The organism is Burkholderia singularis, assembly GCF_900176645.1.
In the GTDB taxonomy this organism is placed as follows: Bacteria; Pseudomonadota; Gammaproteobacteria; order Burkholderiales; family Burkholderiaceae; genus Burkholderia; species Burkholderia singularis.
Map to the genome: position 1 here is coordinate 1 of NZ_FXAN01000035.1, position 57,671 is coordinate 57,671.

At 64.9% G+C, this 57,671-nt stretch carries 47 protein-coding genes, 5 tRNA genes and 3 pseudogenes (1 of these 55 running past the window's edge); 19 read left to right on the plus strand and 36 right to left on the minus strand.

Translation table 11 applies throughout. The features are described from left to right. The 3 genes and pseudogenes from BSIN_RS24915 to BSIN_RS04315 form a co-directional block, all read right to left on the minus strand. A pseudogene (locus BSIN_RS24915) lies at positions 1 to 170 on the minus strand (cell division protein ZipA C-terminal FtsZ-binding domain-containing protein); the annotation flags it as partial. A gap of 83 nt (positions 171 to 253) precedes the next feature. Next, positions 254 to 3,772 (minus strand): chromosome segregation protein SMC, encoded by a 3,519-nt coding sequence (gene smc, locus BSIN_RS04310; RefSeq protein WP_089339639.1) that lies wholly within the window; start codon positions 3,770 to 3,772, stop codon positions 254 to 256. A gap of 119 nt (positions 3,773 to 3,891) precedes the next feature. Next, positions 3,892 to 4,836 carry a DMT family transporter gene (locus BSIN_RS04315; protein WP_089339640.1) on the minus strand — a complete coding sequence of 315 codons (945 nt, stop codon included), beginning with the start codon at positions 4,834 to 4,836 and terminating at the stop codon, positions 3,892 to 3,894. A 416-nt stretch (positions 4,837 to 5,252) separates the two neighbouring features. On the opposite strand from BSIN_RS04315, the gene dapC reads away from it, so the two are divergent. From dapC to cls, 6 genes are all read left to right on the plus strand, one after another. After that, the gene (dapC, locus tag BSIN_RS04325) at positions 5,253 to 6,473 is read left to right on the plus strand and encodes a succinyldiaminopimelate transaminase (RefSeq protein WP_059516825.1); all 1,221 of its coding nucleotides are present in this window, start codon (positions 5,253 to 5,255) and stop codon (positions 6,471 to 6,473) included. A gap of 85 nt (positions 6,474 to 6,558) precedes the next feature. Next, positions 6,559 to 7,386 (plus strand): 2,3,4,5-tetrahydropyridine-2,6-dicarboxylate N-succinyltransferase, encoded by an 828-nt coding sequence (gene dapD / locus BSIN_RS04330; RefSeq protein ID WP_059516822.1) that lies wholly within the window; start codon positions 6,559 to 6,561, stop codon positions 7,384 to 7,386. After that, positions 7,386 to 7,760 (plus strand): ArsC family reductase, encoded by a 375-nt coding sequence (locus BSIN_RS04335; protein ID WP_089339609.1) that lies wholly within the window; start codon positions 7,386 to 7,388, stop codon positions 7,758 to 7,760. The genes dapD and BSIN_RS04335 overlap by 1 nt, the downstream gene beginning before the upstream one ends. Positions 7,761 to 7,835: 75 nt before the next feature. Beyond that, positions 7,836 to 8,975, plus strand: coding sequence for a succinyl-diaminopimelate desuccinylase (gene dapE / locus BSIN_RS04340; protein ID WP_089339641.1), 1,140 nt, complete (start codon positions 7,836 to 7,838; stop codon positions 8,973 to 8,975). Positions 8,976 to 8,988: 13 nt separating this feature from the next. After that, positions 8,989 to 9,903: a 50S ribosomal protein L3 N(5)-glutamine methyltransferase gene (gene prmB / locus BSIN_RS04345; protein WP_089339610.1), complete on the plus strand. Its 915-nt coding sequence runs from the start codon at positions 8,989 to 8,991 to the stop codon at positions 9,901 to 9,903. A gap of 177 nt (positions 9,904 to 10,080) precedes the next feature. Beyond that, on the plus strand, positions 10,081 to 11,520 hold the full coding sequence (cls, locus tag BSIN_RS04350; protein WP_089339611.1) for a cardiolipin synthase: 1,440 nt from the start codon (positions 10,081 to 10,083) through the stop codon (positions 11,518 to 11,520). Positions 11,521 to 11,625: 105 nt separating this feature from the next. Here cls and BSIN_RS04355 read toward each other — a convergent pair whose 3' ends face one another. Further along, entirely contained in the window at positions 11,626 to 12,105 is a 480-nt protein-coding gene (locus tag BSIN_RS04355) for a glutathione peroxidase (RefSeq protein ID WP_069234195.1), read from the minus strand. A 154-nt stretch (positions 12,106 to 12,259) separates the two neighbouring features. Here BSIN_RS04355 and BSIN_RS04360 point away from each other — a divergent pair, with 154 nt between their 5' ends. Further along, the gene (locus BSIN_RS04360) at positions 12,260 to 14,194 is read left to right on the plus strand and encodes an ATP-binding cassette domain-containing protein (protein WP_089339612.1); all 1,935 of its coding nucleotides are present in this window, start codon (positions 12,260 to 12,262) and stop codon (positions 14,192 to 14,194) included. Positions 14,195 to 14,536: 342 nt separating this feature from the next. Here BSIN_RS04360 and BSIN_RS04370 read toward each other — a convergent pair whose 3' ends face one another. From BSIN_RS04370 to alr, 3 genes are all read right to left on the minus strand, one after another. Then, positions 14,537 to 14,803: a DUF2866 domain-containing protein gene (locus tag BSIN_RS04370; RefSeq protein WP_231753063.1), complete on the minus strand. Its 267-nt coding sequence runs from the start codon at positions 14,801 to 14,803 to the stop codon at positions 14,537 to 14,539. Between the two features lie 174 nt (positions 14,804 to 14,977). Continuing rightward, on the minus strand, positions 14,978 to 16,354 hold the full coding sequence (gene radA, locus BSIN_RS04375) for a DNA repair protein RadA (protein WP_089339615.1): 1,377 nt from the start codon (positions 16,352 to 16,354) through the stop codon (positions 14,978 to 14,980). A gap of 24 nt (positions 16,355 to 16,378) precedes the next feature. Then, positions 16,379 to 17,449 (minus strand): alanine racemase, encoded by a 1,071-nt coding sequence (gene alr / locus BSIN_RS04380; protein ID WP_059516804.1) that lies wholly within the window; start codon positions 17,447 to 17,449, stop codon positions 16,379 to 16,381. 214 nt (positions 17,450 to 17,663) lie between these two features. Here alr and lplT point away from each other — a divergent pair, with 214 nt between their 5' ends. Both lplT and thiD read left to right on the plus strand, forming a co-directional pair. Continuing rightward, positions 17,664 to 18,974, plus strand: a complete 1,311-nt coding sequence (gene lplT / locus BSIN_RS04385) for a lysophospholipid transporter LplT (protein WP_059516902.1) — start codon at positions 17,664 to 17,666, stop codon at positions 18,972 to 18,974. Positions 18,975 to 19,074: 100 nt separating this feature from the next. Next, complete coding sequence (gene thiD, locus BSIN_RS04390) at positions 19,075 to 19,884, plus strand: bifunctional hydroxymethylpyrimidine kinase/phosphomethylpyrimidine kinase (protein ID WP_069234192.1); 810 nt, start codon at positions 19,075 to 19,077, stop codon at positions 19,882 to 19,884. A gap of 166 nt (positions 19,885 to 20,050) precedes the next feature. On the opposite strand, the gene BSIN_RS04395 is transcribed toward thiD, so the two are convergent. From BSIN_RS04395 to tsaB, 5 genes and pseudogenes are all read right to left on the minus strand, one after another. Beyond that, positions 20,051 to 20,794, minus strand: coding sequence for a DUF1853 family protein (locus BSIN_RS04395; protein ID WP_089339642.1), 744 nt, complete (start codon positions 20,792 to 20,794; stop codon positions 20,051 to 20,053). 3 nt (positions 20,795 to 20,797) lie between these two features. Further along, positions 20,798 to 21,430 (minus strand): annotated as a pseudogene (locus BSIN_RS26375) (DUF1853 family protein); the annotation flags it as partial. Further along, positions 21,427 to 22,662 carry a uracil-DNA glycosylase gene (locus BSIN_RS25115; protein WP_143757325.1) on the minus strand — a complete coding sequence of 412 codons (1,236 nt, stop codon included), beginning with the start codon at positions 22,660 to 22,662 and terminating at the stop codon, positions 21,427 to 21,429. The gene BSIN_RS25115 and the pseudogene BSIN_RS26375, both read right to left, overlap by 4 nt. Continuing rightward, positions 22,649 to 23,146, minus strand: a complete 498-nt coding sequence (gene rimI, locus BSIN_RS04405; RefSeq protein ID WP_059516800.1) for a ribosomal protein S18-alanine N-acetyltransferase — start codon at positions 23,144 to 23,146, stop codon at positions 22,649 to 22,651. Before rimI ends, BSIN_RS25115 begins: the two co-directional genes overlap by 14 nt. Then, positions 23,143 to 23,913, minus strand: a complete 771-nt coding sequence (gene tsaB, locus BSIN_RS04410) for a tRNA (adenosine(37)-N6)-threonylcarbamoyltransferase complex dimerization subunit type 1 TsaB (RefSeq protein WP_256583615.1) — start codon at positions 23,911 to 23,913, stop codon at positions 23,143 to 23,145. Before tsaB ends, rimI begins: the two co-directional genes overlap by 4 nt. Positions 23,914 to 24,080: 167 nt before the next feature. On the opposite strand from tsaB, the gene BSIN_RS04415 reads away from it, so the two are divergent. The 3 genes from BSIN_RS04415 (at position 24,081) to aceA (ending at position 27,985) form a co-directional block, all read left to right on the plus strand. Beyond that, a complete protein-coding gene (locus BSIN_RS04415; protein WP_059516798.1) occupies positions 24,081 to 24,350 on the plus strand; it encodes an acyl-CoA-binding protein in 270 nt (89 codons plus the stop codon). A gap of 419 nt (positions 24,351 to 24,769) precedes the next feature. Beyond that, the gene (locus BSIN_RS04420) at positions 24,770 to 26,299 is read left to right on the plus strand and encodes a DEAD/DEAH box helicase (RefSeq protein ID WP_059516787.1); all 1,530 of its coding nucleotides are present in this window, start codon (positions 24,770 to 24,772) and stop codon (positions 26,297 to 26,299) included. A 366-nt stretch (positions 26,300 to 26,665) separates the two neighbouring features. After that, positions 26,666 to 27,985 (plus strand): isocitrate lyase, encoded by a 1,320-nt coding sequence (aceA, locus tag BSIN_RS04425; protein WP_059516785.1) that lies wholly within the window; start codon positions 26,666 to 26,668, stop codon positions 27,983 to 27,985. Positions 27,986 to 28,422: 437 nt separating this feature from the next. Here the strand turns inward: aceA and BSIN_RS04430 are convergent, their stop codons facing one another. Both BSIN_RS04430 and BSIN_RS04435 read right to left on the minus strand, forming a co-directional pair. Then, positions 28,423 to 28,857, minus strand: a complete 435-nt coding sequence (locus BSIN_RS04430; protein WP_059516783.1) for a universal stress protein — start codon at positions 28,855 to 28,857, stop codon at positions 28,423 to 28,425. A gap of 210 nt (positions 28,858 to 29,067) precedes the next feature. Beyond that, positions 29,068 to 29,970 carry a LysR family transcriptional regulator gene (locus BSIN_RS04435; RefSeq protein WP_059516781.1) on the minus strand — a complete coding sequence of 301 codons (903 nt, stop codon included), beginning with the start codon at positions 29,968 to 29,970 and terminating at the stop codon, positions 29,068 to 29,070. A gap of 179 nt (positions 29,971 to 30,149) precedes the next feature. On the opposite strand from BSIN_RS04435, the gene BSIN_RS04440 reads away from it, so the two are divergent. Continuing rightward, positions 30,150 to 30,914, plus strand: coding sequence for a haloacid dehalogenase type II (locus BSIN_RS04440; protein WP_089339617.1), 765 nt, complete (start codon positions 30,150 to 30,152; stop codon positions 30,912 to 30,914). A 71-nt stretch (positions 30,915 to 30,985) separates the two neighbouring features. Beyond that, the gene (gene aceB, locus BSIN_RS04445) at positions 30,986 to 32,578 is read left to right on the plus strand and encodes a malate synthase A (protein WP_089339618.1); all 1,593 of its coding nucleotides are present in this window, start codon (positions 30,986 to 30,988) and stop codon (positions 32,576 to 32,578) included. Between the two features lie 383 nt (positions 32,579 to 32,961). On the opposite strand, the gene BSIN_RS04450 is transcribed toward aceB, so the two are convergent. After that, positions 32,962 to 33,369, minus strand: a complete 408-nt coding sequence (locus BSIN_RS04450) for a gamma-glutamylcyclotransferase family protein (RefSeq protein ID WP_089339619.1) — start codon at positions 33,367 to 33,369, stop codon at positions 32,962 to 32,964. A 57-nt stretch (positions 33,370 to 33,426) separates the two neighbouring features. Beyond that, positions 33,427 to 33,924, minus strand: a complete 498-nt coding sequence (gene rraA, locus BSIN_RS04455) for a ribonuclease E activity regulator RraA (protein ID WP_089339620.1) — start codon at positions 33,922 to 33,924, stop codon at positions 33,427 to 33,429. Between the two features lie 141 nt (positions 33,925 to 34,065). Between rraA and BSIN_RS04460 the strand changes: the two genes are divergently transcribed. Further along, positions 34,066 to 34,941: an AraC family transcriptional regulator gene (locus tag BSIN_RS04460; protein WP_069234186.1), complete on the plus strand. Its 876-nt coding sequence runs from the start codon at positions 34,066 to 34,068 to the stop codon at positions 34,939 to 34,941. Positions 34,942 to 34,989: 48 nt separating this feature from the next. On the opposite strand, the gene BSIN_RS04465 is transcribed toward BSIN_RS04460, so the two are convergent. The 7 genes from BSIN_RS04465 to gltX form a co-directional block, all read right to left on the minus strand. Then, a complete protein-coding gene (locus BSIN_RS04465; RefSeq protein WP_089339621.1) occupies positions 34,990 to 35,460 on the minus strand; it encodes a GNAT family N-acetyltransferase in 471 nt (156 codons plus the stop codon). 197 nt (positions 35,461 to 35,657) lie between these two features. Continuing rightward, a tRNA-Asp gene (locus tag BSIN_RS04470) sits at positions 35,658 to 35,734 on the minus strand. 76 nt (positions 35,735 to 35,810) lie between these two features. Further along, positions 35,811 to 35,886: transfer RNA gene (locus BSIN_RS04475), tRNA-Glu, on the minus strand. 66 nt (positions 35,887 to 35,952) lie between these two features. Then, positions 35,953 to 36,029, minus strand: a tRNA-Asp gene (locus BSIN_RS04480). Positions 36,030 to 36,105: 76 nt separating this feature from the next. Continuing rightward, a tRNA-Glu gene (locus tag BSIN_RS04485) sits at positions 36,106 to 36,181 on the minus strand. Between the two features lie 149 nt (positions 36,182 to 36,330). Further along, positions 36,331 to 36,406 (minus strand) — tRNA-Ala (locus BSIN_RS04490). 145 nt (positions 36,407 to 36,551) lie between these two features. Further along, the gene (gene gltX, locus BSIN_RS04495; protein ID WP_089339643.1) at positions 36,552 to 37,961 is read right to left on the minus strand and encodes a glutamate--tRNA ligase; all 1,410 of its coding nucleotides are present in this window, start codon (positions 37,959 to 37,961) and stop codon (positions 36,552 to 36,554) included. A 243-nt stretch (positions 37,962 to 38,204) separates the two neighbouring features. Here gltX and BSIN_RS04500 point away from each other — a divergent pair. Next, positions 38,205 to 39,261, plus strand: a pseudogene (locus tag BSIN_RS04500) (patatin-like phospholipase family protein). A gap of 158 nt (positions 39,262 to 39,419) precedes the next feature. Here BSIN_RS04500 and BSIN_RS04505 read toward each other — a convergent pair. The 5 genes from BSIN_RS04505 to BSIN_RS04525 all read right to left on the minus strand — a co-directional run bounded on the left by BSIN_RS04505 (position 39,420) and on the right by BSIN_RS04525 (position 46,119). Then, positions 39,420 to 40,109, minus strand: coding sequence for a C40 family peptidase (locus tag BSIN_RS04505; protein ID WP_089339622.1), 690 nt, complete (start codon positions 40,107 to 40,109; stop codon positions 39,420 to 39,422). A gap of 135 nt (positions 40,110 to 40,244) precedes the next feature. Then, positions 40,245 to 41,912: an ABC transporter ATP-binding protein gene (locus BSIN_RS04510; protein ID WP_245637182.1), complete on the minus strand. Its 1,668-nt coding sequence runs from the start codon at positions 41,910 to 41,912 to the stop codon at positions 40,245 to 40,247. Further along, on the minus strand, positions 41,909 to 43,009 hold the full coding sequence (locus BSIN_RS04515) for an ABC transporter permease (RefSeq protein WP_089339623.1): 1,101 nt from the start codon (positions 43,007 to 43,009) through the stop codon (positions 41,909 to 41,911). Before BSIN_RS04515 ends, BSIN_RS04510 begins: the two co-directional genes overlap by 4 nt. Position 43,010: 1 nt before the next feature. After that, the gene (locus BSIN_RS04520) at positions 43,011 to 44,054 is read right to left on the minus strand and encodes a microcin C ABC transporter permease YejB (protein WP_059516764.1); all 1,044 of its coding nucleotides are present in this window, start codon (positions 44,052 to 44,054) and stop codon (positions 43,011 to 43,013) included. An 85-nt stretch (positions 44,055 to 44,139) separates the two neighbouring features. After that, the gene (locus BSIN_RS04525) at positions 44,140 to 46,119 is read right to left on the minus strand and encodes an extracellular solute-binding protein (protein WP_089339624.1); all 1,980 of its coding nucleotides are present in this window, start codon (positions 46,117 to 46,119) and stop codon (positions 44,140 to 44,142) included. 127 nt (positions 46,120 to 46,246) lie between these two features. On the opposite strand from BSIN_RS04525, the gene fabI reads away from it, so the two are divergent. Beyond that, positions 46,247 to 47,041, plus strand: coding sequence for an enoyl-ACP reductase FabI (gene fabI, locus BSIN_RS04530; RefSeq protein ID WP_059516760.1), 795 nt, complete (start codon positions 46,247 to 46,249; stop codon positions 47,039 to 47,041). Between the two features lie 96 nt (positions 47,042 to 47,137). On the opposite strand, the gene BSIN_RS04535 is transcribed toward fabI, so the two are convergent. The 4 genes from BSIN_RS04535 to BSIN_RS04550 form a co-directional block, all read right to left on the minus strand. Beyond that, complete coding sequence (locus tag BSIN_RS04535) at positions 47,138 to 47,497, minus strand: hypothetical protein (RefSeq protein ID WP_089339625.1); 360 nt, start codon at positions 47,495 to 47,497, stop codon at positions 47,138 to 47,140. Positions 47,498 to 47,707: 210 nt separating this feature from the next. Continuing rightward, the gene (locus tag BSIN_RS04540; protein ID WP_143757327.1) at positions 47,708 to 49,051 is read right to left on the minus strand and encodes a hypothetical protein; all 1,344 of its coding nucleotides are present in this window, start codon (positions 49,049 to 49,051) and stop codon (positions 47,708 to 47,710) included. Positions 49,052 to 50,069: 1,018 nt separating this feature from the next. Next, positions 50,070 to 50,825: an alpha/beta hydrolase gene (locus tag BSIN_RS04545; RefSeq protein ID WP_089339644.1), complete on the minus strand. Its 756-nt coding sequence runs from the start codon at positions 50,823 to 50,825 to the stop codon at positions 50,070 to 50,072. A 401-nt stretch (positions 50,826 to 51,226) separates the two neighbouring features. Then, positions 51,227 to 52,150: a LysR family transcriptional regulator gene (locus BSIN_RS04550; RefSeq protein WP_059516751.1), complete on the minus strand. Its 924-nt coding sequence runs from the start codon at positions 52,148 to 52,150 to the stop codon at positions 51,227 to 51,229. A gap of 152 nt (positions 52,151 to 52,302) precedes the next feature. On the opposite strand from BSIN_RS04550, the gene BSIN_RS25125 reads away from it, so the two are divergent. Next, positions 52,303 to 52,647: a hypothetical protein gene (locus BSIN_RS25125; RefSeq protein ID WP_218192396.1), complete on the plus strand. Its 345-nt coding sequence runs from the start codon at positions 52,303 to 52,305 to the stop codon at positions 52,645 to 52,647. Positions 52,648 to 52,784: 137 nt separating this feature from the next. Further along, positions 52,785 to 53,222 carry a hypothetical protein gene (locus tag BSIN_RS25130; RefSeq protein ID WP_143757330.1) on the plus strand — a complete coding sequence of 146 codons (438 nt, stop codon included), beginning with the start codon at positions 52,785 to 52,787 and terminating at the stop codon, positions 53,220 to 53,222. 466 nt (positions 53,223 to 53,688) lie between these two features. Here BSIN_RS25130 and BSIN_RS26380 read toward each other — a convergent pair whose 3' ends face one another. The 4 genes from BSIN_RS26380 to tssM all read right to left on the minus strand — a co-directional run. Continuing rightward, a complete protein-coding gene (locus BSIN_RS26380) occupies positions 53,689 to 54,126 on the minus strand; it encodes a hypothetical protein (RefSeq protein WP_256583616.1) in 438 nt (145 codons plus the stop codon). 82 nt (positions 54,127 to 54,208) lie between these two features. Continuing rightward, entirely contained in the window at positions 54,209 to 54,460 is a 252-nt protein-coding gene (locus BSIN_RS04565; RefSeq protein ID WP_059516747.1) for a hypothetical protein, read from the minus strand. 86 nt (positions 54,461 to 54,546) lie between these two features. Then, entirely contained in the window at positions 54,547 to 54,906 is a 360-nt protein-coding gene (locus BSIN_RS04570; RefSeq protein WP_059516745.1) for a DUF6277 family protein, read from the minus strand. Between the two features lie 54 nt (positions 54,907 to 54,960). Further along, on the minus strand, positions 54,961 to 57,671 hold the 3' portion of the coding sequence (gene tssM / locus BSIN_RS04575; RefSeq protein WP_089339628.1) for a type VI secretion system membrane subunit TssM. Its footprint extends 784 nt past the window's final position; the window shows 2,711 of its 3,495 coding nt (coding positions 785-3,495); its start codon lies off the right edge, out of view; the stop codon is at positions 54,961 to 54,963.

The window sequence follows — 57,671 nt, forward strand, 5'->3', positions numbered from 1 at the left end:
ATGAAAGGCGCATCGTCGTGCTCGTGCCGCGCGGCGGCCTCGGCCGCGTCGGCCGGCATCGGACGCGGCATCCTGCGCCGCACCTTCGCTGCCTGCCACGCGTTGTACACCACGACGCCGCCCACCACGACGGCGCCTGCGCCAATCAACCCGAGTGTCAACTCGTCCATGCATGCTCCATCAGCAATTCTTCGTCATGCGGCGCGTGCGAACGCGATCGATGATTCGCGTTGCGCTTTCGCGCGCCCTGTCATCAACCGTTATTCTGCGCAAACCCGGCAGCCGTTTCCATGTCGACCGCGACAATCCGCGACACGCCCTGCTCCTGCATCGTCACGCCGATCAGCTGCTGCGCCATCTCCATCGCGATCTTGTTGTGCGAGATGAACAGAAACTGCGTCTTGTCCGACATCGCGCGCACCAGGTTCGCGAAGCGCTCGGTGTTCGCGTCGTCGAGCGGCGCGTCGACCTCGTCGAGCAAACAGAACGGCGCGGGATTCAACTGGAACATCGCGAACACCAGCGCGGTCGCGGTCAACGCCTTCTCGCCGCCCGACAGCAGGTGAATCGTCGCGTTTTTCTTGCCGGGCGGCTGCGCCATCACCTGCACGCCGGCGTCGAGGATCTCGTCGCCCGTCATGATCAGCTTCGCCTGGCCGCCGCCGAACAGACGCGGGAACAGATCGCTGAAATGACGGTTCACTTCGTCGAATGTCGCCTGCAGCAGCGTGCGGGTTTCCTGATCGATCTTGCGGATCGCGTCCTCGAGCGTCTCGATCGCGTTCGTCAAGTCGGCCGATTGCGCGTCGAGGAACACCTTGCGCTCGCTCGCCGCCGCCAGCTCTTCGAGCGCGGCCATGTTGACCGGGCCAAGCGCGTTGATCGCGTTGTTGAGCCGCGTGACCTCGCCTTGCAGGTACGACGGCTTCATGTCCGGCGTCAGCTTCTGCGCGAGCGCCGCCTCGTCGACCTCGGCCGCCGCGAGTTGCTCGGCGAACTGCTCGCTCGTCATCCGCGCGGCCTGCTCCTTCAACTGCAATTCGGTGATGCGATCGCGCAACGGCTGCAATGAGCGCTCGGCCACGATGCGCGTCTCGTCGGCCGCGCGCATCTTCGCGCTCAGATCGTCGAGTTCCGCGCGCGCCGCGCCAAGCGCCGCCTCCTTCTGCACGCGCAACTCGAGCGCATCCTGCAAACCGGTGTGCGCGGTCTGTTCGTCGATCGTCTCGAGTTCCGCGCGCGCATCGTCGAGCGACGCGGCGACGCGCTCGCTCTGGTCGTGCGCGACCTGGATCGTTCGCTTCAATTCGTCGATCCGGTTGGCGGACTGGCGCGCGGCAAAGCGAGCATCAGTCGCTGCGCGCTCGAGATCGCGCGCGTGCTGACGCGCGTTGGTCAATTCGTCGTCGAGCGCTTCGAACGCGAGCTGGTTGTCTTCGAAGCGTGCCTGCAATTCGGCGAGTTCGGCATCGTGGCGTTCGAAATTCGCTTCCGACTCCGCCCGCAGCGCGCGCTGCTCTTCGATCTGCGCGCCGATCTCCTCGAGTTCCTCGCGAATTTGCGTGCTGCGCTGCGTGTAGCGCTCGTGCGCCTGCGCGAGTTTCAGCACGTCGAGTTGCAACGCATGAACGCGCTGCGTCGCGCGCTCGGCCTCGCCGCGCACTTCGGCGAGCGTCTGCGACGCCTGCGTGTGCGCGGCTTCCGCGCGCACCACCGCGGCTTTCGCCTCGTCGGACAGCAGCGCCTGCGCACGCACCTGGCGCGCCAGATTCTCGATTTCCTGCGCGCGCGCGAGCATCCCGGCCTGCTCGGAATCCGCCGCGTAAAGCTGCACGCCGGCCCGCGTGACGACATGGCCCGCTTTCACGACGAACGCGCCGCCCGGCGGCAGTTGCGTGCGCGTGGCGAGCGCCTGCGCGAGATCGTCGGCGACGAACACCGCGCCGAGCCAGTCGTTGAGCACCGCGCGCAGGCCGGCGTCGTCGATGCGCACGAGCGGCAGCAGCGGACGCAACGCGCCCGGCGCGGCGGGCGGCTCGCCCGCGGGCGGCGGCGCATAGAACGCGAGCTTCGCGGGCGGCGCGTCGTTCGCGAACGCCTTCACCCAGTCGAGATTGGATACTTCGAGCGCCGCGAGCCGCTCGCGCAGTACCGCCTCGAGCGCGGTTTCCCAGCCGGCCTCGACATGCAGCTTTTTCCACAGACGCGGCAACGCGCCCAGTTCGTGCTTGTCGAGCCACGGCTGGATCTTGCCTTCCGTCTGCACGTTCTCCTGCAACTGCTTGAGCGCGGCAAGCCGCGCCTCGAGCTGGTGAATCTGCGCGCTTTCGGCCTGCACGCGCTCGTGCGCGGCGCGGCGCTCGGCGTCGAGCGTCGGCAGCGCGTCCTGCGCGTCGGCCAGACGCGCCTGCGCGTCGGCCAGAATTTCTTCGTGCTCGGCGAGCTGCATGCGCAGTTCTTCGAGTTGCGCCTCGTCCGGCGCGTCGAGCCCGCCCGCCTCCGCCTTCAGGCGCTCGTGCCGCTGCTGGAGCTGCTGGAGCTGCTGATCGGCGTTGCGCTGGTGCGCAGCCTCGAGCTTGAGCGATTGCTCGGTCTGCGCGATCCTGCCGCGCTCGTCGTTCAACTGCGCCTGCGCGTCGCGCCAGCGCGTCTCGAGCGCGGGCAGCGCGTCGTGCTTGGCCGCGGCGTCGTCTTCGGCGCGCGCGGCCTTTTCCTCGGCGATCGCGCGCGCCTCCTCCGCTTCCTCCAGATCGTCCTGCGCCTTTTGCGCCTGCGCGCGCCATTGCTCCTGCTGCGCGACGAGCGCCGCGATCTGCGCCTGCACGCGGTTGCGCGATTCGACGATGAACTTGATCTCGGCCTCGAGCCGGCTCACCTCGGCGTTCGCCTCGTACAGCGCGCCCTGCGCGCCCTGCATCGCGTCGCTCGCCGAATAGTGCGCGACGCGCAGCGTCTCGAGCTGCGCCTCGACCTCGCGCAGCTTGGCGGTCTGCGCATCGAGTTCGATCTGCGCTTGTCCGATCGCGTGCCGCTGCTTTTGCTGCTCGGCTACCGCCTCGTTCTTGCGCAGCAGCCACAGCAGACGTTGCTTCTCCTCGCCGTCGGCGACGAGCTCCTTGTACTTCGTCGCCACGACCGCCTGCGCCTCGAGCTTCTCGAGATTGGCGCCCAGCTCGCGGATGATGTCCTCGACGCGCGTCAGGTTCTCGCGCGTGTCGTGCAGCCGGTTCTCGGTCTCGCGGCGGCGCTCCTTGTACTTCGACACGCCCGCCGCCTCTTCGAGAAACACGCGCAGTTCCTCGGGCTTTGCCTCGATGATCCGCGCGATCATCCCCTGCCCGATGATCGCGTAAGCGCGCGGGCCCAGGCCGGTGCCGAGGAAGATGTCCTGGATGTCGCGACGCCGCGCGGGCAGATTGTTGATGTAGTAGCTCGACGTGCCGTCGCGCGTGAGCACGCGCTTCACGGCGATCTCGCCGTACTGGCCCCACTGGCCGGCCGCCCGGCCGTCGGAGTTGTCGAAGATCAGCTCGACGCTCGCGCGGCTGCCGGGCTTGCGCGTGGTCGAGCCGTTGAAGATCACGTCCTGCATCGATTCGCCGCGCAGCTCGGACGCGCGCGATTCGCCGAGCACCCAGCGCACGGCGTCGATGATGTTGGACTTGCCGCACCCGTTCGGGCCCACCACGCCGACCAATTGGCCTGGGACCTGGAAGTGCGTGGGATCGACAAAAGATTTGAAGCCAGCGAGTTTGATCGAGCTCAGACGCACGGCAGTACCGGTGGTAAAGAGTGTGAAACGGATTGAAACAGGCGCGGCGCGGCGCGACACGCCCAAGATTCGAAAAACGGGGCCGTGCTGTCAAGCATTCGGCCCCGCGTATGGGGCAATCATACCATCGCGCGGGTGCCGTCCCGCGGCTCGCCCGGCTCGTCCCCGGCCGCCCGGGCGCGATGCACGCGGCTCGACAATAGGGTCGCGACGACGATGCAAAGGCCGCCCGCCCATTCGCGCGCGCTCGGCGCCTCGTTGGCAAAAAGCCACGCCGACAGCGCGGTGATCAAAATCTCGAACAGCATGATGATCGCCGCGCGGTTCGCCGGCACCCGTGACAGGCCGTATTGAACCAGCATGTTGTTCACCGCCACCGTCACGCCGATGCCGACGACAAGCAGCGCGGCCGCGCCCAGGTGCTGCGCCGCGGGCAGCGCGGGCACGCCCTCGACGAAAGATGCCGCGATGCCGAGCGCGGCCGCGCCGCCGAACAGCGTCGCCGTGCGCATCTCGGGTTTCATCTGCGGCAGCTCGCGGCTTGCCTTGACGACGAGCACGTTGCTCATCGCGAAACTCAGTCCGGCCGCCAGCCCCGCCCACTCGGCAAGATTCGACGGCAGCGGCATGCCCAGCCGCGGCGACCACAGCATCAGCGCCGCACCGGCGAGCGACAGCGCGGCGAGTGCCGCGCCGGCGGCCGTCAGGCGCTCGCGCAGAATGAAATGCGCGTAGATCGCGGTCCACGCCGGCGTCAGGTAAAAGAGCAGCATCACGCGCAGCACTTCGCCATGTATCGTGCCCCAGACGAAGCCCAGATTCGTCACGCCCGCCACGACGGCAAGCGCGGGCAGCAGCCAATGCCAGCGCACCGTCGCGATCGACTTGCGCCGCACGCATAGCACGAACGCGCACGCGACCAAGCTCGTCGCGGCGCTCGCCGCCGTGCCCGTCACGCCGAGCGACGCCAGCAGCCGCAGCGGATACCAGATCAGGCCCCATACCGACGCGCCGATCAGAATCGCAAGCGCGGGCCACGCGGCCCGCCGTTCATTCATCTGCAAACCCAACCTCTTCATGCTGTTACGACGACGCGCGGCCATGCACGCGCCGCTGCGTCCTTCTTCCGTCCTTCAACCGCCGATCGCCATGCGAAACCGCTGCCCGTCACCCGAAACCGCCGCTCGTCGCAAGACGACGCCACGCTATAATCGGAACGCCGCCGCATCCCCGGCCCGAGATCGGCAAGTTGATCCAGGTCCGATGCACAGGCCCGATCGCCGCCGGTTCGTCCATGCGGTCCGTCAGGCGCGGTACGTCGGCAGCCGCCGCGCCGCGATCCACGCGCGATTGCGCGTGCGCCCGGCGGCCTATGCCGCGCTTGCCGGCGGCACCCTTTGCGCAGCGCGCCACCGCGCCACGCCCGTTTCGCTCAACCCGGCCCATCCGTCGGCCCTACCGGTTTAGTCCGCCCAAGCCCGTGAACCCACGTCTCGACACGCTCCAGCCTTATCCGTTCGAAAAGCTCCGCGCGCTCCTCGCCGGCATCACGCCGCCCGCGCATCTGCCACCGATCAGCTTCGGCATCGGCGAGCCGAAACATGCGACGCCCGCGCTGATCCGCGAGGCCGCCGCGGACGCGCTCGACGGGCTCGCCGCGTATCCGGCCACGGCCGGCGCCGACGCGCTGCGCGAGGCGATCGCACGCTGGCTCACGCGCCGCTACGGGCTTGCCGCGATCGACGCCGCCACGCAAGTGCTGGCCGCGTCGGGCTCGCGCGAGGCGCTGTTCTCGCTCGCGCAGGCGGTGATCGATCCGACTCGCGCAGCCGGCGGCCGCGAAAAACCGATCGTACTCTGTCCGAATCCGTTCTACCAAATCTACGAAGGCGCGGCGCTCCTCGCGGGCGCCGAGCCGTATTACGTGAACAGCGACCCGGCGCGCAATTACGCGCCCGACTATTCGGCCGTGCCCGACGAGGTCTGGGCGCGCACGCAGCTCGTCTACGTCTGCTCGCCCGGCAATCCGACGGGCGCCGTGCTGACGCTCGACGATTGGCGCGAACTGTTTGCGCTGTCGGAGCGACACGGCTTCGTGATCGCATCCGACGAATGCTATTCGGAGATTTATTTCGACGAAGCGAAGCCACCGCTCGGCGGCCTGGAGGCCGCGCACCGGCTCGGCCGCGGGTTCGAGCGGCTCGTGATGCTGTCGAGCCTGTCGAAGCGCTCGAACGTGCCGGGGATGCGCTCCGGCTTCATCGCGGGCGACGCGGCGCTGCTCAAGCGCTTTTTGCTGTATCGCACCTACCATGGCGCGGCGCTGTCGCCCGTGTGGCAGCGCGCGAGCCTCGCCGCATGGGGCGACGAGGCGCACGTGCGCGAAAACCGCGCGCTCTATGCTCAAAAATTCGCGACGCTCACGCCGATGCTCGCCGACGTGATCGACGTGCGCGTGCCCGACGCCGCGTTCTACCTGTGGGCCAACGTCGCGCGCACCGGCCTATCGGATACCGAGTTCGCCCGCCGCCTGTTCGCCGACTATAATGTGACGGTTCTGCCCGGCTCGTATCTCGCCCGCGATGCACACGGCGCGAATCCCGGCCGCGACTTCATCCGCATCGCGCTCGTCGCGGGCTCGGCCGAATGCGTCGAAGGCGCGCGGCGCATCGTCGATTTCTGCCGCGGCCTCATGCGTTGAAACCCGGCGGCGCCGAAGCTTTCCCGCACGCCTGGCCCTGATGCATCCCGTTTGATTGACCTCCACGTCCAGCATAGCCACGAACATGTCGCAACAACTTCAGCAAATCATCGATAGCGCGTGGGAAAACCGCGCCGAACTGTCGCCGAAGGCCGCGCCCGCGGAAGTCCGCGAGGCCGTCGCGCACGCGATCGAGCAACTCGACCGCGGCGCGCTGCGCGTCGCCGAAAAAATCGACGGCAACTGGACCGTGCACCAGTGGCTGAAGAAAGCCGTGCTGCTGTCGTTCCGCCTCGAGGACAACACGCCGATGCCGGCGGGCGGCTACTCGCAGTTCTACGACAAAGTGCCGTCGAAGTTCGCGAACTATTCGGCCGACGACTTCGCAGCGGGCGGCTTTCGCGTCGTGCCGCCGGCGATCGCGCGCCGCGGCTCGTTCATCGCGAAGAACGTCGTGCTGATGCCGTCGTACACGAATATCGGCGCGTATGTCGACGAAGGCACGATGGTCGATACCTGGGCGACCGTCGGCTCGTGCGCGCAGATCGGCAAGAACGTGCATCTGTCGGGCGGCGTCGGCATCGGCGGCGTGCTCGAGCCGTTGCAGGCCAACCCCGTCATCATCGAGGACAACTGCTTCATCGGCGCGCGCTCGGAAGTCGTCGAGGGCGTGATCGTCGAGGAGAATTCGGTCATTTCGATGGGCGTCTACCTCGGCCAAAGCACGAAGATCTACGATCGCGAAACCGGCGAGATCAGCTACGGCCGCATTCCGGCCGGCTCGGTCGTCGTCGCGGGCAACCTGCCGTCGAAGGACGGCACGCACAGCCTGTACTGCGCGGTGATCGTGAAGAAGGTCGACGCGAAAACACGCGCGAAGGTCGGCCTGAACGAGCTGCTGCGAGGCGACTGATGGCAGGCGCAGCGAACACCGCCGTGATCGTCGTCTACGGGATTCCGAACTGCGACACCGTGAAGAAGGCCCGCACGTGGCTCGAATCGCACGGCGTCGCGTTCGCGTTCCACGATTTCAAGAAAGCCGGCGTCACCGCGCCGCTCATCAAGAGCTGGCTGAAGGACGTGCCGCTCGATGCGCTCGTCAACCGGCGCGGCACGACGTGGCGCGGCCTCACCGATGAGCAGAAGGTCGCGGCCGAATCCGAAGTGGGCGCGATCGCGCTGATGATCGACAAGCCTTCCGTGATCAAGCGGCCCGTCGTCGTCGTCGACGGCCGCGTGAAAACGCTGGGCTTCTCGGCCGACGAGTACGCCGGGCATTTCTCCTGAACGTGCACCGCCGTCTTGCCTGACACGCTGCCGGCCGTCGCGCCGGCATTTTTTTATCGAACCGTGGTCCGAATCATGTCCGCCACCCTAGCCCTCACCGAACAGCTCATCGCACGCGCGTCCGTCACGCCCGACGATCAACACTGCCAGCAACTGATGACCGAACGCCTGCTGGCGCTCGGATTCCAGTGCGAGACGATCGCGTCGCACGGCGTCACGAATCTCTGGGCCGTCAAGCGCGGCACGCAAGGCCGCGACGGCAAGCTGCTCGCCTTTGCCGGCCACACCGACGTCGTGCCGACCGGCCCGCTCGAACAATGGAGTTCGCCGCCTTTCACGCCCGCGCACCGCGACGGCAAGCTGTACGGCCGGGGCGCCGCCGACATGAAGACGTCGCTCGCGGGCTTCGTCGTCGCAGCCGAGGAATTCGTCGCCGCGCATCCGCAACATCGCGGCTCGATCGGCTTTCTGATCACGAGCGACGAGGAAGGCCCCGCGACGGACGGCACCGTGAAAGTCGTCGACGCGCTGCAGGCGCGCGGCGAGCGGCTCGACTACTGCATCGTCGGCGAGCCGACGTCGACGGCCACGCTCGGCGACGCCGTCAAGAACGGCCGGCGCGGCTCGATGTCGGGCGAACTCATCGTCAAGGGCGTGCAGGGCCATATCGCTTATCCGCATCTCGCGAAAAATCCGATCCATCTGATCGCGCCCGCGCTCGCCGAACTTGCGGCCGAGCGCTGGGACGACGGCAACGAATACTTCCCGCCGACCACTTGGCAGGCGTCGAATCTGCACGCCGGCGCTGGCGCGACGAACGTGATCCCCGGCCACGCGCAGTTGCTGTTCAACTTCCGTTTCTCGACGGCGAGCACGGTCGACGGGCTGCAACGCCGCGTGCACGACATTCTCGACCGTCACGGGCTCGACTACGAACTGACGTGGTCGGTAAGCGGCCTGCCGTTCCTCACGCCGCGCGGCGAGCTGTCGAACGCGCTCGAGCATGCGATTCGCGCGGAAACGGGCGTCACGCCGGAGCTGTCGACCACGGGCGGCACGTCGGACGGCCGGTTCATCGCGCGGATCTGTCCGCAAGTCATCGAGTTCGGGCCGCCGAACGGCAGCATCCACAAGATCGACGAGCACGTCGAAGTGCGTTTCATCGAGCCGCTGAAGAACGTATACCGCCGCGTGCTCGAACAACTGATCGCTTGACCGGGACTGCCTGATGACAACCTCCCCCACTCCATTTGCAACCGTGCGCGACCTGGTGCGCTACGCGGTATCGCGCTTTAGCGCCGCGAAACTCGCGTTCGGCCACGGTTGCGACAATGCGTATGACGAAGCGGTCTACCTCGTGCTGCATACGCTGCACCTGCCGCTCGACACGCTCGAGCCGTTCCTCGACGCACGCCTAGCTCCGGACGAAATCGCCGCGGTGCTGGCCGTGATCGAACGCCGCGCGACCGAGCGCGTGCCCGCCGCCTACATCACGAACGAAGCGTGGATGCACGGCCATCGTTTCTACGTCGACGAGCGCGTGATCGTGCCGCGCTCGTTTATCGGCGAGCTGCTCGACGACGGTCTGCAGCCCTATGTCGAGGACCCCGAGCTGGTCGGCTCGGTGCTCGAGCTTTGCACGGGCTCCGGGTGCCTCGCGATTCTCGCGGCGCTCGCGTTTGCGAACGCCGAAGTCGATGCGGTCGACCTTTGCGCCGATGCGCTCGATGTCGCCAAAATCAACGTCGGCGACTACGGGCTCGACGAGCGCATTGCGCTGTACCACGGCGATCTATACGCACCGCTGCCGGCATCGCGGCAAGAACCCGGACATCGCTACGACGTGATCATCACGAATCCGCCTTACGTGAACGCGCAATCGATGTCGGCATTGCCCGACGAATACCGTCACGAGCCGGAAATGGCGCTCGCGGGCGGCACGGACGGCATGGACGTCGTGCGCCGCATCGTCGGCGATGCGCGCCGCTGGTTGACCGACGACGGCGTGCTCGTCGTCGAGATCGGCAACGAACGCGCGAACGTCGAGGCCGCGTTCGGCGGCCTCGAGTTGATCTGGCTGCCGACGAGCGCGGACGACGACAGCGTGTTCCTGATCCACGCGGCCGACCTGCCCGCCGCCTGACAGTCGACGCAGGTTTGCCGGGCGACGCATCGGCCCGATCCGCCCGGCAGCCGCCATCGACGCGGCTGATTCCCGCCCACGGGGGGTGGCCGCTCGTCCGGACGCTCGGTAAGATGCGCGAAGCGGCACGCCGAACCCGGCGGGCCGCACGAACTTCCTCGGATATTCCGTGCGCTCATGCAAATCGACTGGCTCAGCCTCGGCACTCTGATCGGCGCGGCTCACGTGCTCGGCGTGATCGCCGCCTGTCATGCGATCCTGAACACCCGGACGTCGCAAGGCGCGATCGCGTGGGCAGTGTCGTTGACGGCGATGCCTTATCTGACGCTGATCCCGTATCTGTTCCTCGGCCGCAGCAAATTTTCCGGCTACGTCGACGCACGCCGTCAGGAAACGGCGGCGCTGCGCACCCGCACGCATCCGATGCCGTGGGGCGCCGCACATCCGATGCCCGGTCTGCCTCACGATGCGCTCGGTTCCGCGCGCGTGCGCGCGCTCACCCATCTGGGCGGAATGCCGTTCGTCGCCGGTAACGCGGTGCGCACGCTCGTCAACGGCGAAGCGACGTTTTCCGCGATTCTCGCCGCGATCGAAACCGCGCGCAGCTATGTACTCGTGCAGTTCTTCATCATCCGCGACGACGCGCTCGGCGCGATGCTACGCGACGCGCTGCTCGCGCGCGCCCGAGCCGGTGTGCGCTGCTATCTGCTGTACGACAGCATCGGCAGCTTCGACCTGCCGTCGCGCTATGTCGACGCGCTGCGCGACGGCGGCGTGGAAGTCCACCCGTTCGCGACCAACAAACAGTTCGTCAACCGGTTCCAGCTCAATTTTCGCAATCACCGGAAAATCGTCGTCGTCGATGGCGAGTGCGCATTCGTCGGCGGTCACAACGTCGGCACCGAGTATCTCGGCGGCAATCCACGCCTTTCGCCGTGGCGCGATACGCACATTGAAGTGCGCGGCCCCGCCGTTGCGCACATCCAATACGTGTTCGCCGAAGACTGGCACTGGGCGACGCAGTCGCTGCCGCCGCAAGCGCCGCCGCCCGCACCCGAGCCCGGCGCGCGGATGCATTGCCTCGTCGTGCCGATGGGCCCCGCCGACAAACAGGAGACGGGCTCGCTGTTCTTTGCGGAGGCGATCAACACGGCGCGCGAACGCATCTGGATCACGACGCCCTATCTCGTGCCCGACGAAGCGGTGATTTCCGCACTCAAGCTCGCGGTGATGCGCGGCGTCGACGTGCGGATCCTGATTCCAAGCCGGCGCGACCACTATGTCGTGTTCGAGGCCTCGAAGCTGTACGCGCGCGATCTGATCGACGCCGGCGTGAAAATCTTCCGCTACCGGCCCGGTTTCCTGCACCAGAAGGTTCTGCTGATCGACCACACGGCGGCCGCGGTCGGCAGCGCGAATCTCGACAACCGGTCGTTCCGGCTCAATTTCGAAATCATGGTGCTGGTTCTCGACGACGGTTTCGCGGCCGAAGTCGAAGCGATGCTCGACCGCGACTTCGCGGACGCATTCGAAGTCAGTCTCGACGAATACCGGCGCTCGCCTGCGTGGCGACGCGTCGCGATGCACGTCGCGCGGCTGTTCGCGCCGATTCTGTAGCGACTGAAACACCCGCGCGCGAGCCGGCTGCACGAACCGGCGCGCCCGGCACCCCGATGCGCGGGGCCGGGCGTCACAGGCCGGTGTGTGGCCCGGCGGCCCGCATCACAGCAGCTTCTCGACGTCCGCCGCCAATTCCTCCGGCTTCGTCGACGGCGCATAGCGCTTGACGATCTCGCCGTCGCGGTTCACGAGAAACTTCGTAAAGTTCCACTTGATCGACTTGAGCCCCAGAATGCCGGGCGCCTCGTTGGTCAGGTAGCGATAAAGCGGATGCGCGTTGTCGCCGTTGACGTCGATCTTCGCGAACATCGGGAACGTCACGCCGTAGTTCCTTTCGCAAAACGCGCCGATCTGCGCGGCGTCGCCCGGCTCCTGCTTGCCGAACTGATTGCAAGGAAAGCCGAGCACGACGAGCCCGCGCTCGCGAAAGCGCTCGTAGAGCTGCTGTAAGCCGGCATATTGCGGCGTGAAGCCGCATTGGCTCGCGGTATTGACGATGAGGAGCACCTTGCCCCGGTATTGCTCCAGTTGCACGTCACCGCCTTCGAGCGTCTGCGCGCTGAATGAATAGAGTGTCGACATCGACCCATTCCTCCCTGCCCCGATAGGGCGTTACCGTTCGCGAAAGTCTAGGCCAATTCGACGCCGCGCGCGAACCTGGCCTTTCGGACGATCCCGCCCGCGCGACGCGCAGTCTAGAATACGGCTTTCCCGAGCTTTTCGAGCCTGCCCCGCCGTGATCCGTTTCAATCAGTTCAGCCTTGCCCGCGGCACGAAGCCGCTGTTCGACGCGACGTCGTTTGTGCTCAACCCCGGCGAAAAAGCCGGCTTGGTCGGCGCGAACGGCGCGGGCAAATCAACGCTCTTCGCCGTATTGCGCGGCGAGCTGCACGCGGATGCGGGCGATTGCGCGATGCCGCCGTCATGGCGCATCGCACACGTGTCGCAGGAAACGCCGGCTGTCGAACGCACCGCGCTCGACTACACGCTCGACGGCGACGCCGCGCTGCGTGCGATCGAGGCGCGCATCGCCTCGGCCGCCGCCGCGCATGACGGCGCGGCCGAGGCGGAAGCGCACGCGGCATTCGCCGACGCCGACGGCTATACCGCGCCTGCACGCGCCGAAGCACTGCTGCTTGGGCTCGGTTTCACGCTCGCGCAAACGCGCGAGCCGGTCGCCAGCTTCTCGGGCGGTTGGCGCATGCGCCTGAACCTCGCGCAGGCGCTGATGTGCCGCTCGGATCTGCTGCTGCTCGACGAGCCGACGAACCACCTGGATCTCGACGCAATCGTCTGGCTCGAAGATTGGCTTCACCGTTATGCGGGCACCCTCGTCGTCATCTCGCACGACCGCGAGTTTCTCGACGCGGTCTGCAATGTCACACTCCATCTCGACAACCGGCAGGTGAAGCGCTACGGCGGCAATTATTCGCAATTCGAAGTATTGCGAGCGCAGCAGCTCGAATTGCAGCAAAGCGCCTACGAAAAGCAGCGCAAGACCATCGCGCACCTGCAAAGCTTCATCGACCGCTTCAAGGCGAAGGCCACCAAGGCGAAACAGGCGCAAAGCCGCATGAAGGCGCTCGAGAAAATGGAGTTGATCGCGCCCGCGCACGTTGCATCGCCCTTTACGTTCGAGTTCCGCACGCCCGATTCCGCACCGAACCCGATGCTGGTGATGGAGGACGTGCGCTGCGGCTACCGCGCGGACGATGGCAGCGAGATTCCGATCGTCGAGCGCGTCGCGCTGTCGATCCAGAACGGCCAGCGCATCGGCCTGCTCGGTGCGAACGGCCAAGGCAAATCGACGCTCATCAAGACGCTGGCCGGCACGCTCGCGCCGCTTGCGGGCGACGTGCGCACCGGCCGCGGACTCACGATCGGCTACTTCGCGCAACACCAGCTCGAAACGCTGCGCCCTGACGACTCCGCGCTCGCGCATCTCGCCCGCCTCGCGCCCGATACGCGCGAGCAGGAACTGCGCGATTTTCTCGGCAGCTTCAACTTCTCCGGCGACATGGCAACCGCGCCGATCGCACCATTCTCGGGCGGCGAGAAGGCGCGGCTCGCGCTGGCACTCATCATCTGGCAAAAGCCGAACCTGCTGCTGCTGGATGAGCCGACGAACCACCTCGACCTCGAGACGCGCCACGCGCTGACGATGGCTCTCGCGCAATTTGAAGGCACGCTGATTCTCGTGTCACACGATCGCCATCTGCTGCGCGCGACGACCGACCAATTCATGCTGGTCGCGAAACACCGGTTGCAGCCGTTCGACGGCGATCTGGACGATTACCGCGATTGGCTGCTGCAACATGCCGCCGACATGCGTGCGGCCGCCAAGGGCGAGGCTTGCGCCGCGGCGGAAGGCGGCACGCCCGCCGTCAACCGCAAAGATCAGAAACGGCAGGAGGCGCAAGCGCGGCAACAGCTCGCGCAACTGAAAAAGCCGCTGCAGGCGCGCATCGCGAAGATCGAAAAGGCCATGGAGCAGCTCCACGCCGAAAAAGTGGCGCTCGACGCTTACGTCGCCGATCCGGCAAGCTACGCGGCTGACCAAAAAGCGCGGCTCACCGAAGCGATCCGCAAGCTCGGCGACGTCAACGCCCGCCTCGAGACGCTCGAAGCCGACTGGCTCGGCGCGCAGGACGAACTCGAGAAGATCGGATAACCCGCGCGCAAAGAAGCGCGGGCGGCAACATGCGCGGGCCGCGCGAACAGTTGCGAGATAACGGGGCGATTCGCGACGTTGGCGCCGAACGACCCGATCCCGGATTCGCGGCTCGCCGCACGCGTCGATTTCATCGCACGCGTCGGTGCAACGGCAATCCGGCTCGGTCCGGCGTGGGCCGCTGGGAGCATGACTTACGCCGACGTATCGACGGGCGCATTTCGCCATGCAGCGCAGGCATTACGCGCCGGCATTGCATTTGCGCCCGCATGAGCAGCAGCGCTCGATCAAGCGGCGACGCGCGGATATCAATGCCGCGCATCGCGCCCGCGCGCATCCCGCTCAGCGGCGCGGCAACGTATCGCGCGGCATTTGCTCGTCGTCGCCCATCAAATGACGGCGGCCTTCGAGTGGCCGGCGGATCATCGCCGCGACTTCCGCTTCGGTCACATTCACATGGGCGACGCGGCGCGCGATCCGCCCGTCCGTGCCAACCCACTCGACGATCCGGCAGCCTCCTCCCCACGGCGCGCCGATCGGCTCGGATACACGGCAGCCTCGGACCTTGTAGGTGCGCATCGGCGCACTTGCTTGACGAGATCGTTTCAACACAGCCTTCCTTTTCCGCGAGATGCGGCAGACAACCCGCGCAAGCATAGAAAGAAATCGACCGGAAAAAGGTTACGCAAACGTACCAAAACGTTACATCGTTTTACGGTCTCAATCGTGAAACGCGACGGGCATCGGCTAAGCGGCCGGCTGCGGCGCGGCCGGCGCACGCGCTCACTCGAGCGTGCGGATTTGATCGATTGCCTGCTCGATGCGCTCCACCGCCAGCACGCGCAGCCCGTCGATCGGCTGTTTCGGCGCATTCGCCTTCGGAATCAGCGCGGCCGTGAAACCGAGCTTCGCCGCTTCGCGCAAGCGCTCCTGTCCCCGCGGCGACGGCCGGATTTCGCCCGCGAGTCCCACTTCGCCGAATACGACCAGCCCTTTCGGCAACGGTTTGTTACGCATCGACGAATGAATCGCGAGCAGCACCGCGAGATCGGCGGCGGGCTCGGTGATCTTGACGCCGCCCACCGCGTTCAGGAATACGTCCTGATCGAAGCACGCGATGCCCGCATGCCGATGCAGCACCGCAAGCAGCATCGCGAGCCGGTTCTGCTCGAGGCCGACCGCGAGCCGGCGAGGATTCGGCACGTTCGCGGTGTCGACGAGCGCCTGCACCTCGACGAGCAGCGGCCGCGTGCCCTCCTGCGTGACGAGCACGCACGAGCCCGCCACGATCTCCGTATGCTGCGACAGAAAAAGCGCGGACGGATTCGCGACACCGCGCAGGCCGCGCTCGGTCATCGCGAACACGCCAAGCTCGTTGACCGCGCCGAAGCGGTTCTTGAACGCGCGCACCAGCCGGAACGACGAATGCGTGTCGCCCTCGAAGTACAGCACGGTATCGACGATGTGTTCGAGCACGCGGGGGCCCGCGAGATTGCCCTCCTTCGTCACGTGCCCGACCATGATGATCGCGGTGCCGGATTGCTTGGCGATACGCGTCAGTTGCGCCGCGCATTCGCGCACTTGCGCGACCGAGCCGGGCGCCGAGGTCAACGCGTCCGAATAGATCGTCTGGATCGAATCGACGACCGCAACCTCGGGCCGCTCGGCGTCGATCGCAGCCTGAATTTTTTCGAGCTGAATTTCGGCAAGCAGCTTCAGATCGGCAACGCCCGCGCCGCCTTCGAGCAACGCAAGCCGCTGCGCGCGCAATGCGATCTGCGCCCCCGATTCCTCGCCGCTGATATACAGCGCGGGCCGCTCGCTCGCGATCTGCGCGAGCGATTGCAGCAGCAGCGTCGACTTGCCGATGCCCGGATCGCCGCCGATCAGCACGACGCCGCCCGCGACGAGCCCGCCGCCCAGCACCCGGTCGAACTCGCCGATGCCGGTCGACAGGCGCGGCACGTCGGCCGCCTCGATCTCGGCAAGCCGCTGTACCGGTGCACGCCTGGCGAGCGACTGGAAACGATGCGCGGACGCCGGCGCGTCCAGCGATTCGACCAGCGTATTCCATGCGTGACACGACGGGCACTGCCCTTGCCACTTCGGCGTCTGCCCGCCGCATTCGGTGCAGACGAAAACCGTTTTCTGTTTTGCCACGCGCTTCTACCCTTTTCCGCTTTTTTATTCCGCGCGCACCGGCACGCGCGGCGCGACCGCGCACATCAGCTCATAGCCGACCGTCTGGCAATGCGCGGCGACGTCGTCGATCGCGAGCGCCTCGCCCCACAGCTCGACGCGCGCGCCGATACCCGCCTGCGGCACCGGCGTCAGGTCGACGGTAAGCATGTCCATCGACACGCGCCCGACGATCGTCGTGAGCACGCCGTCGACGACGACCGGCGTGCCTTCCGGCGCGATCCGCGGATAGCCGTCCGCGTAGCCGCACGCGACGACGCCGATGCGCATCTTGCCCTGCGCGACGAAACGCGATCCGTAGCCCACCGTCTGCCCCTTCGCCAGCGTCTGCACCGCGATCAGCTCGGAGGCGAGCGTCATCGCGGGCTTCAGGCCCTGCGTGGCGATGTCGGCCGCGCGTCCCGACGGCGATGCGCCGTACAGGACGATGCCGGGGCGCACCCAGTCGAAATGCGTCGACGGGTGCCAGAGCACGGCCGCCGAGTTCGCGAAGCTGCGCGCGCCGGCAATCCCTTGCGCGCCGTGCTCGAACGTCGCGACCTGCTCGGCCACGCCCCGCTCGCTATCGGCATCCGAAAAATGGGTCATTAACGTGATCTGCCCGATGCCGGGGCACGCGCGCGCACGCTCCCACGCGGCGCGGAACTTTTCCGGCACGTAGCCGAGCCGGTTCATGCCGCTGTTCATCTTGAGCTGAATATTGACGGGTTTCGACAACCGCGCGGTTTCGAGCATGCGCATCTGGTCGTCGTTGTGCACCGCGGTCGTCAAGCTGTAGCGGTCGATCACGTCGATATCGGTCGAACGGAAAAAGCCCTCCAGCAGCAGGATCGGGCCCGCCCAGCCCAGCTCGCGCAGCTTCACGGCCTCGTCGAGATCGAGCAGGCCGAAGCCGTCGGTGCCGCGCAGCCCGGGAAAGACCCGCGCCAGGCCGTGCCCGTATGCATTTGCCTTGACGATCGCCCAGACCTTGGAGCGAGGCGCGTGGCGACGCACCACCGAAAGATTGTTCGCGAGAGCGGCGGTGTGGATCGTGGCGGAAATCGGTCGCGGCATATGAGGATATTTCGTAAAGACGCTTGCTAATCATCAGCTTATCGTGCTTTTTGGGCGCAATGCCGACAATAAGCGGAACGATCGGGGAATCTTGCTAGTCCGAATTGACGTATTTTCGTGATATAAAGCCGTGCGCACAACCCATTTCGAGGAATCGAATCCGATTGCACGGCCCACGCGCGGCCGAGCCGCCGCGAGGAAAGCATCGCTTCAGATGAAAAAAGGTTTTTACTCCATCATGGCCGCGCAGTTTTTCTCGTCGTTGGCCGACAGCGCTCTTCTCATCGCCGCAATCGCCCTGCTCAAAGATCTGCACGCGCCCAACTGGATGGTGCCGCTCCTCAAGTTGTTCTTTGTGCTGTCCTACGTGGTGCTCGCCGCGTTCGTCGGCGCATTCGCCGATTCGCGGCCCAAAGGGCGCGTGATGTTCATCACCAATTCGATCAAGGTCGGCGGTTGCCTGCTGATGCTGTTCGGCGCCCATCCGCTCGTCGCATACGGAATCGTCGGCTTCGGCGCGGCCGCGTATTCGCCGGCGAAGTACGGCATCCTGACCGAACTGCTGCCGCCCGAGCGGCTCGTGGCCGCGAACGGCTGGATCGAGGGCACGACGGTCAGCTCGATCATCCTCGGCACCGTACTGGGCGGCGCGCTGATCAGTCCGAAGATCGCGCCGCACGTGATCGCGCATACGCCGCCGTCGATCAGCACGCCCGCCGAAGCCGCGATGCTCGTCATCATGGCGATCTACGTGATGGCCGCGCTCTTCAACCTGCGCATTCCCGACACCGGCGCCCGCTATCCGAAGCAACAGCACGGCCCGATCAAGCTCGTCACGGAATTTGCCGACTGTTTCATGGCGCTCTGGCGCGACAAGCTCGGGCAGATCTCGCTCGCCGTCACGACGCTCTTCTGGGGCGCGGGCGCGACCCTGCAATTCATCGTGCTCAAGTGGGCGGAAGTGTCGCTCGGCATGTCGCTGTCGGAAGGCGCGCTGCTGCAGGCCGTCGTGGCACTCGGCGTCGCAGCGGGCGCCATGATCGCGGCGAGCCGCATTCCGCTGCGCAAATCGCTGTCCGTGCTGCCCGTCGGCATCATCATGGGCATCGCGGTGATGCTGATGGCGTTCTACACGCGCCACCTGATTCCCGCCGACTGGGTGTTGCGCATCGGCCATCACGTGCACCTGCCTGTCTACCTGTTGATCGCCTATGTGTTCCTGGTGTTCGTCGGCGCGCTGTCCGGCTTTTTCGTCGTGCCGATGAATGCGCTGCTGCAGCATCGCGGGCACGTGCTGCTGTCGGCCGGGCATTCGATCGCGGTGCAGAATTTCAACGAGAATCTGTCCGTGCTCGTGATGCTGTGCATTTATGCGGCGCTCGTGTGGCTCGACGTATCGGTGAGCGTCGTGATCGTGCTGTTCGGCACGTTCGTCTGCCTGACGATGTGGCTGGTGATGCGGCTGCACATCGCGAACCAGCGCCGCTTCGACTCGGTTTCGCTGATCGGCGAATCGAAACACTGACGCACGGCGAGCGGCGCGGGCGGCCGGTTCGCACCGCTCGCCGCCGGTTCGGATTCGCCATAGACTGCCCCTGTTGCCCGCTCGAATTTTCCACGCGCCCATGAGCGTACCGATCCCCAACGCGCTGACGATCGCCGGCTCGGACTCCGGCGGGGGCGCCGGCATCCAGGCCGATCTGAAGACCTTCTCCGCGCTCGGCGCGTATGGCGCGAGCGTCATCACCGCGCTGACTGCGCAAAACACCCGTGGCGTGACAGGCGTGCATGCGCCCGATGCGGGCTTTGTCGAGGCCCAGCTCGATGCCGTATTCGACGACATCCGCATCGACACGGTGAAGATCGGGATGCTCGCGAATGCATCGATCGTGCGCGCGGTCGCGGCGGCACTCACCCGCTACGCTCCGCCGTATGTCGTGCTCGATACTGTGATGATCTCGAAGAGCGCTCATTCGCTGTTGGCGCCGCAAGCGGTCGATGCGCTGCGTGCGGAGCTGCTGCCGCTTGCCGATCTCGTCACGCCGAACCTGCCGGAAGCCGCGGCGTTGCTGGGCGTCGAGGCCGCGACGACCGAGGACGAGATGGTGCGCCAGGGCGAAGCGCTTGTCGCGCGCGGTGCGAAAGCGGTGCTGATGAAGGGCGGGCACCTCGGCAGCCCGACCGAAAGCCCCGACTGGCTGATCCACGCGAGCGGCGCGCAACGGTTCGCCGGACCGCGGCTGCCAGCCGCCAATACGCACGGCACGGGCTGCACGCTGTCGTCGGCGATCGCCGCGCTGCTGCCGCGGCGCGCGACGCTTGCCGACGCTATCGCCGATGCGAAACGCTATCTGACCGGCGCCATCGACGCAAACGGACGGCTCGATGTCGGCCACGGCGTCGGGCCGGTGCATCATTTCTATCGGTGGTGGTAGGCGGCAAGCGGCGTTAATGATGCCCGTCGGCGGCGCGGCGGTTTGGGAAGCAGCAGACTGGCGGCCCAGCAGGTCAGCGAATCCACAGAAGATGACCCACCGTGCGATATGCGCCGCGCCAACGCGCACTAAGCGCGCGGCAGCGCCTGCCGTCTGCGTCATCGAATCAGCGCCCGGCGAACGCCGCCGCGCGCGCCGGCCAGTCGTCGGGCACGATGAAGCCGCGCACCGCCTCGCGCCACACGGCATCGCGGCCACGCACGAGCGCGGCCACGAGCGCCGGGCCCGGCAGTTCGGCGGCTCGCGCCAGCATCGCGTCGGCATCGAGCAGCGCGTTTTGCCCGCGCGCCGCCGAAGCGTCGTCGATCGCGCGCGGCGCGAGCCATGCGAGACGCGGCAGCAGCATCCAGCGCGCATCTGGACATTGCTCGGCGCCCAACGCCAGCCATTCATTGCGGGTGATCCAGAATCCGCGCGGATGGCCGGCTTCGACTTCGAGCGGATCGCGAATCGCCGGCCATCCGAAGGCCGTCAACCGATCTGCGGGGGGCAGCGCGGCGTTGCGCGAATCAGTCTGCGAACCGGCCAACGAAGCGGCCTGTGACGAGCGCTGCGAATCGGTTTGCGAATCGGTTTGCGAATCGGCCTTCGAATCGGCCTGCAAATTGGTTTGCGAATCGCTCTGCAAGTCAATTTGCAATTCGGTTTGCCGATCCCTGCGCGTCTCGTTACCCGCATGCCGGCTGCCTGCTGCTTGCGCGCTGTTGGCCGCCCCCGGCTCGCCGGCTGCTCGCTGCGTCACGCTCGACCACGGACTGCGCGGCGACTGCCGCTCGCCGCCCGCCGCCATCCGGCCACTCTCATCCGGACGCGCGCAAACCGCATCGCCGGCGGCTGCGCCGGACGTCATCGCCGCGCTGCCCGCGAGCCCGCCGCCGCGCACCGGATAGAACAGCCAGCCTTTCACGAGCATCTGCGCGCGCCACGGCCCCGGATGGCCGAGCGACGCAAACTCGTCGCGCGTGGTCAGCCGCAGTTGATGATCGACGAGACGCGCATATTTCAAATCGAATCGATCGGCCAGATTCGGCCCGACGAAATGGGCAAGCGATGCTGCGCCCGAAGTCGCGACGCACAAATAGTATTTGACCGCGAGTTCCCAATGCAGGCGCTCGCCGCTCGCGGTCTCGACCAGAAAATCGCATTCGCCGAGCGTGAGACCGTTACGGCGCAACGGCAGATTCGCGGCGACGAGCGTGAGCGACGGCGCATGCTGCGCGAAATAGCCGAGCAGACATTCGGCATAGCGGCCAAGGCGCACCGGCCGCGCCTGCGCGAGCGCGGCATGCAGCGGTTCCGGATGGGCATCGAGCGCAATCAGCCACGCCGCCGCGGCGGCCGGATCGGCGCCGCTCGCCCATGGCTGCGCCGTCGGCGCGCGCGCCGACGGCGCGACGAGACTCACGCTCGACAGCAGCCACGCGAGATCGCGCACGGCCGCATCGCGCAACAGGTTCAGCGGCACCGGCGACGCGGCGGCACTCATTGCGCATCGACGTCGGACGCGGCGCTGCGGTACGTGTCGCGCGCGAGGCACAAATCGGCCCAAGCCTTCGATTTGTCCTGCAAGCTGCGCAGCAAATACGCCGGGTGATACGTGACGATCACCGGCACGCCTTCGTATCGATGCACGCGCCCGCGCAGCGATGCAATGCTCGCATCGCTCTTGAGAAGCGTCTGCGCGGCGAAGCGGCCGAGCGCGACGATCAGCTTCGGCCTCACCAGCGCGACCTGGCGTTGCAGATACGGCTCGCAGCGCGCGACTTCGTCCGGTTCGGGATTGCGGTTACCGGGCGGACGGCATTTGATGACGTTCGCGATATAAACGTTTTCGCCGCGCGCGAGCGACAGCGCGCGCAGCATGTTGTCGAGCAGCTTGCCGGCTTGGCCGACGAACGGCTCGCCCTGTTTGTCCTCGTTCTCGCCGGGTGCTTCGCCAACGAGCATCCAATCGGCGCTTTCGTCGCCAACGCCGAATACCGTGTTGGTGCGCTTCTCGCACAGGCGGCAGCGCCGGCAATCGGCCACGCGCGCGCGCAGCGCATCCCAGCCGAGCGCGGCAACGGGCGCCTCCGGCGCCGACGTCCCGGCAGGCGGCGCGCCGACGTCCGGCAACGCCGGCTCGAACACCGGTTCGAGATCGAACCATGACATATCCGTGTCCGGCTCGGCCAGCGTCGCGCGTTCGGCGGCAACCGGATCGCCGGGTCTAGCCGCGCTACCCGGATCGCCGTCGCCGAATGCTCCACGCGCCACGCGTTGCGACGCATCCGACGATTCGGCGCCGCGATCGGCCGCGCCCGATTGCGCGGCGGCTGCGCCGCGGGGTGCAATCGAAGCCGGCGCGAGCGCCGCGTCGTCGCGTCGAGCCGCACGCCGCGCATCACCATGCGCATCCTGCAACGTCGCATGCCGTGCCGTGCGTGCCGCGTCTGTCTCGGGCAAATGCGCAGCGCCGTCGTGCACGCCCGGCGCATTTTCAAGCCCGCGCGCCGCGTCGCGCCGATCTGCCGATCCGGGCGCGAACTCCTCCACGCGCCCCTGCATCGCAGCGGCCTGCGATCCGGAAAGCGATGCCAATCCGCGCGACGGCTCCGCCGCGGATCCGGATTCGGCCGCCTGCCCGGGCGCGGTCCGCGCGACATGCTCGCCGTGCGCGCGCCGCACCCACGCGGGCGCCAAGCCCAGCTCTTCGAGCGCCGCGTCAGCCCATCCCATGTGCGTCTCCTTCATTCGTCAATGCGAGACGCATCACGATTGCGTCCTCCCGGCCGCGATGCTTGGCCGGATAGTAGTTCCTGCGCCGCCCGACCGATTCGAAACCGAAGCGCTCGTACAAATGAATCGCCCGCGGATTCGACGGCCGCACCTCCAGCAACACGCCGCCGAGCCGCTCCGCGCGCGTAATCCGCACCGCTTCGCGCAGCAATGCGAGCCCCGCGCCGGAGCGCTGCGCAGCGGGCGCGACGCAGAGATTCAGCAGATGCATCTCATCGACGACAGGCATCAGCACGCAATAGCCGACAAGCGCGCCCGTCACATGCCGCATGCAGACGCCGAAATAGCCGTTGCGCAGCGAATCCTCGAAATTGCCGCGCGTCCACGGAAACTCATAGGCGGCCCGTTCGACCTCGACGACTTCATCGAGGTCCGCGTCCGTCATCGGCAACAGATAGCGGTCGGTCATCAGCACGCCGCTCATCCGCCGTCTCCGAGCGCGCGCGGCGCGAGCTTGCCGGCAAGACGCTCCGCCGTGGTCTGCGCAACCTTGTCGCGCACATATAAGGGCGCCGCGCGATCGGCCGGCACGGTGCGCGCCGCGCGATACGCACGAAGCGCGACATGCGCGAGCGGCACGGCGTGCGGCAGCGCGTGCGCGTCGAGCGCGCCGGCTTGCGCGCACGCGGGCAAACGCGCGCCGAACGCGGCCGCCGCGTTGCCCGCCAGCACGAAGGGCGCATCGGGAGCACGGACTTCGGCGGGCGCGTCGAGCGACGGCGGCACGATCTCGCGCCAGTCGCCCGCCGCGTCGTCCCACGCATAATCGGCCCAGTAGACCTCGTCCATGCGCGCATCGAGCGCGGCGAGCACCCGCGTCACGCCGCCGCCCGCTTCGCCCGCGTTCAGCCGCGCGGCTTGCGCACACGCGACGAGCGTGCCGACCGGCACGACGGGCAGCGCGCGCCCGAACGCAAGCCCTTGCGCGATACCCGTCGCGGTGCGCAGCCCGGTAAACGAGCCAGGCCCCGCGCCGAACGCGATCGCATCGCACGCGGCGAGCGGATATCCCGCTTCGTCGAGCACGTCGCGCACGGCCGGCAGCACACGGGTACTGGACACCGCACCCGTGCGCTCGTGGCGGCACCAGGTTCGGATGGAACAGGCGTCGGCGGCGTCGGCCGCGACGAGGAGCGCGACCGAGCAGAACTCGGTCGACGTATCGATAGCGAGAAGCACTGTTTGCGTCATGGCCGACATTGTAATGCGACGCCCCGCCGGCACGGGCGACTCCGGCCAATCAGCCATGCGGTTTCGCGCCGGCGGCGGTTTGGAAGAAACGCTCGAGCCGCCGCCCGCTCCCGCTTGCTAAGATCGCCGGACTGGAAAAACCAGCCTGTAACCTGACGGAGACACACATGAGCGACATCACCGCCCAATTCGAACAAGCGCAGATCGACGTGAAGCAATTGACCGAGCGTCCCGGCAACCTGACGCTGCTGCGCCTGTACGCGCTCTTCAAACAAGCGACCGACGGCGATGTGCATGGCGACAAACCCGGCTTCACCGACATCGTCGGCAAGTACAAGTACGATGCATGGGAAGCCTTGAAAGGCACCTCGCAAGACGAGGCAAAGAAGCAGTACATCGAACTCGTCGAATCGCTGAAGAACGGTACCGCATCCTGATGCCGCCGCCGGCGCGGACCGCGCCGGACCCCGCCGCACGCATGAGCCGTCGCATCGCGCGGCGCACGCGATCACAGGCTGGCGCGGCGCAACAAAAAATTGTACAATGCGTGCTGCGCATCGCGTCGAGCGGATGACCGGCCAGCCCGGGCGCCCTCGCCGCCAGCGTTCCATAGCGTTTCGCTCCAATCCAGTTTAGAACCTGTCCCTTCCTGCGTAGCCCCAACGGGCTGTCAAGTCTCAGGCTGGCGGCATGCGCAGCCGATGCGCGCCGCACCCAAAACAGCTTCTAACGAAATGTTGCCCGCACACGAAAGCGCGCGGGCAATCGCCACGTTTCCCGATTTGCTCGATGAATCCGTCGACTTGGGCATGCGCGATTGGCGCGACGTTCGACCCACCGTGTTTCAAGGATTGACATGACTTCGAGCAACCCCATCAGCCCGCTGACCGCCATCGCGAACGACGTGATCGACGGCCAGACGCCTGCCCAGACTGACGCCGCGCCGCAAGCGCAGGCTGTCGACGGCCCCACCTTCGCTTCGCTCGGGCTGTCGCCGGAAATCGTCTCGGCACTGCAAGCGGCCGGCTACGTGAAGCCGACGCCGGTGCAGGAGCGCGCGATTCCGGCCGGCATCGCAGGCCGCGACCTGCTCGTGTCGAGCCCGACGGGTTCCGGCAAGACCGCCGCGTTCATGCTGCCCGCGATCGAGCGCTTCGCGCAGCTTCAAAAGGCGCAGGCGCAGCAGCCGCGCGCGCCCCGCGAAGATTCGCCGCGCAACGGCGAGCGCCGCCGCCGGCCGATGCCGGTCGCGCGCCCCGGCCTGCTCGTGCTCACGCCGACGCGCGAACTTGCGATGCAAGTGACGACGGCCGCGTCGACTTACGGCAAGCATTTGCGCCGCCTGCGCACCGTCAGCATTCTCGGCGGCGTCGCATACGGCCAGCAGCTCATGCTGCTCGCGAAGAACCCGGAGATCCTGGTCGCGACGCCGGGCCGCCTGCTCGATCACCTCGAGCGCGGTCGCATCGACCTGTCCGAGCTGAAGATGCTCGTGCTCGACGAGGCCGACCGGATGCTCGACATGGGCTTCATCGACGATATCGAAACGATCGTCGCGGCGACGCCGGCGTCGCGCCAGACGATGCTGTTCTCGGCCACGCTCGACGGCAAGATCGGCTCGCTGACGAACCGCCTGCTGACCGACCCGGAGCGCATCGAGATTACGCAGAAGATCGAATCGCGCACGAACATCGCGCAGAGCGTGCATTACGTCGACGACCGCGACCACAAGAACCGCTTGCTCGACCATCTGCTGCGCGACGTCTCGCTCGACCAGGCGATCATCTTCACCGCGACGAAGCTCGACGCCGACGAACTGGCCGGCCGTCTCGCCGACGCGGGCTTCGAGTCGGCCGCGCTGCACGGCGATCTGCCCCAAGGCGCGCGCAACCGGACGATCCGCGCGCTGCGCGAGCGCCGCGTGCGCGTGCTCGTCGCGACCGATGTCGCGGCGCGCGGGATCGACATTCCCGGCATCACGCACGTATTCAACTACGACCTGCCGAAGTTCGCCGAGGACTACGTGCACCGGATCGGCCGCACCGGCCGCGCCGGCCGTTCGGGCACCGCGGTGAGCCTCGTGCATCACGCCGAGCAAGGCGCGCTCAAGCGCATCGAGCGCTTCGTGCGGACGTCGTTGCCGGTCAATGTCGTCGCGGGCTTCGAGCCGCGCAAGGCGCCGCCGCCGCGCAATGACCGCGGCGGACGCGGCCGGCCGGGCGGCAATGGCAATGGCGCCCGCCGCTTCGGCGGCAAGCCGGGCGGCAGCCGTGACGGCAACGGCGGCTTCGGCGGCAAGCCGGGTGGCAGCCGCGACGGTGGTTACCGTGGCGCACGGCGCAGCGACGGCCCGCGCGGCCCGCGACGCGGCAATTCGGCAGCCTGACCGGCTGCTTGCCGGCCGGCCCGTGAGAACGGACCGGCTTGCCCTCCTCCCGAACCGGCGCTTTTGCGCCGGTTTTTGTTTGCCCCCGGAATTTCACGATACGAAAAAATCTTTTGCGTCGTAAAAAGCCATGCTGCGTGGCACAACCGAAGCCATTGCAGGATAGGAAACCACATTCCTTAATGTGAAATATATAAAATAATATATTGATTTATATAGGATAAAATTTTTTCAAACATGTGAAAAAGCCCCTGTTTCGACGCTACCGATTTGCCTAGACTCTTATACAAGACTTAACGAAGCGGGGCGCCCGCCGCCCCACCCGTTCACCATCATCACGGCTACGACCAACAAGGAGCATTCATCATGGCAACGCGTCAACAACAGGCTCAGGAACTGCAACAACAATGGGAAACCGATGCGCGCTGGAAAGGCATCAAGCGCGCGTACACGGCCGAAGACGTCGTGCGTCTGCGCGGCTCGATCCAGCCCGAGCATACGCTCGCGCGCCGCGGCGCCGAGAAGCTGTGGAGCCTCATCAACGAAGAGCCGTTCGTCAACGCGCTCGGCGCGCTGACCGGCAATCAGGCAATGCAGCAGGTCAAGGCCGGCCTGAAGGCGATCTATCTGTCGGGCTGGCAAGTCGCGGGCGATGCAAACGTCGCGGGCGAAATGTACCCGGACCAGTCGCTGTACCCGGCGAACTCGGTGCCGCTCGTCGTCAAACGCATCAATAACACGCTGACGCGCGCCGACCAGATCCAATGGTCGGAAGGCAAAAACCCGGGCGATGAAGGCTATGTCGACTTCTTCGCACCGATCGTGGCCGACGCCGAAGCAGGCTTCGGCGGCGTGCTGAACGCGTTCGAACTGATGAAGGCGATGATCGAGGCCGGCGCATCGGGCGTTCACTTCGAGGACCAGCTTGCATCGGTGAAAAAGTGCGGCCACATGGGCGGCAAGGTGCTCGTGCCGACCCGCGAAGCCGTGGCCAAGCTCACCGCCGCGCGTCTCGCGGCCGACGTGCTCGGCGTGCCGACCGTGCTGGTCGCGCGCACCGACGCGGAAGCGGCCGACCTCATCACGTCGGACATCGACGACAACGACAAGCCGTTCCTGACCGGCGAGCGCACGGTGGAAGGCTTCTTCCGCACCAAGCCGGGCCTCGAGCAGGCGATTTCGCGCGGTCTCGCGTATGCGCCTTACGCCGACCTGATCTGGTGCGAAACCGGCAAGCCGGATCTCGAATACGCGAAGAAGTTCGCCGAAGCGATCCACAAGCAGTTCCCGGGCAAGCTGCTGTCGTACAACTGCTCGCCGTCGTTCAACTGGAAGAAGAACCTCGACGACGCGACGATCGCGAAGTTCCAGAAGGAACTCGGCGCGATGGGCTACAAGTTCCAGTTCATCACGCTGGCCGGCTTCCACGCGCTGAACTACTCGATGTTCAACCTCGCGCACGGCTACGCACGCACGCAGATGAGCGCGTTCGTCGAGTTGCAGCAGGCCGAGTTCGCGGCGGCCGACAAGGGCTTCACGGCGGTCAAGCACCAGCGCGAAGTCGGCACCGGCTATTTCGACGCGGTCACGCAGACGGTCGAGCGCGAAGCGTCGACGACCGCGCTGCACGGCTCGACCGAAGACGAGCAGTTCTTCGACGGTCAAAAGGCCGAAAAGGTCGCCTGAGCCTGACGTTGCCTTGCCCCGGCGGCGGCGCATACCGCGTCACGGACGCGGCGCGCGGCGCCATCGGGTGGCCGCTCGGCAAAGCCATCCATCAGGGGGAGCACTGCCCGCCGCGTCCGCGCGCTGCCGCGCGGACGCGGCGGTTCAGTGACCGACACCGGGCACCGCTGGCGGCAAGCGCATCGTGCCCGCCTTCGCGTGTCGGTTCGCGGGCGACGCATGAAGTCAAAGCCCGCGCAACTGAGCCAGCCGCGTCGTACCCAACCGGGCTGGGTGTGCAAGCGCCCGGTTTGCCCGGCATGCCGCTGATCCCTGACCCGGGCGACACGCCGCTCATCACCCCGGCGTGACGCCGGCGCGCAAAGCACAGCGCGGCGCGCCGCCGCCCGCTCATGTGCGCGCGTTCGACGCTGCCTGCCGCAAACGTCACACAAACCCTATCGATAAACGATCACGGGAATCTTCGTATGAGTCAGCACGCGCTGCGTCTCGCTGCCGATCAACAGGCTGCCGAGCCCGCGCCGGCCGTGCGACGCCATGAAGATCACGTCGCAGCCGCCGCGCTGCGCCGCTTCAATGATTCCGAGATATGGCGACGGATGCACGCTCGTACACGATTCGCACACCACGCCCGCGCGCCGCGCGGCGTCCTCCACCTCAGCCAGGTGCGCACGCGCCTCGCGTTCGCTGCGCTCGCGAAAATCGGCGGGAGGCTCGATCACCATTTCGGAAAACGGCGAATACGGATACTGCGGCAAACACGCATAGGCGGTCACGCGTGCGCCGACCGTCTGTGCAAGATCGATTGCGCCGTCAATCGCCTTTTTCGACAGATCGGAACCGTCCGTCGGAACCAGGATGTGCTTGAACATGGCGGCCTCCGTCGGCAACCGTTGTGCGGCTGGCCGCGCATACGCCCGCAACCCGCCGCCCTTCGACGCGCGCGGCGCGCAGCCGGCCGTGCGAACCCGCCCGCGTCTGCACCAGGTAACTTGATTGTAGTGCGCGAAAACGCCGCGCCGAGCGCCACGTCGGGTTCGCCCTCATATCGCACGCGCGCGCCGCGCTGCGGCGCGCGCGCGTCAGCCCCAGTAACCGGGCTGCTCGTAGGTATGCTTCACGAAATCGAGAAACAGCCGGACCCTCAGCGGCAAATGCCGGCGCTGCGGAAAGACCGCGTGGATGCCGATCGGCGGCGCGGCGAACGCGTCGAGCACGGTCACGAGCCGCCCCGCCGCGATATCCGCGCCGACCTCCCACCACGAGCGCCACGCGAGACCGTGGCCGTCGAGGCACCATTCATGCAGCACCGCGCCGTCGGAGCATTCCATCATGCCGGCCACGCGAATCGACACGATCTTGCCGTCGTCGACGAAAGTCCAGCCGCGCTGCTGGTTCGCATTCGCGGCGAGCGCGAGACAGTTGTGGCGCGCGAGATCGGCGAGCGTCTGCGGCACGCCCGCACGCGCCAGATACACGGGCGACGCGACGCACACGCGCCGGTTCTCGCCGAGCTTGAGCGACACGAGCGACGAATCGGGCAGCTCACCCAGACGCACCGCGCAATCGAAGCCTTCGTTGACGAGATCGACCATCCGGTCGGACAGATCGAGCGTGACCGACACGTCCGGATGCGCCTCGCAGAATGCCGGCACGAGCGGCGCGACGTGACGCCGGCCGAAGCCCGCGGGCGCCGATACGCGCAAATGCCCGCTCGCCTTCACGCCGCCCGCCGACACGCTCGCCTCGGCGTTGTGCATGTCGTGGATGATCCGCTGGCAGTCCTCGAGAAACGCGGAACCTTCGAACGTCAGCGTGAGCTTGCGGGTCGTGCGCACGAGGAGTTTCACGCCGAGCCGCTCCTCGAGCGCATCGAGCCTGCGCCCGATGATCGCAGGCGCGACCCCTTCGGCGTGCGCCGCCGCCGACAGGCTGCCTTTTGCCGCAACGGCGGCAAACGTCTCGATTTGCTTGAAGCGATCCATGCCGCGCACGAACGGCGCGAGCCGTTCTATCTATTGATGGGTTGAAAAAGGATGAAAACGATGAAACCGAACCAGATTAGTGACGAAAAAGTAAAAGATCAAGTGATGATTATTGTCTTTTTGAGTGCAAGCGATCACGAATAGAATCGAATCAGTTTCCGATTGCGGAGCACAATCCGATGTCCGACGCCCAGTTCGCTTTCCCGAAAGCCGTTCTGTTCGACGCCTACGGCACGCTGTTCGACGTGCATGCGGTCGTCGCGGCCGCCGAGCAGATGTTTCCCGGCCGAGGCGACGCGCTATCGCAACTCTGGCGGCGCAAGCAGCTCGAATATTCGCAACTGCGCACGCTCGCCGATCCGGACGGCGGCCGCTACAAGCCGTTCTGGGACCTGACGCTCGACGCCTTGCGCTTTGCCGCGCGCTCGCTCGGCCTGACGCTGGCCGCTGCCGCGGAAAAGCGGCTGATGGATGAGTACGCATGCCTGTCGACGTATCCGGACACCGTGCCGACATTGCGCGCGCTGCGCGCGCGCACGAGCCCGCCGAAACTGGCGATCCTGTCCAACGGCAACCCGCAAATGCTCGACATCGCGCTCAAGAGCGCCGGCATGAGCAGCCTGTTCGATCGCGTGCTGTCGGTCGACGCGGTGCGCGCGTACAAACCGTCGCCCGCCGCCTACGCGCTCGGCACGGCCGCGTTCGACGCCACGCCGGCCGATATCGTGTTCGTTTCGTCGAACGGCTGGGACGCGGCCGGCGCCGGCTGGTTCGGCTACCGGACGTTCTGGCTCAACCGCGCGGGCGCGCCGGCCGAGGAACTCGGTTCGCCGAGCACCGGCACCGGCGCCGGCATGGCCGATCTGCTCGCGTTCATCGACACGCTGGCCGCGGCCCCGAAGCCCGCAAGCCGCACGCGCGCGGCGCCGGGTGCCGCCGCGTAGCGCGCGTCCGCGCGCCGTGCCTCGTAGCAATGCCCCACTTTTTGACTGACTGACCGACCAAGGAGAAACGGATGACCACGACGCTGAAACTGCCGCAAGGCATGGCGATCACGGGCGAGATTCAGCCCGGCTATGAAGCGATCCTGACGCCCGACGCGCTCGCGCTCGTCGCGCAGTTGCATCGCCAGTTCGAGCCGCGCCGCCGCGAGCTGTTGGCCGCGCGCGCCGCGCGCACTCAACGCCTGGACGCGGGCGAGCGCCCGGACTTCCTCGCCGAGACGAAGGCGATCCGCGAAGGCGACTGGAAGGTCGCCCCGCTGCCGGTCGATCTGCAATGCCGCCGCGTCGAGATCACCGGCCCCGTCGAGCGCAAGATGATCATCAACGCACTGAATTCGGGCGCCGATTCGTACATGACGGACTTCGAGGATTCGAACGCGCCGAGCTGGACGAACCAGATCGACGGCCAGATCAATCTGAAGGACGCGGTACGCCGCACCATCTCGCTCGAGCAGAACGGCAAGTCGTACAAACTGAACGACAAGATCGCGACGCTGATCGTGCGTCCGCGCGGCTGGCACCTCGACGAGAAGCACGTGACGGTCGACGGCCAGCGCGTGTCCGGCGGCATCTTCGACTTCGCGCTGTACCTGTTCCACAACGCGAAGGAGCTGATCGCGCGCGGCTCGGGCCCGTACTTCTATCTGCCGAAGATGGAAAGCCATCTCGAGGCCCGCCTTTGGAACGATATCTTCGTCGCCGCGCAGGAAGCCGTCGGCATTCCGCGCGGCACGATCCGCGCGACCGTGCTGATCGAGACGATCCTTGCCGCATTCGAAATGGACGAAATCCTGTACGAACTGCGCGAACACAGCTCGGGCCTGAACGCCGGCCGCTGGGACTACATCTTCTCGGCGATCAAGAAATTCAAAAACGACCGCGACTTCTGCCTCGCCGATCGCGCGAAGATCACGATGACCGTGCCGTTCATGCGCGCCTACGCGCTGCTGCTGCTGAAGACCTGCCACAAGCGCCAAGCGCCGGCAATCGGCGGGATGAGCGCGCTGATTCCGATCAAGAACGATCCGCAGGCAAACGAGCGCGCGATGGCGGGCGTGCGCGCGGACAAGGCGCGCGACGCGGGCGACGGCTACGACGGCGGCTGGGTCGCGCATCCGGGGCTCGTGCCGCTCGCGATGGAGGAGTTCGTCAAGGTGCTCGGCGACAAGCCGAACCAGATCGACAAGCAGCGCGACGACGTACAGATCGAAGGCAAGAACCTGCTCGACTTCCAGCCAGAAGCGCCGATCACCGAAGCGGGCCTGCGCAACAACATCAACGTTGGCATCCACTATCTGGGCTCATGGCTCGCGGGCAACGGCTGCGTGCCGATCCACAACCTGATGGAAGATGCGGCGACGGCCGAAATCTCGCGCTCGCAGGTGTGGCAATGGATCCGTTCGCCGAAGGGCGTGCTCGACGACGGCCGCAAGGTCACCGCCGAGCTGGTGCGCGAATACGCGAAAGCCGAACTCGGCAACGTGAAGAACGTCATCACGGGCGATACGGCACCGTATGACCGCGCTGCGGCGATCTTCGAGCAAATGTCGACGTCGGAAAACTTCACCGAGTTCCTGACGCTGCCGCTGTACGAAGAAATCTAACGCGTGGAACAGCATCCCGGGCCGGCGGCGAAGCTGGTCCGCCGCAACGCGCGCATCCTCGACGGATGCGCGCTTTTTTCATGCACGCACGATGCCGATCGCAAACGCTGACGTTTTTCACGCGCCACGGCAGCGGTATGGCATCGACAAACGCACGCCTACTGCGATCGGGTCCCCCGTATATCGAAAGCAGCGCATTCGGTATTGCTCCGCGGCATCGATCGAATAACACGGCTGTCGAACCCAACCCTCTCGCGCCGTGCGCGGCTCGCAGCCAGGCGTCTTGCGAAAAGCGTGGCTGTGGCCGGCGCGATTTCGCCGCCCGGCAACCGGCTGGCTCACCGACGGGCATCACCGCCTGGGCGCAGCGAATGCAGCGCCCTTCAATCCACCCGCGCGCGGCGATACTGCACCCAATCGCCGGATTCGATTCGCGGCTTGCCCGCAGCCGCATGCGCGACGACCGGATAATACAGACACTCGTAACGCCGGCCGCCGAGTTCGATCGCCGCGTGCTGCGATACGAACAGCCCGGCGATGCCCGGAAACACGCCTTCGATCTCGTCGAGCACCGGCACGAGCCGCTCGTCGACTGCATAGACGTCCCCCCACACGAGATCGCGGCCCGCCGCCGCGATCATCCCAGGGTAACGGCCGAAATCGTAGAGCCGGCCCGGCATCGCGGCCGCGCCGATCAGCGTCGGCTGCACGATGCCGTGCTTCGCCGCCGCGCGGCCGATATCGTTGATTTCGCCGGCTCTGAGCGTGCCGTAGACGAAAACGTGGCGCATTGTGAAGTCCTCGCAGCATGATGATTCGCACCGCCCCGGCCGGGACAGGCCGTCGCGTCAGTCGATCAGCGCGGCGTCGCTGACGAGCACGCCGTCGGCATCCGCATAGATCCAGTCGCCCGGCACGATTCGCGTGCCGCGCACGTCGACGGTCAGGTCGCACTGGCCGCTATTGCGTTTGTCGCTCTTGCGCGGATGCGACGCGAGCGCCAGCACGCCGAGCGCGCACTCGGCAAGCTCGTGTGTATCGCGCACGCAGCCGTTCACGATGATGCCGGCCCAGCCGTTGTGCTCGGCGAGTTTGCCGAGATTGCCGCCGACCAGCGCGCAGCGCAGGCTGCCGCCGCCGTCGACGACCAGCACCCGCCCCGCGCCCGGCGCTTCGAGCGCCGTCCGCACGAGCGTATTGTCCTCGAACAGCTTGAGCGTCGCGGCCGGGCCGGCAAAACGCGTCACGCCGCCGAACGAGCGGAACACGGGCTCGAGCACCCGCAGCGTGCCGGCGGCGAGCCGGCTCTCGTTCGCGTCGCAAAGATCGGTGGTGGCAAACGTCATGTCGAAAGCTCCTGGATGATTCGATCGAATTCGATTCGTACCGCGACGATCCGGCATTATCGGCCAAGACCATTGCGCTGCGTCAGGTAGAGCGCTCGCCCTACAATAGCCGGACGCCAATTGCCCCGTCTTCGATCATCGATGAGCCCGTCCGTTCCCCGTTCAACGCAGCCGCCCGCCGGCGCCGGCACGTTCGACGTTCCGTCCGAATTCGCGCCGGACGCCGCGCGTCCGATGCGCGTGCGCGCCCGCCCGGTACCGTCGGGCATGCGCGTGCCCGCGCACTCCCATGCGTGGGCGCAGCTCGCGTATGCGTCGCGCGGCGTGCTGCGGCTTGCCACGGCCGATGTAACCTGGGTCGTGCCGCCGTCGCGCGCGATCTGGGTGCCGCCGCAAATCGAGCATGAAGTGGTGATTGTCGAGGAGGCCTATCTGCGCACGCTGTATGTCGACGCATCGGCGGTGCCGAAGGGGCTCGACGCGTGCCGTGTCGTCGAGGTATCGGGGCTGCTGCGCGAGCTGATCATCGCGCTCGACGCCAAGCCGCTCGGCCACGCGCGCGAACGGCTGCTCGGCGCGCTCGTGCTCGACGAACTCGCGCACGCCGAGCCGTTGCCGCTCGCGGTGCCGATGCCGACCGAAAAGCGGCTGCGCGCGCTGTGCGAAGCGGTGCTCGCGAAACCGGCGCAAGGCGAATCGCTTGAATATTGGGCAACGAGCGTCGGCGCGAGCACGAGAACGATCGCGCGTCTTTTCAGGCACGAACTCGGCGTGAGCTTCTCGCAATGGCGGCAACAAGCGCTGCTCGCCCGCGCGATCCCGTTGCTGAACCAGGGGCGGCCGCTGTCGCGCATCGCGAACGAACTCGGTTACCGAAGTCAGAGCGCATTCTCGGCAATGTTCAGGCGCGCGTTCGGCGCGAGCCCGCGCGCGTTCATTCAGCGCGGCGGCGCGGATGCGGCGGCCGATGCCGGCGCGCCGCCGTCGGACGACGGCGACAACAGGCCGCTGCTATAGCGCGAGCGCAGCCCCCGTTCACGCCGCGCCGCCGGCATACGCCGCGCGTCACCGCCGCACCGGCCGCACCATATGCCGAATCGAGCCGAGTTGTGCGAGACGCGGCCCCGCGAGCCGGTAGCCCATGCGCAAATACAGGCGCGCCGCCGGATTGTCGACGAACACGCGCAACTGCGTCTCGTGTAATCCACGCGCCAGCGCGAAGCGGTGGGACATGTCGAGCAAATACGTGCCCGCGCCGCGCTGCCGGTAGCCCGGCGTGATTTGCACGTCCCGAATATGCAGCGAATCGCCCTCTTCGGTAATCCGCAGCAAACCGATCGGCTCGCCATCGAGTTCAAGGATAAAGTTTTCCGAATCGCGCCAGCTTGCAAAAAAAAGATCGGCTCGCCACTTGAGGCCGTGGCGTTGATAGTACGCATTCATATTGCCGTGCGTCAGCGCTTCCGCAAAATCGAAGTCGCACGGCTGCGCGGGACGCAATGAATAAACGAACGGATCAGCGGCGGAATCGGACATGGCGGGTTCGCAAAGCCTGTGTCAACGCCACGATAGCGCAGCCGCCACGGGTTGCAATGCCAATTTGCACGCATAAGCCACGAGCATGCCTACGACAACGCAGCCCCGTCGCGGCGCGGATCACCGGCGCGTGCAGATAAGCGGCAGCGATGCAAAACAAAAAGCCCGTTCAGGCATTCCTGAACGGGCTTTGAATTTGGCGGAGCGGACGGGACTCGAACCCGCGACCCCCGGCGTGACAGGCCGGTATTCTAACCGACTGAACTACCGCTCCACTTCCTGCACCGACCGGCAAGCGTCGGTTACGCTCCTGCCGGCTGCGCCGCCTCTTTCGAAACAGCGCCGATGTTTGGCGTCCCCTAGGGGATTCGAACCCCTGTACTCACCGTGAAAGGGTGATGTCCTAGGCCTCTAGACGAAGGGGACAACGTACTGCTTACACCTTTAACGAAAAAGCCCGTTCAAATATGCAGCCTGAACGGGCTTTCGATTTGGCGGAGCGGACGGGACTCGAACCCGCGACCCCCGGCGTGACAGGCCGGTATTCTAACCGACTGAACTACCGCTCCACTTCCTGCACCGACCGGCAAGCGTCGGTTACGCTCCTGCCGGCTGCGCCGCCTCTTTCGAAACAGCGCCGATGTTTGGCGTCCCCTAGGGGATTCGAACCCCTGTACTCACCGTGAAAGGGTGATGTCCTAGGCCTCTAGACGAAGGGGACAAAATCTTTTCAGATCTGTCTTACCGCTTTGTTCTTGCTATTAATTTTCATCAACAGCAGAGAACGAAATTCTAACTTCTTTCATTCCGTTTGTGAAGCATTTTCTGTCACACGATGCTTCACAAACTTTATTTACTCTGCGGTTCAACTGGTGGAGGTAAGCGGGATCGAACCGCTGACCTCTTGCATGCCATGCAAGCGCTCTCCCAGCTGAGCTATACCCCCGTGTCTCGAAGACTGCTGAACAACAGAGAAGCGAGATTGTAGAGTCCGTCTTGGCGTTTGTAAATACCCTATTTGCGATTCAATCGATTTTTTTCGAGCCGCCCCGTGCAGGCACTTGATCGGCACACGGCGGCACGCCTCCCGCTTACGCGTGCGCCGCCTCGAGACGCGATACGACAACGTCGCGGCCGAACAGCATCAGCACCGCGTCGATCGAAGGCGTGTGCGTCGTGCCCGCGACGAGCAGGCGCACCGGCATCGCGAGTTGCGGCATCTTGAGCTTGTGCGCGGCAAGCGTCGCCTTCAACGCGGATGCGATTGCCTCCTTGGTCCATTCGACCTGCTTGAGCGCGGCGGCAAATTCGGCAAGCGCCGGACGCACCGCATCGCTCACGTACTGCGCGAGCGCGTCGGCATCGGGCGCGGGCGTGCGGTAAAACATCGCGGCGTTTTCCGCGATCTCCTTGATCGTCGATGCGCGGTCCTTCATCAATCCGATCACGGCGGGAAGATCCGGTCCGCTCGCGAGCGCCGCAGCGTCGATACCGAGCGCCGCGAAAAACGGCTTCGACAACTCCGCGAGGCGCGTGTCGTCCGCTTCCTTGATGTAATGGTTGTTCAACCACATCAGCTTGTTGTGATCGTACTGCGCGGGCGACTTGCCGAGATGTTCGAGATCGAACCATTCGACGAACTGCTCGCGCGAGAAGATCTCCGCGTCGCCGTGCGACCAGCCGAGGCGCGCGAGATAGTTGAGCACCGCCTCGGGCAGAAAGCCCGCATCGCGATAGCCCATCACGCTCATTGCGCCATGCCGCTTGCTCATCTTCTCGCCCGCCTCGTTCAGCACGGTCGGCAGATGCGCGTAGACCGGCGCCTCGGCGCCAAGCGCGCGCAGGATATTGATCTGGCGCGGCGTATTGTTCACGTGATCGTCGCCGCGAATCACGTGTGTGATGCCCATGTCGATATCGTCGACGACGACGCAGAAGTTATACATCGGCGTGCCGTCCGGCCGCGCGACGATCAGGTCGTCGAGTTCCTCGTTCGAGATCTCGACGCGCCCCTTCACCGCGTCGTCCCACGCCACCGTGCCCGTCAGCGGATTCTTGAAACGCAGCACCGGCTGCACGCCGGCAGGCGGCTCGGGCAGCACCTTGCCCGGCTCGGGGCGCCAGGTGCCGTCATAGCGCGGCTTTTCGCCCGCCGCACGCTGCCGCTCGCGCAGCGCGTCAAGCTCCTCCATCGACATGTAGCACGGGTAGACAAGCCCCTGCTCCTGCATCTTGGCAAGCACTTCGCGATAGCGGTCCATCCGCTGCATCTGGTAATACGGACCTTCGTCGTAATCGAGGCCCAGCCATGCCATGCCTTCGAGAATGGCGTCCACCGCTTCCTGGCTCGAACGCTCGACGTCGGTATCCTCGATGCGCAGCACGAACGCGCCTTTCGTCTTACGGGCGAATGCCCACGGATACAACGCGGAACGCAGGTTGCCCAAATGGATGAAGCCCGTGGGGCTCGGCGCGAAACGGGTGCGGACAGGACGGGTCATAAACGATAGCTCGAACGCCTCAAGCGGCGCATCAATTGAAACGACGCGGCCGGCAGCGCCCGCCGCGCGGCGAACGCCCGGGCGCGCATACGGCCGGAACTGAAAGAGCACGAATTATACTCGCCGCGCCGCGGTTTCCGGGGCCGCCCGCCGTCAAGCGCCATGTGACTTTCGCACCGCCCCGGCAGTTGCTTTATGATGTGCGCCGCGTCCGCGTTGGCGGCCGCGCACGGCCGGCCGCGATTGTTCGCGTTTGCCCGCGATCCGCCTGCCATCCGGCGATCGGCGCGGCAAGGCCGCCGAATTTTCGCCGCGCATGCCGTGCATCTGTCACGCACTCAGCGCGGCTTGCCGCCGGAGAATGAAATCGATGCCGCTTCGCAGCCCGTCACGTCGCACCTTCACGCTCACCTGCGCGTCAGCCGCGCTCGCCGCCTGCACGTCGTTCGGCACCAAGCCGACCACGTCGGGCGCCGTCACGCCGCCGACGAATCCGCCGCAGCCGCGCCCGGTGCGCATCGGCATCGCGCTCGGCGGCGGCGCCGCGCGCGGCTTCGCGCACGTCGGCGTGTTGAAGGCGCTCGAAGCGCGCGGCATTGCGGTCGAGATCGTCGCCGGCACGAGCGCGGGCTCGGTCGTCGGCGCGCTGTATGCGTCAGGCATGAATGCGCTCGCCATCAACAAGCTCGCGCTTGCGATGGACGAGGCGTCGATCAGCGACTGGGCCGTGCCGTTCCGCTCGCGCGGCCTGCTGCAAGGCATGGCGCTGCAGAATTTCATCAACAAGACGCTCAACAACCGGCCGATCGAGAAGATGGCCAAGCCGCTCGGCATTGTCGCGACCGATCTGAAAAGCGGCCAGCCGCTGCTGTTCCAGCGCGGCAACACCGGGCTCGCGGTGCGGGCGTCGTGCAGCGTGCCGTCCGTGTTCGAGCCGGTGCGAATTGGTGATCACGAGTATGTCGACGGTGGACTCGTCAGCCCCGTGCCCGCGTCGTTCGCGCGCAGGATGGGAGCCGACTTCGTGATCGCGGTCGACATTTCCGCGCGCCCCGAAGGCGCTGCGACGCAAAACCCGATCGAGATGCTGCTGCAAACGTTCACGATCATGGGGCAGACGATCAAGACCTACGAACTCGACAAGTACGCGGATGTCGTGATCCGGCCGAACCTCGCCGCAATGGGCGGCAGCGACTTCAACCAGCGCAACGCGGCCATCCTGGCGGGCGAGGAAGCGGTTGCGCGGATCATGCCGGAGTTGCAGCGCAAGCTGGCGGCCGTGCGCCCGGCGGCGGCGTAAGCGAGCACATCGCGCCACACGCGGCCGCGCTTCGGCAGCAAGCGCGCGTCCAGCACGCCAAAATGGGGCACGCTTAAACAAAAACCCCGTCATCCCAACTGGATGGCGGGGTTTCGACTCGGTCGACTCAGGCGCCGAGCCGGAGCGCGGCCGACTACTCAGTTGCCGCCGCTGTCACCGATCGTCGCGCGCACGCGCTGACGCAGATCGTCGGGTTTCGTCGTGAACTGCGTCTCGATCCGGCGTGCACCGGTGAAGCGCTTTTCCCAATAGCTGCTATCGAGATCGTCCACGCGGATCGTGCTGCCCGTCGACGGCGAATGCACGAATTTGTTGTCACCGATATAAATGCCGACATGCGAGAACGTCCGGCGCATCGTGTTGAAGAACACGAGATCGCCCGGCTTCAGCTCGCTCATCCGCACCTTTTCACCCACGCGGCTCATCTCCTCGGCGCGGCGCGGCAACGACATGCCGAGCGTGTCCTGGAACACGTAGCGCACGAAGCCGCTGCAATCGAGCCCCGAATCCGGGGTGTTGCCGCCCCAGCGATAACGCACGCCGATCATGTTCAGCGCGCCGACGACGACGTCGCCCGCCCTGCCCGCCATGCCGGAGAGGAACGACTTCGCGCCGCCCTGGCTCTTCGCCGGCGCGGCCGCGCCATTGGGCTGCTGCTGGGCATTCTGCGGAAGGAAACCGATGTCGGACTGAGCCGAATTGACGGCATTTTGATTTGAACTGCTGACTTCGTCGGCGAACGCGCCGGGAGCGGCAGCGATCAAGACGCCTATGAACATCCCGGCGGCGACGCGCGTGCAAGCCTGGGTGAAGGAGCGGTGCTGCATGAGTCGATAGATTTGCGCTGAAAAATCAGTCGATTGGCGGAAAATTTCGGTCGATACTAGCCACGACGGATATGTTTGTCAAAAGGAATTAATGATTTTGAGCCAAATAGGTGCATCGCCTTTCGTTCAACAGACCTAACCAATGGCTTTCAATAGGCGTTGCGTGTAAGGATGCGCCGGCTCGGAGAAGATTCGCTCGACATCACCCGTCTCGACGATTATCCCCCCTTGCATCACCGCGACTCGGTGCGCCATCGCGCCGATTACTTCCAAATCGTGGCTAATGAAGAGATAGCCGAGGTTGTATTTGCGCTGAAGATTGGCCAGCAGTTTCAGCACCTGCTGCTGGATCGACACATCGAGCGCGCTCGTCGGCTCGTCGAGCACGAGCACGCGCGGCTCCAGCACGAGCGCGCGCGCGATCGCAATCCGCTGGCGCTGCCCGCCCGAAAACTCGTGCGCATAGCGATGCAGCACCGTATGGTCGAGCCCGACCTCGCGGAGTACCGCGATCGTCTTGTCGCGGCGCGCGTCGGCGGACAGCTGCGGACGGTGCAGCGCGAGCCCCTCGGACACGATGCGCTCGATGGTCTGCCGCGGCGAAAGCGAACTGAATGGATCTTGAAAGACCACTTGCATATCCGCGCGCAATGCGCGGCGCTCGCGGCCGCGATAGCTCGCAAGCGAACGTCCGTCGAACTGGACGTCGCCATGCGCGATGCGTTGCAGCCCAAGCAGGGCCATCGCGAGCGTCGATTTGCCAGACCCGGACTCGCCGACGATCCCGAGCGTCTCGCCCTGCCGCACCGATACGCTCGCGCCGGACACCGCCGTGAAACGTGCGTCGCGGAACCAGCCGGCGAAGCCCGGCCGTTTCTGCTTGAACTGCACCGTCACGCCACGCGCGTCGAGCATGACGGGCGCGATCGGCAACACGGGCGATACCGTGCGCTGCGGCCGGCTGTTCAACAGGCGCCGCGTATACGGATGCTCGGGCGCGCCGAAGATCCGCTCGAGCGGCCCGGATTCGACGAGCCGCCCCTTTTCCATCACCGCGACGCGCTCGGCGAAGCGCCGCACCAGATTCAGATCGTGCGTGATCAGCAGCACCGCCATTCCGCGCTCGGCCGCCGCGTCGCGTTGCAGCTCGAGCAGCAGCTCGACGATCTGCGCGCGGATCGTCACGTCGAGCGCGGTCGTCGGTTCGTCGGCGATCAGCAGGCGCGGCCGGCACGCGAGCGCCATCGCGATCATCACGCGCTGCCGCTGGCCGCCCGACAGCTGATGCGGGTAGCTGTCGACGCGCTCGCGCGGCCGGTCGATACCGGTGCGCGCCAGCAGCGCGATCGCCCGCTCGCGCGCGTCGCGCTTCGTCACGCCGTCGTGCAGCTCGATCGTCTCGCCGATCTGCTCGCCGACCGTGTAAAGCGGATTGAGCGCCGTCATCGGCTCCTGGAAGATCATCGCGAGATCCGCGCCGCGCAGCGCGCGCATCTCGCGCTCGCTCTTGTCGACGAGATTCTCGCCGGCAAAGCGGATCGCGCCGGACACGTCGGCGTCGCGCAACAACCGCAGAATCGACAGCGCGGTCACGCTCTTGCCCGAGCCGGATTCGCCGACGAGCGCGACGCGCTCGCCGCGGCCGATCGCCAACGACACGTCGTCGACGGCGAGCATATCGCCGAAACGCACGCACAGCCGCTCGATCGACAGCAGCGGCCCGCCCAGCGCGTGCCCATCGCGCAGCCGGCTGCCGCCCGGCGCACGCTGCGTATCGCGGCGATTCGCGTCGGCCGCGCTCATCGAACACCTCCCGCCGCCGCGCGCGCCGTATCGGCAACGCGCGTATCGAGCGCGTTGCGCAGCGCATCGCCCATGAAGGTCAGCAGCAGCAGCGTCGCGACGAGCACGCAGAACGTCGCGAGCGAGATCCACCACGCGTCGAGATTGCCCTTGCCCTGCGCGAGCAGCTCGCCCAGGCTCGGCGTCGGCGGCGGCACGCCGAGGCCAAGGAAATCGAGGCTCGTGAGCGCGAGAATCGCGCCGCTCATCCGGAACGGCAAGAACGTGATGACGGGCGTGAGGCTGTTCGGCAACACGTGCCGCCAGATGATCTGCCAGCTCGACAGGCCCATCGCGCGCGCGGCGCGCACGTAGTCCTGCGAGCGGTTGCGCAAGAATTCCGCGCGCACGTAATCGGACAGTCCGATCCAGCCGAACAGCGACAGCAGCACGATCAGCAACACGAAACTCGGCTCGAACACCGACGCGAAAATGATCAGCAGATACAGCTCGGGCATCGCGCTCCAGATCTCGATGAGACGCTGGCCGATGATGTCGATGCGTCCGCCGAAGTAGCCCTGCACCGCGCCCGCGGCAATGCCAAGCACCGTGCCGATGAACGTGAGGATCAGCGCGAATTCGACCGACACCCGGAAGCCGTAGACGAGCCGCGCGAGCAGGTCGCGCCCTTGCGCATCCGTGCCGAGCCAATTCTCGCGCGACGGCGGCGCGGGATTGGGCCGCGTCGAGAAGTAGTTGAGCGTGTCGTAGTGGTAGCGGTTCAGTGGATACAGCGCGAAATTGCCCGGCGCGGCGAGTTTACCGCGCACGTAGGGGTCGAGATAGTCGGCGGGCGTCGGGAAATCGCCGCCGAACACCGTCTCCGGGTAGTCGCGCAGCAGCGGGAAATAGTAATGACCGTCGTAGCGCACAACGAGCGGCTTATCGTTCGACCACAGCGGCGCGGCAATGCTCACCGCGAACGCGACGGCGAAGATCACGAGGCTCCAGTAGCCGAGCCGCTGCGCCTTGAAGCGCCGCCACACGCGCCGCACGGGCGAAGGCGACACGCGCGCGCGCGCGGCGTCGATGCGGGAAGAAACGGCGGATCGACTCAATTCAGCGCTCCAGTTGCTCGAATTGCACGCGCGGGTCGACCCACACGTAGCAGAGATCGGATACGAGCTTCGTCGCGAGCCCGATCAGCGTGAAGATGTACAGCGTGCCGAGCACGACCGGGTAGTCGCGCCGGATCACCGATTCATACGACAGCAAGCCCAACCCGTCGAGCGAGAACAATGTCTCGATCAGCAGGCTGCCGGTGAAGAACGCGCCGATGAACGCCGCCGGAAAGCCAACCACGAGCGGCAGCAGCGCGTTGCGAAACACGTGCTTCCATAGCACACGGCGCTCGGCGAGCCCCTTTGCACGCGCGGTCAGCACGTATTGCTTGCGGATTTCGTCGAGAAACGCGTTCTTCGTGAGCATCGTGACGACCGCGAAACTGCCGACCACCGACGCGGTGATCGGTAACACGATATGCCACAGATAATCGGCGACCTTACCCGCGACGGACAACTGCGCGAAGTTGTCCGACGTGAGGCCGCGCAGCGGGAAGATCTGCCAGAACGAGCCGCCGCCGAACAGCACGAGCAGCAGCACGCCGAGCACGAAGCCGGGAATCGCGTAGCCGATCAATACGGCGAGGCTCGTCGCGAGATCGAACGTCGAGCCGTTTCGTACCGCCTTCGCGATGCCGAGCGGCACCGAAATCAAGTACGTGAGCAAAAACGTCCATACGCCGATACTGATCGACACCGGCAGTTTCGACACGATCAGCGACCACACGCTGCGATGATGGAAATAACTGTCGCCAAGATCGAAGCGCGCAAAGCGCGCGAGCATCAGCCCATAGCGCTCGACGGGCGGCTTGTCGAAGCCGTACAGCGCTTTCAGTTGCGCGAGCTGCTGCGCGTCGACGCCGGTATGCGAGCGCATGCCATACGGCGCCGCGCCATCCTGCGTGGCGCCCTTGCGCAGCTCATACACGGCCTGCTCGACCGGGCCGCCCGGCACGAACTGGATCACGGCGAACGTGATCGTCAACACGCCGACGAGCGTCGGAATCATCAGCAAAAGACGTTTGAGGATGTAGCTCCACATAGGCGCTTGTCGAGAAGGTTCGAACGATTTGGCCGACAGGCGATCGACCACGCTTATGGCCAGCGGATGACCCGCTTGCCGGCCGTCACGGCGCGGCCGGCGAATCGTGTCCGGGCTTCGCCCACCACATCGACGCGATCCAGCCTTCCGCCGCATAGTACAGCGGCAGCGTCTGCGGATAGCCGAGCGTGCGCTTATACGCGACGCGCCATGTCGTGCTGTACCAATGCGGCACCACGTAGTAGCCGTGGATCAGCACGCGGTCGAGCGCGCGCGCCGCGTCGAACAACTGCTCGCGCGTTTGCGCGCGCACGAGCGCGTTCAGGATCGCGTCGACCGCCGGCGATTTCAGGCCGATCATGTTGTCCGAGCCCGGCTCGTCTGCATAGCGGCTCGCAAAGCGCGTGAGCTGCTCGGTTCCCGGCACTTGAACGCCTGCGTAACGGATCGACGTCATGTCATAGTCGAACGCGTTGAAACGATTCTGCAGCAGCGCGAAGTCGGCCGTCCGAAACTTCACGGCAATCCCGAGCTTTGCCAGATTGCGCGCGTAAGCGGTCACGATGGGTTCCATCCCCGCGCTCGAATCGTCGAGGATCTCGAATGCGAACGGCTCGCCCTTCGCATTGCGCAGCGCGCCGTCGCGGTATGTCCAGCCCGCCTGCGCAAGCAGCGCACGGGCCTTCAGCAGATTGGCGCGCAGCGAGCCGGGTGCATTCGTGCTCGGCTGCTTGGGCATCGGCCCGAATACGGCCGGGTCCAGCTGCGCGCGCAGCGGATCGAGCAGCGCGAGTTCGCCCGGACCGGGCACGCCGCTCGCCTGCAAGGCGGTATCGGCGAAATAGCTGTCCAACCGTGTATAGGCGCCGTAGAACAGCTGGCGGTTCAGCCATTCGAAATCGAACGCGAGATCGAGCGCTTGCCGCACGCGCACATCCTGGAAGAGCGGGCGCCGCAGGTTCATCAGGAATCCTTGCATCCCGGCGCCGTTGTGCTGACGGAACTCGCGCTTGACAAGCTCGCCGCTGTCGAAGCGTTTGCCGACATCGCGCCGCACCCAGTTGCGGGCTCCGTATTCGACGAGCGCGTCGTACTCGCCTGCCTTGAACGCCTCGAGCTTCGCCACACCATCGCCGTAGAGTTTGTAGACGATGCGTTCGAAGTTGTTCGTGCCCACTCGCACCGGCAGCGCGGCGCCCCAGTACGCGGCATCGCGCCGGTACGTGATCGTGCGGCCGCTGTCATAGCGCTCGATGACATACGGGCCGCTGCCGATCGGCGGCTCGAACGCGAGTTGGTCGAAGCGCATCCGGGTGCCGTCCGGCCTCAAGCCCCATTTGCGCGAGAACACCGGCACGCCGGCCGCGATGAGCGGCAGCTCGCGACTTGGGCGGCGAAAATCGAAACGCACGCTTGCCGGATCGACTGCCACCGCGCGTATGATATCCGCGTAATAGGCCGGGAATTGCGGCGCCGCCTGCGGACTTTTCAGCACGTCGAACGAAAATTTGACGTCCGCCGCGGTCACGGGATCGCCGTTCGAGAAACGCGCGTGCGGATTCAAATGAAACGTGACCGACATCCCGTCCGGCGCGACGGCGATATCGTCGGCGAGCAGCCCGTACATCGTCGCGGGCTCGTCGGCGCTGCCCGTCATCAAGCTTTCGAACAGGAAATCGAGCCCGGGCGCCGCGTTGCCGCGCAACGTGAACGGATTGAACTTGTCGAAGGTCGACAGCCGGTTCGGATTCGCCAGCACGAGCGTACCGCCCTTGGGCGCCTGCGGATTCACGTAGTCAAAATGCTTGAAACCGGGCGGATACTTTGGTTCGCCATACTGAGCGATTGCGTAGGCCGCGTGCGCCGACTGTGCCGCGGCGAATGCGAATACCACGCCCGCGGCCACCGCCATGCGGGCGATGCACGCGTGGCGCGATGCACGCGCAAACACGGCGCGCCACGCGCCGCGCGCAGGTTGCAGCACGACCGATCGATTGATCGATGCTTGCGTTGCCGCGTGCCGCGGCGGCCGTGGCCGAAAAACGTGGGGCAAACCGATCGTCATGGATGAATAGATGCGTTGGCAGATCTTCGAGGATGGCGTTGTGAGAGAATTCTACCCACTTGCAACCGATTACAGCCAACCGCTGCCCGCGCCGGCGTGGGCGCGCCCGCTTCATATAGGAGAATTCATGGGCTTTCTCGACGGTAAACGTATTCTGCTGACGGGTCTCTTGTCGAACCGTTCGATCGCCTACGGCATCGCCAAGGCATGTAAGCGCGAAGGCGCCGAACTTGCGTTCACCTACGTCGGCGATCGCTTCAAGGATCGCATCACCGAGTTCGCCGCGGAGTTCGGCAGCGAACTCGTGTTCCCGTGCGATGTAGCCGACGATGCTCAGATCGACGCGCTCTTCACGTCGCTGAAGGAACACTGGGACAGCCTCGACGGCCTCGTCCATTCGATCGGCTTCGCTCCGCGCGAGGCGATCGCCGGCGATTTCCTCGACGGTCTGTCGCGTGAGAGCTTCCGCATCGCGCACGACATCTCCGCATACAGCTTTCCGGCGCTCGCGAAAGCCGCGCAGCCGATGCTCTCGAGCGATGCTTCGATCCTCACGCTCACCTATCTCGGCGCCGAGCGGGCAATTCCGAACTACAACACGATGGGCGTCGCGAAAGCCGCGCTCGAGGCAAGCGTACGTTATCTCGCGGTGTCGCTCGGCGCGAAGGGCGTGCGCGTGAACGGCATCTCGGCCGGGCCGATCAAGACGCTCGCCGCAAGCGGCATCAAGGGCTTCGGCAAGATTCTGGATTTCGTCGAGCAAAGCGCGCCGCTCAAGCGCAACGTGACGATCGAACAGGTCGGCAATGCGGGCGCGTTCCTGTTGTCAGATCTCGCGAGCGGGATCACGGCCGAAATCATGCACGTCGACTCCGGCTTCAATGCAGTGGTGGGGGGCATGGCGGGCGGCGAAGGCGAGTAAGCGCGCGACGCATGCTGGATTGCGGCCGGCCGGCCGCCCGGCCGCCGCATCACACGGCGGCCCTGGTCCGGCCGCCGCGCGTCGCAGGCGGCCGGCTCAGTGCCGCCAGCCGTTATGCCTGCCGTTGTCCCAATGACCTCGATCCCAGCCGGGGCCGCGGCCGTGATGGCGATACCACTCGTCGCGCCCCCAGTAGCGGCGGCCATCCCAGTAACGGTCGCCGTGCCAGCCGATCGTGATCACAGGTGCCGGCGCGTACACGGGAGCCGGCATATAGACCGGCGCAGGCTGGTAGACCACGGGCGGCGGAGGCGGCGCATAAACCGGCGCAGGCGCAACATAAACCGGCGCGGGCACGCCGACATTGATGCCAACGTTCACGCCGGCCAAGACGATGCCGGACGCGAACAGCGCAGTAAAACCGATGGCTAGCGACGCAGCGCGCAGGATTTTCATGGACTCCTCTTCGGGTTGGTTCGTTTAAATCGACTATAGCCGCAAGCGTCCACCCCGCATATTTCCACTTTGTAAGAACTGATGCGCCGCGTCGCAATGTGAACGAATCGCTAACTATTCGTAACATTCGGCATCGGTGAAGCGCACCGCCGAGCGTCCTCAAACGGGCCGGCACGCCCGCCCGGGCAGCCTGGGGCGCGACGGCAGCGGCTATTCGCGATTGCGCTCGCCGGCGGTATTCCGGCAGGCGATTGGCGGCAACTTCATATCGGCCCATTCGCTCAATTTCCGGGCACCTGCGTCCACCGGCTCTTCAATCGCAAAACCGGCTCCGTTCGCAAGACTTCTGACCGGCAACGCAGCGATCTTCCCGGCGGCGTCTGCCAACCCCGACTGTCCGCCTACCGCCTCGATTCTGCTCTTGACCAGGGCTCTCACGATCGATGCCGCCACCGGGCCAGCCACGCCCAGCGCACTTTCCGCCAATTTTCCGGGCGATATCAGTTTTGCCAGCATGACACGATAAAAACGAATCGAATCCACCGGCAGCATCGCGATTTTCCTTGCAATATCGGCAGTCAGATCACCCGCGCTGACTTGCTTCAATTTGTCATATTCCCCTTCCCAGTCGCTGCGCCCAAGCAACCATAAAGGGCCAAAACGTCTGGCGGAATACTCGATATAGTAGTAAAGAAAATCCTGCAACATACCCAACGGGATGCGCACTCCGTTTGCCACGGATTTTTCGATGATGGACCTAAACGGTATCACCACCAATGCGTTTCTCACGGTTGCAGTTTGCCCCAGCATAAATTTTTGCCATGCTTTATTTATTATATTCGGCGACATGGCTTCCATAACCTGCCTCACCGGCTCGACCAGCTTATTTCGATTCGGTGCCAAATAATATCGATCGCCATCGTCGAACGGAACGAGACCAAGCGACAGAAGCTGTCCGCCGCCCACATCGGAGGCTTGCTCGATGCCGGCAAAAGTCGCGGCCACCTTGGCCGTTTCACTCAGTTCGATCCTGATGCTATCCGTTTTCTTGAAATGCTCGGGAATCGGATTTTTAAATATGTCCGCCACCATGCCCGGAATGGACTTCACCCCGCCGCCCGCCGTGGCGGCCAAATAATCCAATCGCTTGGCTTTCCGAAGCACGGCCCTCATTGTTTCGCACGTTTCTCCTTTTGCCGCAAGCCTGCTGCATACCTGTGCGTAATGTGGCTCGCACCCGCTGAATTTTTCCGCGTCCAGCCTTGTCATCAGCGACCTCAGATACGAGAACATCGCCTCGGATTCCGGTATGTCGACTGCGTATGAAAAAAATGCCGCCGCCGGCACGGACGCGTCCGCGTGTGATCTCGGCACGATACCCGCGAGCCCCTCCAACATCGAACCGGCTTGCGGACGGCACACAATCGGCTTGCCGACGGATATCGACAGCACCCCGCTGGTGTGGGATGTATACGGCTCATCCGGAATATGAATTACAGTTGAATTTTTATTTTCGAACGAGTGATCAATCAGTACTGACGTATTTTTTTTCATGAAATTTTATAAATTACAGATCCAGAATCCAGCGCCCCATCCAAGATATGGCCACATGGAATACCGAATGCATCGCCGATCAATACTCGATCCGCCGCCTCTCTCGTTAACGGCGAACATGCCATCCGTATCGTCTCGGGAGTTTTATGAAATATATGAATGCGATAAAGAAAAGCGCACCCACCACTTTTCCAACAAAGCCTTGCGGCCTTCATACACTATCTACGCAGGCGAATCCTGTCATTCGCTCCTCACGAAACCGCTTCAATTTCCCCGAAAGCCATGCAGCCGCTCACGAATTATCGGCAATCGCCCTTCATTCACGCTTCGCGCACGCTCTTTTCCGCCTATCTATCGAGTCGATTTCCTTTTCAGTTAAAAGAATCGACTATCCGGCATGCCCGGGCCAATAACGGCGATCGCGACGCGCGCTCGATGTCCGATATGGCATGCCGCCGTCCTCATTGGCCCCGTTCGCATACCCGCCAGCCCAAGCTCGTGCGGCTCACTTTTCTATCTCTTTAATGTTTTTGGTTTTTACGTTGAAAAGTAGTGCCGGAATCCGCGTGCGGAATAATTCGGCACCAGGACTGAATCGATCATGAGTCATCGTACCGACGAGTTAACCTGGCTGTGCGGCGCAGCCATCACATAGGTGATCGTCAGTCACGCGGAACATAAGACGGCGAGCGGTTATCGCGGCTGGTTCGCTGCGCTGCGCAGATTCGCGACGGCCGCCTCGGCATGCCCGCTTTTTTTCGTGCTGAGCGGCTTTCCGATTACCGGCCTGTCGCGACGCGAATAGCAGCGCGCCGACCAATCGATTGACCGGCCCTTTATTTGACGCGCATGCCGCGCATCCGGCCGGCATTGCATGCGTATATCGGCGTCGCGAGCATCCTCGTCGCCATCGGCAACCCGACATCCGTCACCGACAGCTACTCTATGCCGCCGGCCCGACGGATAACGCCGCCGACCTCCCTGCCCATGAAGCCGCGCGGCCCCTTCCCGTTTCTCGTTATTGCGGCAAACGTTCGAAGAAGCGATGCGCGAGTTCGACGATCCGATCCTTGTCGTTGTCGAGCGTCGCGACGTGATACGAGTTTTCCAGCCATATCAATGTTTTGTCGTCGCTGCCGATGCCGTCGACGATCACGTTGCCGTTGTCGGGCGGCACGACATGATCCTCCGTCGATTGCAGCACCAATGCGGGACATTTGATTTCCGGCAACAGATCGCGTGCGACCGACATCAACCCATAGATCTCGGCCAGCGTCGACGTCGGGATCTCGTCGTAGGCGAGTTCGGTCACGCCCTCGGCCTTGATGTCCGCACCGATGCTGTCGAAAAAGCGTGGCGCCGACCGGTCGTAGGCTTTCGCGGCCAGCGAGGGCGCGCCGAAATACACGCATGCATTGATCGGCACGATCGCCGCGATGTCCGGATGGCGCGCAGCCGACAGCAAGGTCAGACACCCGCCCATCGATAGCCCCATCATGAAGATCCGCGCGCACCGTTGCCGCAGCGTACCGAGCGCTTCGTCGATACTGTCGACCCAGTCCTGCGCGCGCGTGCGGTCCATCTCTTGTGGACTCACGCCGTGGCCCGCAAGCCGAGGGCCGAGCACGGTATAACCACCGATTCGATGCAACTGCTCGGCGACATACCGCACGCTCTGCGTCGAGCCGGTGTAGCCGTGCGAAATCAGAATGCCGGTGGAGCTGCCTTCGAGCAGAAACGGCTCGGCGCCGTCAAGAACGGAGTGGGAAGTCATCAGATCGGCCTCGCGTTGGTTTGATCGAACGAAACCGGCGCCGTTGCATTGGACATCGGATGCCGTCAAGCGCCGCACATTCGAATTGCGTCATGATATTTTCGAATTCGCGCTCATTATTGTTCATACAATTTCGTTTTCGGGCCTATCGTAAACCCTTACTCCAGACAAAGGGCGCGTTGTACCGGCGTCTCCCCGTCCGGCAACCCTCCACTATTTCGTGCCGATGTGATCAAGACATGCGCCAAGTGCCAGCAGGGTCTTCATCAGATTGCACCACCCCAAACCCAGCATGCGCGCATCTGCATGCCGCGTGACTCGGACCGAAATATCGGCCGTTTGCTTGCCGCGTCGCAACCAAATTTTTGTAGAGTCGGCGCCCCCCCCCGGCATGCGGTGCGCTAGAAACGCGCCATGAGCGGATGCTTTGTCATCTCGGATTCCAGCGCATCGATGAACGTGCGCTCAGCTTGATTCATCCGGCGCTCAGGATTCCATATCAAAAAAATATCGATATCGGCCACCCCCTCCTCCGGAGGCAGCGGCCAAAGCCTGCGCTGCGCCACGTCGCCCTGCACGACATGCGCCGGCAAACACCCGATCCCGTACCCGGCAACAATCAAACGCCGTATTTCATCCACGCTTGCGGAGCTCGCCACGATTTCGCCTAACCACCCTCGCTCTTCACGAAACGCCGCGAGCGACGACAAGGCTCCGCCGATCCGATCGCTGTGGAAAGCAACAAAGCGCTCGTCGCGCAGATCGTCGATCGTCAGATTCGATTGCCCAAACAATCGATGACTCGGGCCGCAATACATTGTGTAGTGCTGGCGCAGAAAGCAGCGATATTCGAGCTTGCCGGCCGGTTTGCGGCAAAGCGCGAACCCGCATGTGGCGACTTTTTGCTCCAACGCCGCCAAGATGTCCGCCGATGCGGCGACATCGATACTGATCCTCACCTTCGGATAGATTTGATGAAAGTCCCGCAGAAACCGATCGTAGACGGACGACTCCAGCCGGCTCACGCATAGCAGGCGTATCGAACCCGCAATCTCGTCGTCCTGATTTTCGAGTACCGTATCGAGTCTCGACATATGGCCGTAAATCTCGGTTGAGATCTGATAAATCTCTCGCCCCGCTCCAGTCGGCTCGAACCGCGCGCCGCCACGTTGGACCAGCGTGCGCCCGACCGTGTCCTCGAGCCGCTTGAGCGCGGCGCTGACGGCCGACTGCGTCAGATGCAGCCGCGCCGCCGCACGACTGATGCTTTTCTCCTGCATGATGACCTGGTAAGTCCGCAAGAGATTCCAGTCGATGCGATCCATCAGGAAGGGGGCAACATTCGGCACCTGAATTACCTCCGGAGAGATGCTCCTCGGAATCCGCAATCGATTGGAAAAGCGCGCATTCTTAAAAAGATACATCCGCCATTTCAGCGTGCGGCGGCACGTCCGGCCTCGGCTTTCCCGCGCCGTTTTTGACGCCCGGCCCAAGGGCAGGTTATCGCACCGCCATTGCGATTCGCGCGCGCTTCGAAACCGGGCAGCGTCGCGCATCGTCAAGCCGGTTTCGCAGAATAAAAAGCGCGATCGTGACACCGATCGCGGAAGCCGTTTGCTTGGAGGCAGAGGCAAGCCAACGGCAAAAAATTAAAGGATGCCTAATCAAAATCCGTCTCGATAAAGTGCTGAGCGCCCAATCCTCCGGCATCGATATCGGTGCGAAATCATCGAAAAAAGCCGTGCGCGCCTGCGCACGGCAAACCCATCCGTACTCGACCGACACGATTTGCCGGATGGAACACCAGAGTGGGGCCTGGTGAAAAAAACAGACATGGAATTGCATGTGGCCGAAACCCGATCACCACAGCGTCCATCCCGGCACGGGGAAGGCATCGGGCCTCGCATAATTCGAGCACTCGGAATGCATCCTCGAGACAAAGAGGGAGGACACCCATCCGTGAAATTTTTGAAACCGGAACCGGATCAACTCGGTCATGCTGCTCGTTCGAAACTTCACCACGCGATTCCGACTGATTTCGCCGGCACTGTCACGCAGACGGCCGCTGTCCGTGCGCAGCCACATCCATATCCGGCCAAGAGCAAGTCGTTTCATTCGTCGATTGGACACGCAGGTGGCTCGAATTGGCGAGCGAGAATTGGAATAATGGATGAACGGTCAACCGGACCGGAAACAATTACCCTGGCCCGATCATTAAAAATTCAAAGAAATCCAATCAAAACAGGAAACTCGAATCAATCAGATGCAGATTTGTTTTGCATTCGTCACATGGGTGCCAAGCAAATCAAAACATTCTTATATTTATCAACAATGACGCGCAACCGTCAAACAATTAATATTGAATTTAAATATTCACGGCATCGATATTCAAACTGAACGCGCCCTCGATATTTTCCGCCAATAAACTATCACCTTAAACACGAGCCATCATGTACCCGAGCGGCCGGCGGATTGGATCGACGGCAAATATTTCCGGCCCGATTCCGACCGAATGATCATTCAATCAAACGTCCACATACCGCCTCGGAGTCTGCGCTCTGCATCCGTCGCGCCAATAAAAACGGTTATTGCGATGCGCGTGTCACCGGCACCGTCTCGAACCCATCGCGGTTACAGTGTCGTCGCGTCTGGCCATGGCTATTCTCGCCGCGCGGTTGAAGCAACAAACCGCTCGGCAATCAATTGCGCCATTGAACCGGATGCAATCATCGGGCATCGGCCGGCATTCGCGAATGTCATATATTTCATGACCGTCACGAACACCGGCCGACATCCCGCGCACGGTGGGCGGCGCCGGCACAGACGCTCATCAACCTGCCCCGGCTCCCGATCCCTGCCCTGATCAAGGCTTGCGAGGCGCGAGGCCCATATAAGTCACCCGCTTGGGATCGCTTTTGTCGACGACAACCCGAACCCGTTCGCCCGCACGCGGCATATTCCCGAGATCGACGTATTGCCTGATGGTGACCTCTCTTTGTCCGCCGCGGTCGTCGACGCGCAAGACGATACGCATCAGCGGCACCTGGTTGAGCGTCACGCCGGTCTGCGAAATTTCCACGACTTCGGCATCGGTGGAATATCCGTCCTTGATCGCGGTATCCGCATGCGCGGCCGAGATGATTTTGGGCAATCCGAATGCCATCCCGACGATCAGCGACACCATGACGACCGTGACGATCAAACTCATGGCCGACACCACCGAAAACGCCATCATCCGCTTGCCTCCCGGCAGCGTTCCGACATGCGCGTCACGCTGCGCTTGCATCCGCGCTTCGTTCATCCGGCTCTCCATCTAACGGCACGCGTGCGCGAACGCCGTAATGCGGATAACCCGGACGGCCAGACGAAGGGGCAGAAAATCATTAGGGCTTGGCATCCTGCACCCCCTTCGTTTCGTTGCTATTGCTGGGCGTGCGCACCGAGTCGACGATCTTGTGCGTCTGCGTTTGCGCCGACTGGATCGCGTCGTTCGTCGCCGAATGCACACCCTGGCTCACCTGAGACTGCACCGCGTTCGAGACCTGGCTCTTGACCGATTGAAGGATCTGATCGAACTGCGCATATGCGCTCACCGAAACCAAACCGATCAGGAGTCCAAAAGTTGCTTTCTTCATGATATCAACCTCCAATTCAAAAAATTGAAACCGTGGTGCCGCCGCGCCGAAACCGTGGGGGCACGCCGGCGCGGTTCGCTGCCCGCTTACTTCGTCGTCCTGAAAGGAGCGAAAAAGTTCGACGGCATTTCCTGCGGAAACCCGACTGCAACGGTGGGACGCAGATCGTTCATGTTCACGTTGAAGTCGTAAGTCCGCTGCCGCTGCTGAGCATCCTGGTGCGCAGCGACCTGCCGGTCGACGGCCGACTTGATATTCGACATGTGATCGAGCATCTTGCCGCCGACCTGCTGAACGTGGCCGATCAGGTTGCTCGCATTGCTCGATGACGCCACCGACATATCCGAGATCGAGCTGATAAACGGCTCGGCCATCGAGCTGCTGGCGTTCTGACCATACGCGTGCGAATCGCTGCACGCCGAGAAGATCTCTTTGGGATCAATCATCTGCTGCTCCTTTCAAGTTCGCGCCTTGCGACGCATATCGATGCAACTCGTGCATCACGATGGACACCTGAATGACTGCAGGATGCCCGACCAGATCGGCGAAGGCGCCGTCAACGCCTGCCACTCCAGGCGAACCGTGCCAAGGCTCGTCTCATACAGCCTTTCGCGGCGATCCGCCGTTCCACCCACCGCCTGCCCCGCATCGAAGAAGCGGAACAACGCCCAGGGGCCATTGAACTGAAGCGAAGTCAACCGTCCATCGACCGATTTCAGTTGCAGCGTAATGGCGAGCTTGCCGCTCTGGCCGTTCCAGTCGACGCGTTGCGGCGTGGTTATGCCGTGCGCATAACGCACGGTCTGTCCACCGATGGTCAATTGGGCTTCCGAGAGCTGCGAGTCCATGTCGATAAAGCGCAGCACCGCCGAGATGCGCAAATGACCGCCCTCGTCGAGCGTCGCGCCGCGAATGCGGTCGGCCATTTCATAGGACCTCAGCACGCTCGGGCTCACCATCCCAATCGTCCCGCCATTGACGGGCAGCGCCCGCCACGGCGTGGCCGACGTATCGACATACGGCGCCAGATGGTCGCGGAAATATGCCGCCATCACGCCCTGCGCACTGAACAGCCGCTCGAAATCGTCGACGCCGGCATCGATCTGCGAGTTGCGGCGAAACGGATAGCGGCCGGTGAAACCCGTGCTGCATACCACCGACGTCGCCCCCGCCGCTCCCCGGCTGAGCAGCGCGCCCGATTCGCGGGTCGACATCGTGCTGCCGCTGCCGATCAGGTCGAGCATGATGTTGCGCACCGGATCAGGTTGACGCGCGGCGGTTTCCTTCAGTCGCGCAAACGCGTCGTATTGCGCGGGCAGCACCTGCCCCGCCTGCAACGCGCCGTTCACGAGCCCCAATTGGCGATACAGCGGCTCGAACAGCCGGCCGAGCGGATTGCTCGAAGCCGTGTTGCGATTGTTGAGCTGGGCGGCCAGTTGCCGGATCGCCTGAAAATGATCCTCGACAACGTGCTCCGGCAACAACAAGGTCCGATAATGCTGGCCGCTCAACTCTCCGACGATCTGGCGCCGCCCCTTCTCGAACCGATATTTCTGCCGGTCGATCCAACTGTCGATGTTGCCTTCGTCGCTTGCCCCCGTCAGCGTGGTTTCGCGTGCGGCGAAACGCAGCAGGCTCGCCAGCGGCGATTGCGAATCCATCATCGCCGCCGCCAGTTGCGACGCATCGTCCAGGCCCGTGACGTTGCGCACCGTGACGTCGTCAAGGAAATGCTGCCAACTCGCGATGTAGTCCTGCAGGAATTGCGCGCGGGTGGAATCGGCGAGCTTCTGCACCAGCCCATCGATCTGGAAGCTGTTGCCATGCAGCGTCTCGTCGCGCAGCACCCAGCTCTCCTCCTCAAGCATCGCTCTTGCGCTCTTCTCGAGGCGCGGCACGAATACGTCCGTGTAGCCCGCGCGGGTATACCAGCCGGAGACGGCGACGTCGGTCGACGGGATATTGCTGCGCATTCGCAGACTCATCGCGGATTCGAAACCCGCCGCGCGTGACAGCGAAATGTCGTTGACCTGCGGCGGCAACCCTTGCGCGCGGATATGCTGGAGCACCCGCGTCACGAGCGGAAGCTGCGCGGCCATTGCACGCGCGGAGCGCACGAGGTTCGCGTCTTCCGGCGTGCCCTGCAGCTTCGGCAAATTGATCAGCTCGCGCACGTGTGCCATCAGCGCATTGCGATCTTCATCGCTGTATTGCTGGCCGCCCGTCAGACTGTCCCAGCGGCTGTTGAGCCAGCGCACGACATCGTCCGCGTTGCGCCGTGCGGGCCGGCACAGCATCAGATAAACCTTGAGCGTCTGGTAGATGTCGCCGGGTGTGCCGTTCGTCTGCGCGACCAATGTGCGCCGGACTTCGTTGTACAACTCCGGCATCAGCATCTTCTGCAACTGGCGATGATAGGTCTCGAGCGCGGCGTCGGCGACAAGCCCGTGTTCGAAATACGGCGTCGCCATGCCTCGGCCCGCGTCTTCCGCCTGAGCCTGCGCGTAACGCATTTGGCCTGCGACGTCGAGCAGCGGCGAGCCGCCCTCCGGGCCATAAGCCGCCTGCGTCTGGGCGATGCGTTTCGCTTCGCTGAACTGCGCCCACACGTCATCGAGATAATTTCGCTCAGCAAAATATCCCCAGCCGAACCACAGCAGCAAGCATGCCGCCAATGCCGGCGCGATGACCCAGCTCGCGATTCGGCCGAGCCGGCCGCGCCACGATTTGACGCCGCCCGGCCGAGCCGCATCGCGCTCGAGTTCGACCTGACGGAACAACGGCGTCCAAAGCGCGCTCAACGGCCGGGTCGGCTCGGGGCCGCCGCCCGCGCCGGCACCCGCGCCACCGCCCGCCGCGGCGAGCTCGGCCATCGAGCCCATCCACACTCCGCGCAACCGCGAAGCCGCATAATGTTCACCGGGCGAGATTGCAATCTGCAACCAGACCAGCAGCGCCTTATGCAGTTGGCTGAGCGTCTCGACAAAGCGCAATTGCGCGTAGTTGGCCGCCACTTCGGTCGCGGCAGGCGCGGAGAACAGCACTTGTTGCTGAACGCGCTCTTGCAGACGCTCCAGCTCTCCTTTCCAGCGCGCGCTCGCCGCCGACGCATTCGCCTCGATCGCGTCGTCCGGCAGGCAAAAACCGACGCCGCCCGCCCAGCGCTCAGCATCCATCAGCGACAGCGTCGAAACGGCGCCATCGAGCTTGT

Excerpts from the sequence above, each read along its gene's own strand:
- cls (WP_089339611.1), top strand. The coding sequence starts at position 10,081 with ATGCAAATCGACTGGCTCAGCCTCGGCACTCTGATCGGCGCGGCTCAC.
- BSIN_RS04430 (WP_059516783.1), bottom strand. The coding sequence starts at position 28,857 with ATGTTCAAGCACATCCTGGTTCCGACGGACGGTTCCGATCTGTCGAAA.
- thiD (WP_069234192.1), top strand. The coding sequence starts at position 19,075 with ATGAGCGTACCGATCCCCAACGCGCTGACGATCGCCGGCTCGGACTCC.
- BSIN_RS04355 (WP_069234195.1), bottom strand. The coding sequence starts at position 12,105 with ATGTCGACACTCTATTCATTCAGCGCGCAGACGCTCGAAGGCGGTGAC.
- dapE (WP_089339641.1), top strand. The coding sequence starts at position 7,836 with ATGTCCGCCACCCTAGCCCTCACCGAACAGCTCATCGCACGCGCGTCC.
- BSIN_RS04440 (WP_089339617.1), top strand. The coding sequence starts at position 30,150 with ATGTCCGACGCCCAGTTCGCTTTCCCGAAAGCCGTTCTGTTCGACGCC.
- BSIN_RS04550 (WP_059516751.1), bottom strand. The coding sequence starts at position 52,150 with ATGGATCGCATCGACTGGAATCTCTTGCGGACTTACCAGGTCATCATG.
- BSIN_RS04510 (WP_245637182.1), bottom strand. The coding sequence starts at position 41,912 with ATGAGCGCGGCCGACGCGAATCGCCGCGATACGCAGCGTGCGCCGGGC.
- BSIN_RS04460 (WP_069234186.1), top strand. The coding sequence starts at position 34,066 with ATGAGCCCGTCCGTTCCCCGTTCAACGCAGCCGCCCGCCGGCGCCGGC.
- BSIN_RS04395 (WP_089339642.1), bottom strand. The coding sequence starts at position 20,794 with ATGACGTCCGGCGCAGCCGCCGGCGATGCGGTTTGCGCGCGTCCGGAT.
- aceB (WP_089339618.1), top strand. The coding sequence starts at position 30,986 with ATGACCACGACGCTGAAACTGCCGCAAGGCATGGCGATCACGGGCGAG.
- BSIN_RS04545 (WP_089339644.1), bottom strand. The coding sequence starts at position 50,825 with ATGACTTCCCACTCCGTTCTTGACGGCGCCGAGCCGTTTCTGCTCGAA.
- lplT (WP_059516902.1), top strand. The coding sequence starts at position 17,664 with ATGAAAAAAGGTTTTTACTCCATCATGGCCGCGCAGTTTTTCTCGTCG.
- BSIN_RS04450 (WP_089339619.1), bottom strand. The coding sequence starts at position 33,369 with ATGCGCCACGTTTTCGTCTACGGCACGCTCAGAGCCGGCGAAATCAAC.
- dapD (WP_059516822.1), top strand. The coding sequence starts at position 6,559 with ATGTCGCAACAACTTCAGCAAATCATCGATAGCGCGTGGGAAAACCGC.
- BSIN_RS04540 (WP_143757327.1), bottom strand. The coding sequence starts at position 49,051 with ATGAAAAAAAATACGTCAGTACTGATTGATCACTCGTTCGAAAATAAA.
- prmB (WP_089339610.1), top strand. The coding sequence starts at position 8,989 with ATGACAACCTCCCCCACTCCATTTGCAACCGTGCGCGACCTGGTGCGC.
- fabI (WP_059516760.1), top strand. The coding sequence starts at position 46,247 with ATGGGCTTTCTCGACGGTAAACGTATTCTGCTGACGGGTCTCTTGTCG.
- BSIN_RS04415 (WP_059516798.1), top strand. The coding sequence starts at position 24,081 with ATGAGCGACATCACCGCCCAATTCGAACAAGCGCAGATCGACGTGAAG.
- BSIN_RS04535 (WP_089339625.1), bottom strand. The coding sequence starts at position 47,497 with ATGAAAATCCTGCGCGCTGCGTCGCTAGCCATCGGTTTTACTGCGCTG.
- BSIN_RS04525 (WP_089339624.1), bottom strand. The coding sequence starts at position 46,119 with ATGACGATCGGTTTGCCCCACGTTTTTCGGCCACGGCCGCCGCGGCAC.
- BSIN_RS04335 (WP_089339609.1), top strand. The coding sequence starts at position 7,386 with ATGGCAGGCGCAGCGAACACCGCCGTGATCGTCGTCTACGGGATTCCG.
- BSIN_RS25115 (WP_143757325.1), bottom strand. The coding sequence starts at position 22,662 with ATGGGATGGGCTGACGCGGCGCTCGAAGAGCTGGGCTTGGCGCCCGCG.
- aceA (WP_059516785.1), top strand. The coding sequence starts at position 26,666 with ATGGCAACGCGTCAACAACAGGCTCAGGAACTGCAACAACAATGGGAA.
- BSIN_RS04565 (WP_059516747.1), bottom strand. The coding sequence starts at position 54,460 with ATGAAGAAAGCAACTTTTGGACTCCTGATCGGTTTGGTTTCGGTGAGC.
- alr (WP_059516804.1), bottom strand. The coding sequence starts at position 17,449 with ATGCCGCGACCGATTTCCGCCACGATCCACACCGCCGCTCTCGCGAAC.
- rraA (WP_089339620.1), bottom strand. The coding sequence starts at position 33,924 with ATGACGTTTGCCACCACCGATCTTTGCGACGCGAACGAGAGCCGGCTC.
- BSIN_RS04570 (WP_059516745.1), bottom strand. The coding sequence starts at position 54,906 with ATGATTGATCCCAAAGAGATCTTCTCGGCGTGCAGCGATTCGCACGCG.
- tsaB (WP_256583615.1), bottom strand. The coding sequence starts at position 23,913 with ATGACGCAAACAGTGCTTCTCGCTATCGATACGTCGACCGAGTTCTGC.
- BSIN_RS04420 (WP_059516787.1), top strand. The coding sequence starts at position 24,770 with ATGACTTCGAGCAACCCCATCAGCCCGCTGACCGCCATCGCGAACGAC.
- gltX (WP_089339643.1), bottom strand. The coding sequence starts at position 37,961 with ATGACCCGTCCTGTCCGCACCCGTTTCGCGCCGAGCCCCACGGGCTTC.
- BSIN_RS04520 (WP_059516764.1), bottom strand. The coding sequence starts at position 44,054 with ATGTGGAGCTACATCCTCAAACGTCTTTTGCTGATGATTCCGACGCTC.
- BSIN_RS04465 (WP_089339621.1), bottom strand. The coding sequence starts at position 35,460 with ATGTCCGATTCCGCCGCTGATCCGTTCGTTTATTCATTGCGTCCCGCG.
- BSIN_RS04505 (WP_089339622.1), bottom strand. The coding sequence starts at position 40,109 with ATGCAGCACCGCTCCTTCACCCAGGCTTGCACGCGCGTCGCCGCCGGG.
- rimI (WP_059516800.1), bottom strand. The coding sequence starts at position 23,146 with ATGAGCGGCGTGCTGATGACCGACCGCTATCTGTTGCCGATGACGGAC.
- BSIN_RS26380 (WP_256583616.1), bottom strand. The coding sequence starts at position 54,126 with ATGAACGAAGCGCGGATGCAAGCGCAGCGTGACGCGCATGTCGGAACG.
- BSIN_RS04435 (WP_059516781.1), bottom strand. The coding sequence starts at position 29,970 with ATGGATCGCTTCAAGCAAATCGAGACGTTTGCCGCCGTTGCGGCAAAA.